The 53,538-nt window shown below is 59.9% G+C and carries 47 protein-coding genes and 1 pseudogene; 34 read left to right on the forward strand and 14 right to left on the reverse strand.

The window, feature by feature from the left end:
* From DM813_RS26915 to icmH, 10 genes are all read left to right on the forward strand, one after another.
* On the forward strand, positions 1 to 1,466 hold a 1,466-nt coding region (locus DM813_RS26915), incomplete at its 5' end, for a type VI secretion system Vgr family protein (RefSeq protein WP_128326448.1).
* A 14-nt stretch (positions 1,467 to 1,480) separates the two neighbouring features.
* Positions 1,481 to 2,818, forward strand: coding sequence for a DUF2169 family type VI secretion system accessory protein (locus DM813_RS26920; RefSeq protein WP_128326449.1), 1,338 nt, complete (start codon positions 1,481 to 1,483; stop codon positions 2,816 to 2,818).
* Between the two features lies 1 nt (position 2,819).
* The gene (locus DM813_RS26925) at positions 2,820 to 3,176 is read left to right on the forward strand and encodes a DUF4150 domain-containing protein (protein ID WP_128326450.1); all 357 of its coding nucleotides are present in this window, start codon (positions 2,820 to 2,822) and stop codon (positions 3,174 to 3,176) included.
* 6 nt (positions 3,177 to 3,182) lie between these two features.
* Positions 3,183 to 4,367: a DNA/RNA non-specific endonuclease gene (locus tag DM813_RS26930; RefSeq protein ID WP_128326451.1), complete on the forward strand. Its 1,185-nt coding sequence runs from the start codon at positions 3,183 to 3,185 to the stop codon at positions 4,365 to 4,367.
* A 15-nt stretch (positions 4,368 to 4,382) separates the two neighbouring features.
* Entirely contained in the window at positions 4,383 to 4,775 is a 393-nt protein-coding gene (locus tag DM813_RS26935) for an immunity protein YezG family protein (RefSeq protein WP_164897304.1), read from the forward strand.
* A gap of 472 nt (positions 4,776 to 5,247) precedes the next feature.
* Positions 5,248 to 6,093 (forward strand): hypothetical protein, encoded by an 846-nt coding sequence (locus DM813_RS26940; protein ID WP_128326453.1) that lies wholly within the window; start codon positions 5,248 to 5,250, stop codon positions 6,091 to 6,093.
* Positions 6,094 to 6,227: 134 nt separating this feature from the next.
* The gene (locus DM813_RS26945; RefSeq protein ID WP_128326454.1) at positions 6,228 to 6,890 is read left to right on the forward strand and encodes a GAD-like domain-containing protein; all 663 of its coding nucleotides are present in this window, start codon (positions 6,228 to 6,230) and stop codon (positions 6,888 to 6,890) included.
* Positions 6,891 to 6,965: 75 nt separating this feature from the next.
* Entirely contained in the window at positions 6,966 to 7,988 is a 1,023-nt protein-coding gene (locus DM813_RS26950) for a hypothetical protein (protein ID WP_128326455.1), read from the forward strand.
* A gap of 203 nt (positions 7,989 to 8,191) precedes the next feature.
* Positions 8,192 to 9,169 carry a hypothetical protein gene (locus DM813_RS26955; protein WP_128326456.1) on the forward strand — a complete coding sequence of 326 codons (978 nt, stop codon included), beginning with the start codon at positions 8,192 to 8,194 and terminating at the stop codon, positions 9,167 to 9,169.
* Between the two features lie 315 nt (positions 9,170 to 9,484).
* The gene (gene icmH / locus DM813_RS26960) at positions 9,485 to 10,291 is read left to right on the forward strand and encodes a type IVB secretion system protein IcmH/DotU (RefSeq protein WP_128326696.1); all 807 of its coding nucleotides are present in this window, start codon (positions 9,485 to 9,487) and stop codon (positions 10,289 to 10,291) included.
* A gap of 171 nt (positions 10,292 to 10,462) precedes the next feature.
* On the opposite strand, the gene DM813_RS26965 is transcribed toward icmH, so the two are convergent.
* From DM813_RS26965 to DM813_RS26990, 6 genes are all read right to left on the reverse strand, one after another.
* Positions 10,463 to 11,251: an amino acid ABC transporter ATP-binding protein gene (locus DM813_RS26965; protein ID WP_128326457.1), complete on the reverse strand. Its 789-nt coding sequence runs from the start codon at positions 11,249 to 11,251 to the stop codon at positions 10,463 to 10,465.
* 18 nt (positions 11,252 to 11,269) lie between these two features.
* Positions 11,270 to 12,511, reverse strand: a complete 1,242-nt coding sequence (locus tag DM813_RS26970) for an NAD(P)/FAD-dependent oxidoreductase (RefSeq protein ID WP_128326458.1) — start codon at positions 12,509 to 12,511, stop codon at positions 11,270 to 11,272.
* A 25-nt stretch (positions 12,512 to 12,536) separates the two neighbouring features.
* Positions 12,537 to 13,247 carry an ABC transporter permease gene (locus DM813_RS26975; protein WP_128326459.1) on the reverse strand — a complete coding sequence of 237 codons (711 nt, stop codon included), beginning with the start codon at positions 13,245 to 13,247 and terminating at the stop codon, positions 12,537 to 12,539.
* The gene (locus tag DM813_RS26980) at positions 13,244 to 13,963 is read right to left on the reverse strand and encodes an ABC transporter permease (protein WP_128326460.1); all 720 of its coding nucleotides are present in this window, start codon (positions 13,961 to 13,963) and stop codon (positions 13,244 to 13,246) included. Before DM813_RS26980 ends, DM813_RS26975 begins: the two co-directional genes overlap by 4 nt.
* 143 nt (positions 13,964 to 14,106) lie before the next feature.
* A complete protein-coding gene (locus tag DM813_RS26985) occupies positions 14,107 to 14,865 on the reverse strand; it encodes a transporter substrate-binding domain-containing protein (protein ID WP_128326461.1) in 759 nt (252 codons plus the stop codon).
* Positions 14,866 to 14,896: 31 nt separating this feature from the next.
* Entirely contained in the window at positions 14,897 to 15,766 is an 870-nt protein-coding gene (locus DM813_RS26990; RefSeq protein ID WP_128326462.1) for a MurR/RpiR family transcriptional regulator, read from the reverse strand.
* 148 nt (positions 15,767 to 15,914) lie between these two features.
* Here DM813_RS26990 and DM813_RS26995 point away from each other — a divergent pair, with 148 nt between their 5' ends.
* From DM813_RS26995 to DM813_RS27045, 10 genes are all read left to right on the forward strand, one after another.
* A complete protein-coding gene (locus DM813_RS26995; protein ID WP_128326463.1) occupies positions 15,915 to 16,943 on the forward strand; it encodes an Ldh family oxidoreductase in 1,029 nt (342 codons plus the stop codon).
* A gap of 300 nt (positions 16,944 to 17,243) precedes the next feature.
* Positions 17,244 to 18,791 carry a hypothetical protein gene (locus DM813_RS27005; RefSeq protein ID WP_128326464.1) on the forward strand — a complete coding sequence of 516 codons (1,548 nt, stop codon included), beginning with the start codon at positions 17,244 to 17,246 and terminating at the stop codon, positions 18,789 to 18,791.
* A 357-nt stretch (positions 18,792 to 19,148) separates the two neighbouring features.
* Positions 19,149 to 20,345, forward strand: a complete 1,197-nt coding sequence (locus tag DM813_RS27010) for an aromatic amino acid transaminase (RefSeq protein WP_128326465.1) — start codon at positions 19,149 to 19,151, stop codon at positions 20,343 to 20,345.
* Positions 20,346 to 20,602: 257 nt separating this feature from the next.
* Positions 20,603 to 21,880 carry a serine/threonine transporter gene (locus DM813_RS27015; protein ID WP_128326466.1) on the forward strand — a complete coding sequence of 426 codons (1,278 nt, stop codon included), beginning with the start codon at positions 20,603 to 20,605 and terminating at the stop codon, positions 21,878 to 21,880.
* A 162-nt stretch (positions 21,881 to 22,042) separates the two neighbouring features.
* Positions 22,043 to 22,543, forward strand: coding sequence for a thiol peroxidase (gene tpx, locus DM813_RS27020; protein WP_128326467.1), 501 nt, complete (start codon positions 22,043 to 22,045; stop codon positions 22,541 to 22,543).
* A gap of 187 nt (positions 22,544 to 22,730) precedes the next feature.
* A complete protein-coding gene (locus DM813_RS27025; RefSeq protein WP_128326468.1) occupies positions 22,731 to 24,014 on the forward strand; it encodes an MdtA/MuxA family multidrug efflux RND transporter periplasmic adaptor subunit in 1,284 nt (427 codons plus the stop codon).
* Entirely contained in the window at positions 24,011 to 27,112 is a 3,102-nt protein-coding gene (locus DM813_RS27030) for an MdtB/MuxB family multidrug efflux RND transporter permease subunit (protein ID WP_128326469.1), read from the forward strand. The genes DM813_RS27025 and DM813_RS27030 overlap by 4 nt, the downstream gene beginning before the upstream one ends.
* Entirely contained in the window at positions 27,109 to 30,216 is a 3,108-nt protein-coding gene (locus DM813_RS27035) for an efflux RND transporter permease subunit (RefSeq protein WP_128326470.1), read from the forward strand. The genes DM813_RS27030 and DM813_RS27035 overlap by 4 nt, the downstream gene beginning before the upstream one ends.
* Positions 30,213 to 31,706 (forward strand): efflux transporter outer membrane subunit, encoded by a 1,494-nt coding sequence (locus DM813_RS27040; RefSeq protein ID WP_128326471.1) that lies wholly within the window; start codon positions 30,213 to 30,215, stop codon positions 31,704 to 31,706. Before DM813_RS27035 ends, DM813_RS27040 begins: the two co-directional genes overlap by 4 nt.
* A gap of 280 nt (positions 31,707 to 31,986) precedes the next feature.
* Entirely contained in the window at positions 31,987 to 34,071 is a 2,085-nt protein-coding gene (locus DM813_RS27045) for a putative bifunctional diguanylate cyclase/phosphodiesterase (RefSeq protein ID WP_128326472.1), read from the forward strand.
* A 2-nt stretch (positions 34,072 to 34,073) separates the two neighbouring features.
* Here DM813_RS27045 and DM813_RS27050 read toward each other — a convergent pair whose 3' ends face one another.
* Positions 34,074 to 34,334 (reverse strand): DUF1652 domain-containing protein, encoded by a 261-nt coding sequence (locus DM813_RS27050; protein WP_128326473.1) that lies wholly within the window; start codon positions 34,332 to 34,334, stop codon positions 34,074 to 34,076.
* A 321-nt stretch (positions 34,335 to 34,655) separates the two neighbouring features.
* Here DM813_RS27050 and DM813_RS27055 point away from each other — a divergent pair, with 321 nt between their 5' ends.
* Positions 34,656 to 35,912, forward strand: coding sequence for a pyridoxal phosphate-dependent aminotransferase (locus DM813_RS27055; RefSeq protein WP_128326474.1), 1,257 nt, complete (start codon positions 34,656 to 34,658; stop codon positions 35,910 to 35,912).
* On the opposite strand, the gene DM813_RS27060 is transcribed toward DM813_RS27055, so the two are convergent.
* From DM813_RS27060 to DM813_RS28530, 3 genes are read right to left on the reverse strand one after another with little or no spacing between them, the layout of a single operon-like run.
* Positions 35,838 to 36,485 (reverse strand): DUF1345 domain-containing protein, encoded by a 648-nt coding sequence (locus DM813_RS27060; protein WP_128326475.1) that lies wholly within the window; start codon positions 36,483 to 36,485, stop codon positions 35,838 to 35,840. The two genes, DM813_RS27055 and DM813_RS27060, sit on opposite strands and share 75 nt — an antisense overlap.
* Before the next feature lie 58 nt (positions 36,486 to 36,543).
* Positions 36,544 to 37,710: an NnrS family protein gene (locus DM813_RS27065; protein WP_128326476.1), complete on the reverse strand. Its 1,167-nt coding sequence runs from the start codon at positions 37,708 to 37,710 to the stop codon at positions 36,544 to 36,546.
* The gene (locus DM813_RS28530) at positions 37,697 to 37,846 is read right to left on the reverse strand and encodes a hypothetical protein (RefSeq protein ID WP_164897305.1); all 150 of its coding nucleotides are present in this window, start codon (positions 37,844 to 37,846) and stop codon (positions 37,697 to 37,699) included. The genes DM813_RS27065 and DM813_RS28530 overlap by 14 nt, the downstream gene beginning before the upstream one ends.
* A 160-nt stretch (positions 37,847 to 38,006) precedes the next feature.
* On the opposite strand from DM813_RS28530, the gene DM813_RS27070 reads away from it, so the two are divergent.
* Positions 38,007 to 38,852, forward strand: a complete 846-nt coding sequence (locus tag DM813_RS27070) for a site-specific integrase (RefSeq protein ID WP_431312018.1) — start codon at positions 38,007 to 38,009, stop codon at positions 38,850 to 38,852.
* Between the two features lie 139 nt (positions 38,853 to 38,991).
* Here the strand turns inward: DM813_RS27070 and DM813_RS27075 are convergent, their stop codons facing one another.
* Complete coding sequence (locus tag DM813_RS27075; protein ID WP_128326478.1) at positions 38,992 to 39,525, reverse strand: hypothetical protein; 534 nt, start codon at positions 39,523 to 39,525, stop codon at positions 38,992 to 38,994.
* Between the two features lie 308 nt (positions 39,526 to 39,833).
* Between DM813_RS27075 and DM813_RS27080 the strand changes: the two genes are divergently transcribed.
* The 4 genes from DM813_RS27080 (at position 39,834) to DM813_RS27095 (ending at position 42,548) form a co-directional block, all read left to right on the forward strand.
* Entirely contained in the window at positions 39,834 to 40,337 is a 504-nt protein-coding gene (locus DM813_RS27080) for a hypothetical protein (protein WP_128326479.1), read from the forward strand.
* An 88-nt stretch (positions 40,338 to 40,425) separates the two neighbouring features.
* Positions 40,426 to 41,247 carry a helix-turn-helix transcriptional regulator gene (locus tag DM813_RS27085; RefSeq protein WP_128326480.1) on the forward strand — a complete coding sequence of 274 codons (822 nt, stop codon included), beginning with the start codon at positions 40,426 to 40,428 and terminating at the stop codon, positions 41,245 to 41,247.
* A 76-nt stretch (positions 41,248 to 41,323) separates the two neighbouring features.
* Positions 41,324 to 41,782, forward strand: coding sequence for a carboxypeptidase regulatory-like domain-containing protein (locus DM813_RS27090; protein WP_128326481.1), 459 nt, complete (start codon positions 41,324 to 41,326; stop codon positions 41,780 to 41,782).
* 7 nt (positions 41,783 to 41,789) lie between these two features.
* Positions 41,790 to 42,548: a phytanoyl-CoA dioxygenase family protein gene (locus DM813_RS27095; RefSeq protein WP_128326482.1), complete on the forward strand. Its 759-nt coding sequence runs from the start codon at positions 41,790 to 41,792 to the stop codon at positions 42,546 to 42,548.
* Positions 42,549 to 42,551: 3 nt separating this feature from the next.
* Here the strand turns inward: DM813_RS27095 and DM813_RS27100 are convergent, their stop codons facing one another.
* A complete protein-coding gene (locus tag DM813_RS27100) occupies positions 42,552 to 43,448 on the reverse strand; it encodes a universal stress protein (RefSeq protein WP_128326483.1) in 897 nt (298 codons plus the stop codon).
* 105 nt (positions 43,449 to 43,553) lie between these two features.
* Positions 43,554 to 44,948 (reverse strand): aldehyde dehydrogenase family protein, encoded by a 1,395-nt coding sequence (locus DM813_RS27105; RefSeq protein ID WP_128326484.1) that lies wholly within the window; start codon positions 44,946 to 44,948, stop codon positions 43,554 to 43,556.
* 103 nt (positions 44,949 to 45,051) lie between these two features.
* Between DM813_RS27105 and ptrR the strand changes: the two genes are divergently transcribed.
* The 3 genes from ptrR to DM813_RS27120 all read left to right on the forward strand — a co-directional run bounded on the left by ptrR (position 45,052) and on the right by DM813_RS27120 (position 47,332).
* Positions 45,052 to 45,930: a putrescine utilization regulator PtrR gene (gene ptrR / locus DM813_RS27110; protein WP_128326485.1), complete on the forward strand. Its 879-nt coding sequence runs from the start codon at positions 45,052 to 45,054 to the stop codon at positions 45,928 to 45,930.
* A gap of 79 nt (positions 45,931 to 46,009) precedes the next feature.
* Positions 46,010 to 46,369 (forward strand): DUF3302 domain-containing protein, encoded by a 360-nt coding sequence (locus tag DM813_RS27115; protein WP_128326486.1) that lies wholly within the window; start codon positions 46,010 to 46,012, stop codon positions 46,367 to 46,369.
* Between the two features lie 3 nt (positions 46,370 to 46,372).
* Entirely contained in the window at positions 46,373 to 47,332 is a 960-nt protein-coding gene (locus DM813_RS27120) for an HlyD family secretion protein (RefSeq protein WP_128326487.1), read from the forward strand.
* Between the two features lie 87 nt (positions 47,333 to 47,419).
* Here the strand turns inward: DM813_RS27120 and DM813_RS27125 are convergent, their stop codons facing one another.
* A complete protein-coding gene (locus DM813_RS27125) occupies positions 47,420 to 48,235 on the reverse strand; it encodes a DNA-binding transcriptional regulator (RefSeq protein WP_128326488.1) in 816 nt (271 codons plus the stop codon).
* Between the two features lie 338 nt (positions 48,236 to 48,573).
* Here DM813_RS27125 and DM813_RS27130 point away from each other — a divergent pair, with 338 nt between their 5' ends.
* The 5 genes and pseudogenes from DM813_RS27130 to mhpF all read left to right on the forward strand — a co-directional run.
* On the forward strand, positions 48,574 to 50,235 hold the full coding sequence (locus DM813_RS27130) for a bifunctional 3-(3-hydroxy-phenyl)propionate/3-hydroxycinnamic acid hydroxylase (RefSeq protein ID WP_128326489.1): 1,662 nt from the start codon (positions 48,574 to 48,576) through the stop codon (positions 50,233 to 50,235).
* 1 nt (position 50,236) lies between these two features.
* Positions 50,237 to 51,199 carry a 3-carboxyethylcatechol 2,3-dioxygenase gene (mhpB, locus tag DM813_RS27135; RefSeq protein WP_128326490.1) on the forward strand — a complete coding sequence of 321 codons (963 nt, stop codon included), beginning with the start codon at positions 50,237 to 50,239 and terminating at the stop codon, positions 51,197 to 51,199.
* A 1-nt stretch (position 51,200) separates the two neighbouring features.
* Positions 51,201 to 52,070: an alpha/beta fold hydrolase gene (locus DM813_RS27140; RefSeq protein ID WP_128326491.1), complete on the forward strand. Its 870-nt coding sequence runs from the start codon at positions 51,201 to 51,203 to the stop codon at positions 52,068 to 52,070.
* Between the two features lie 28 nt (positions 52,071 to 52,098).
* Positions 52,099 to 52,893, forward strand: a complete 795-nt coding sequence (mhpD, locus tag DM813_RS27145; protein ID WP_128326492.1) for a 2-keto-4-pentenoate hydratase — start codon at positions 52,099 to 52,101, stop codon at positions 52,891 to 52,893.
* A 32-nt stretch (positions 52,894 to 52,925) separates the two neighbouring features.
* Positions 52,926 to 53,538 (forward strand): annotated as a pseudogene (mhpF, locus tag DM813_RS27150) (acetaldehyde dehydrogenase); the annotation flags it as partial.

Consider the following 53,538-nt stretch of genomic DNA (forward strand, 5'->3'; position numbering starts at 1 on the left):
GCATCAAGGATGAGCAGGAAGACAGCCAGGAAGCATTTCCCGACACCGTGCTGTACCACGCCAGCGGCGGCGGCGATCAAGCCGAACCGTGCCTGCGCCGCTTCAGCTACCGCGAACAGGTGCGCTCAACGCGCCAGGTGCAGCGCGACTACACCTTCACTCACCCGGCCTATCGCCTGGAGCAGGTCGGCCTGCCCGATCACATACAGCACCTGGCCAATGACTACGAACGTTTCGACTACCCCGGCCGTTACAAACGCGAAGCCGTCGCCAAACCCCTCATCCATACGCGCGCGATGGGCCTGCGCCACGATGCACGCCTTGCCGAAGTCGAAGGCGACGACGTACGCCTGCAGCCCGGCCTGAGCTTCAGCCTCACCGAGCATCCGCGCGAGACCTTCAACGTGCACTGGCGGGTGATCCGCGTTTCCCACACCGGCACCCAGTTCGCCAGCCTGCAGGAAGAGGCGGCAGACGCCCAACAGGGCACGCACTATTCGCAGACTGCCGTGGTGGTCCCCGGTCTGACCGAGTGGCGGCCCGAGCCGCTGCCGAAACCGCACGTCGATGGCCCGCACATGGCCACGGTGGTCGGCCCGCCGGGCGAGGAGATCTATTGCGACCAGTGGGGCCGGGTCAAGGTCAGCTTCCCCTGGGACCGCGAAAGCCGCGATAACGAATTCAGCTCGTGCTGGGTGCGGGTGTCGCAAGGCTGGGCCGGGGGCAGCTGGGGTTCCATGGCGATCCCGCGCATCGGCCAGGACGTGATCATCCAGTACGTCAACGCCGACCCCGACCAGCCGATGATCACCGGGCGCACCTACTGCGGTAACCAGCTGCCGCCCTACGACCTGCCCGAACACAAGACGCGCATGACCATCAAGAGCCAGACCCACAAGGGCGATGGCTTCAACGAGCTGCGCTTTGAGGATGAGCTGGGCCGCCAGGAAGTGTTCATCCATGCCGAGAGAGACCAGAACAATGTCGTCAAGCACGACGAAACCACGCGCGTTGGCAATGACCGCAGCGAACGGGTCGAGCACAACGAAACCCTCTCCATCGGCGACCACCGCAGTGAAGACGTCGGCAAGAACGAGACCATCCGTATTGGAGAGAACCGCAGCGTCACCATCGGTGCCAACAAAACCGAAACCGTCATCCTGGCCAAGACGGAAACCATCGGTCTGGCCAAGGCCCTGACCATCGGTGCGGGCTACCAGACCAGTGTTGGTGCAGCCATGAACACCAGCGTTGGCCTGAGTCAAAGCGAGCAAGTCGGTATCAACAAGTCGGTAGTGGTCGGCAAGCACTTCCACGTTACCGCAGGCGATGAATTCACCCTCACCGTGGGCAAGTCCAGCTTGGTGATGAAGTCCGACGGCAGCGTACTGATCAACGGCAGCACCCTCGACCTGAGTGCGACAGGGCCTGTGCAAATCAACGGCAAGGACGTCGATATCAACTGAGGGGTCAGCCCTGAATGGAGTTTCGCAACCTGACGCCGTTTGATGCGTTGTGCTTCAGTGCGCTCGACAAACAGGATGCCGAGCACCCTGTAATCGTCATGAAGGTGGGTTATCGGCTGTTGCCGATTGCCGATCGGCCTGGTCATTTCAGTGCCCAGGTAATGGATGACGAGCCCGTGCCGCTATGCACGAGCGATCGCTATTGGGGCGAGGAGGGCCAGAGCAGCGTCCGTGAGGAAAGCGACCTGGTGCCGTTCATACCGCGCTGCGATGTCATCGTCAACGGCCATGCACATGCCCCGGGCGCCATCCCCGCGCAGACCTGGGTGGCCGGTATTCGCCTGAGCGTAGCGCTTGCGCCGCGGGTGATTAAGGTCGAAACACCCAAACCGTGGCAACCCGGCGAGCCGCTCACCGAGCAGCAGCTCTACCAATGGCGTGATGCGTTGCGCGAGGCCGAGCAGCGTCGTGCGACCGCACCCACCCGCGACGTACTGCTGGATAAACGCTTGCGCTTTAACGGACCACGCTGGTTTGCGCATCGGCTGCTCAGCGGTTGGCGTCTGACCGAGGCAGAACCGGCCATCCGTGTGCCTCTGCGCTGGGAGTATGCCTTTGGCGGCGCCAGTGTCCTGCTCAACCCACGCTATCCGCATGAAGCGGCCGAACCCTGTTTGCTCAATCAGGTGTGCTACTGCAACCCGCTGGGTCGGGGCTGGATCGAGAAGCGCCATGAACAACTGGCCTGGTCGCTGGATACCCCGGTCGAGCGACTGCCTGCCCCACAGATCGAGCCTATAGGGCAGCCGATCACGCATCTGGATATCACCCGGCAAGCGGATGGCGATATCACTTCGGCTCAGATGGCCGAGCTGGCTGCCAGCTACCGCTATCAGCCGGTCGGCTTCGGTGCTCTCGCACGCATGTGGGCACCACGCCTGGCGCTGGCGGGTACCTACGATGTGGCTTGGCAAGCGGAACGCTGGCCGGGACTGCCCACAGACTTCGATTTCGGCTACTGGAACGGCGCGCCCGCGGATCAGCAGATCGCCTTTGCGCAAGCGGATCTGCGCATTGAACTGTTCAACCTCACCGACCCGGCGTTCAGCCATAACGGCCAGGTATGCGTAGAGCTCCCCGGTCATCGCCCCTTTGTGCTGATGCGCCTGCACAACGGCGTAATGCTGCCGCTGCCGCTGCTCACCGACACCCTGCTGATCGACACCGATGCGATGACCCTGTCATTGACCCATCGCGTCAGCCTGGCCAGTGCCGACCCGGTTCGGGTGCTCGAAGCGCGTTTCGAGACCGACCCGGCGGCTCCGCTGCTAACGCGACAGGAGGCGCTCTGACATGGCCGATAACGTCATCGCGCGCAATCAAGACAAATGGAAGGTCGTCAGCATCGTCCCGGATGTCTGCAAGACGCCCATGGGCGGCGCCATGCCGCCGGTGCCTTATCCCGTCACTGCCGAGCTGAGCGCGGCGACCGGCGTGGCCAGGTCCGTCCGGGTCAATGGCAAACCGGTGGTGGTGTTCGACAAAAGCCTGGCGCCCAAGACCGACGGTGACCAGGCCGGTGCTGCCAAGGGCATCAAAAGCAATACCGTGGGCGGCAAGTGCTACCCAAAGGACAAAAGCAGCACAGTACGCGCGGAAAAAAAGTTGGTTGTTCGCCACAACGACCTGTTCTGGATGAACGGGAGCTGATGGCCGATGAGTGAATCGGTAATCGAACTGGCCCGCATTGAAGTGCAGGCGATAAGCGTGAAGGTGCGGCCAGACCCGCAGGCGCTGGAAAAAATCGAAGAGTTGATGCTGCAAGCCAATGCCGACGGCACGGTGCAGGTCGATGCCTTTGGTACTGATCCACAAGGTAACGCGTGGCATGTATCGCGGGCTTTGGAGGAACAAGCCTACGAAAACATGCGCCAACGGTTGCTGATCAAAGAGCAGGCCAGCTTGCCCCCGTTCAGTTCGTTCAAATCGGGGAATACGTTGGGGCGGGTGGTGGGGGAGGCGGCGCCGGCGGCTGTTCCTGCGGCGCAGGCGAACCCACGACTTAAACCTGAAGCTGAACCCGAGGAAGATTGGTGGGCCGAGAAAGGTCCGTGGGTGCATGGGGGCTTGGATGTTCTTGGCTTTGTACCTGGGCTTGGGGCTATTCCCGACCTGATAAATGCCGGGATATATGCCGTAGAAGGTGATGCGGTCAATGCTGGACTCTCCGCAGCAGCGGTAATCCCGTTTGCCGGAGACGCGCTGAAGGGCGGAGTGTTGGTGGGTAAAAGCGCCAACCGACTTGGCTCAGAGACAGTACAACGGACGATAAGTGAGGCGACAGATAAAGCGGCAAGAGATGGGAGCAAGCAAGCCGAAAAGGCTGTGTCGGAACGGATTGCGAGAAAAATACCAGAAAAGCGTACCGCAGAGCAGCTCTCAGCACCTAAAACGCAAGACGGCGCTAAAATACGATCTAGAAATACAACACATACAAGAAACGGGTACACATACCAGCTTGACCATCACGGGCGAGTAACAAAAGTTGAAGGTAGCTTGAAGCTTAACAAGTCAAAAACCAGGAACCAAAGTGCCCAGAAAAATGCCGGTGGGAAAGATCGCCTTCCAGATGACCAGGGAGGCCATTATGTGGGGCGAAGATTTGACGGGCCGACTGATGAAATGAACCATTTTGCTCAAAATGGAAATTTTAATAATAGTGCGTATAGAAAGCTTGAAAATTCTTGGGAAAAAGCATTAAAAAACAACAAAGATGTACGCATAGAAATCAACCCTAGGTATACTAAGGATTCCCTAAGGCCTGACAAGATAACCATTAGGCAGTGGATTGATGGTGTGGAAAAAGATTCAGTAACTTATGCAAACAAATATGGCGGGTAGCCAAGGTGGATGATCATGCAACATAAGCTCCCAACGCAAGAAGAAGTTTACACCGAGATCGGTCAGAGTCTATTGGATGCTGTTCCTGATGACTTTGAAGAGGCTTGGGTGCGAACAGAAATGATTGAAGATGTTTGGAGTATTGGTGTTTTTTACAAAAAGCCTCAAGGAACCTATGGTTACATAGGTGGGGTGAACGAAGAGCTTGAAGAGAGTCTTCGAGTGCTTTGGCAGATATATAAAAAAGACACTAACGCAGCATGGACAACTGCAACTTTTCATCTTACCAAAAGCTTTGAAATGTCTCTTGATCTAGGGTATGAGGATATCTCTGACTTCGGGCTAAATGTTGAACGTCGTGAGGCCTGGATACTAAAATATCTCGGTGAATCTGCAGAAATAGACTGATATTAACACCTAGTTTCCGTCTGCTACAAGCAAGTAGTAAACGCAGAACTGCTGATATGAGCGGGGTCGAGTCTAGGTCAGGTTCCCTAGGAACCACAGAAGCCGTGGCTCACCGCCCCAGCCTTCAGATGTAACGGCCATGTCACGTTAGTGCCATTACCCATTTACGTTGATGCCGTTACACGGCAGTTTGTGGCGGTAACTTTACTGTTAGGTATCGATACGATGGCCTTGTCATTTATCCTGTGCGTAAACCTGCCTGATTTATGTCTTGAGATTTAATTATAAAAGAATAAGTCGGGCGCTCTCGTTAAAATTCTATTGTTTGGTTTAATTGGGTTTAAATCGCATTGATAGTTGCTGTGATGGTTCGTTTTCGTGAAGTTGTTCATTGGTTGGGTTTACTAATAAGGATTGGTCAGTGGGCGCAAAAAAAGAGGTAAGCCGAATTGATAGGAGGGTTAAGAGGTGGATGGCCAAATGGGTGATCTCAGAAACACCCAGAGAGCTATATCTGGAAGATCCGACCGAGGGCCTAAAGGACTATATCAACGATATGGAGTCTTCAGATGCTCTTGGGGTTCATTCAGAGCACTTGGCTACATGGCATTTGGCAATGTACGAACAAATGGCGTTAAATTCAATTCATGAATTTAGCGAATTGTCCCTCGCTTCAACTTACTATGGGTATATGCTGAAATTCGAAAGCGCATTTGTTACAGGCGGCAGTAACAGTCCGATCGTCCCATCGACAGCAGCGCTAGCACTTTCATTGGCTGCAATTGCTAACTGGCCAGTCGAGTTCAAGGCTAGGTTCGACATAATACTCAACGGATTGGATACCGCACTGCTAGACTTAAAACACAGGCAGTCGGGAAAGCTATTTCACCACTTCTGGTTTATATTGCAGCTATATGCAAAAAGCGTAAATCGTAAAATTGATGTTTTCCAATACGCTCGTCCCGAAACACCTTCTCCATATGAGCAGGTATTGGAGCAGTGGGACACACCAGATCAAAGTTTGCTGGACGCTTTAGTGTCACAAATGGCCGACTTCCATCTTTTCAATGCTGCGACGCCGATGCATGACGAGATTTTTGAGTTTGATTACGAGGATCGCATGCTATTTCCTTATGAGGTACTCACACTTTTGAGGACTCGAGAATGGCACAGCCTGAAAAATCCCACCGCCTTCGAACACCCTCTGATGCAACACCCGTTGTCCAAGCTTCCACTCCAGCTTACGGAGCCAGAAACGACTCTCCTCGATGAGGTGGTTCGTAAGTTTAATCTTGAACAGTTCCATATTTCTTCGTGATTATGGTTGGAGGCGTGTCTAGGTTAACTTCCCATTGGACTTCGGATGCCAAGGGTGAAAAATTATAACCAGAATAGATCCTCAGGCTTACCCAACGGGTGAGTTTCGCCACTGGGTAAGAAAGGAGAGTGACAATGATAGACCCCCATTTCGCCTACTTTATTGAGAAATTTGGTGAAGCCATATATCGCTCACCTGTACCACACGCCAGCATCTCCCGCTGGGTCAATAGGCTCCCTCCGATTTTACTGGACTACTGGCGCGAGGAAGGCTGGGCAGGATATGCGAGTGGCCGTGTTTGGACTGTGAATCCAGATGGGTATGAGGACATCAAGGATGCTTGGCTGGAGGGAACACCGTTTTGTACCTTTGACAGCTTTAACGTGATAGCTCGCAGCGCCTTTGGTGACCTTTTCTTATGTGGCGAGAAAACGGGTAGAAGTCTCACTGTTTCCTGCCTTCACAACGAAATTCTTGCGCTTAAAAACAAACTGAAATCTCGACTGTTACACGACCAAAGCCCTTCAATTCAGTCGTTTTTTGGGTCTCGCAAGCCTGAAGGCTTCGATTGCGCGGACAGCAGCGGAAGGCTGCTATTTGATCGAGCAGTGAAGACTTATGGACCTCTTGCGCCTGACGAAATGTACGGCTTTGAGCCGGCATTAGTGGTTGGCGGAAAAGCTGAGATAGAGAATCTCCGCCGCCTCAAGATAGATCCTCATTTGCACATTCTTCGTCAATATGCGCCGCCAACCCTCCCTTTTCCGGATGCCGTGATAGCAAGACTCATGAGTTAACTTGTTTACCTTTGCTAGTTGGAAAAGCAGGTCGCGTATGTTTGCTCGGGCCGGAACGCCTGAAAAGGTATAGTCATGAAGGCAAAAGTTACATTTGGAAGCGGATGCGCCATAAGCGACAAAATGTTCTATGTTCCTTCGTTCTTGGATGAGCTGGAAGAAGATCTGGAGCACACTCGCATATTTGTTCTCAATACAGAAGTAACGCCCTACTGGTTTTATCATGATATTTATGATTCCACCATCATTGCAACGTGCCTGCGAGGTAAAAGCGATAGGTCGGAGCGAGCGTGTTATTCCTTGTCAAGTAAAGGTTTGGTAGAAATATTCAACAGCAACAGCACTATCACAGAAGACATTTTTCACACGGTGAGCCGCACAAGCTACCCAGGAGAATTAACTGGCATAAAATATATTGCAGGGCATGCCTACGTTTGCGGGAGCGGTAATCAAGTCTATAAGAGTACAGAGGATGGGTGGGTCTCTATAAGTGATGACATTCAAAGGTTGGCCTCGCAGCAGATTTCTGAGGTAATCACTGCAATCAATAGCATCGGGCCATCACCCAACGCAAAAAATATAGGCTTGAATGTTGCGACAGAAAAGCTTCGCGACTATACGATGCTTCACGGTATTGACGGGTTAGCAGAGAACAGTATCTATACATGCGGAAGCAATGGGAGGATCTGGCATTGGGATGGCGCGATTTGGAGAATTATTAAAAGCGGAACAGTGCAGCATCTTCATGATATTCATTGTGTTTCTGATGAGTTGGTTTTCATATGTGGTCACAACGGAACGATACTCAAAGGTAACCACAAGTCCGGATTTTCCAGGTTGCCAACGGGTAGAGCTGGCATTAATTTTTGGTCAATTCGAGCCTGTGGCGAAAAAATATACATAGGTTCAAGCGTCGGACTGTTCGAGGTGGCAAGTAATAAATTAGCTCCCTGTGTAACCGCTGTTGCGGCTCCTGGTTCTTATAGTGTCCAGTCCATTGATGTGTTCAACGATACGCTGTGGGTGGCGGCAGATAAATTTATGTTGCGGCTTCACAATGATCAATGGGATTTTATTGAGCATCCAGACAATGTCTGAGTGTCTAGCATGTTAAGGGCAGGTCGAGTTATTCGATCCTACGCTCTGCGCAGAAGTATCGGCACCCTGTGCCGAGCGATAGAAAATCATTCAACCCCTCAAGTACTTGATCTTAGCCAGGAAATGACACAAGAGGCCAAGGGCGGGGATCCGAATAAGAGCGGTTGAACTCATAACCACTTCAGATTGCCAAGGAGAGCTCTATGAGCACGAATGAAATTGCACGCGTACAGTTTAATATCGGATGCGCAATAAGTACAGATATGTACTACATGTCTTGCGCATTTGTCCATTCCTCTGAAACGGATTCGTATTCAAGAATGTATTTCTACCAAGATAAGACTCCAGGCAAATGGTTTTATCATGACCTTCCTGGTTGGAATGTCATATCGACGGCATTTCCACCAGGTCAGCCGGTCAGTACGCGAAAAGTTTATGCTCTCAGTGAAGAAGGAGACGTAGAGTGCTTTGGTCGGGACATAACAACTTATGAAAAAATAGCGGATGCAGGCGTATCAAAAAGCAGCAAGCTGTATGGTTATGTAAACAAGATTTCATTCATTTTTGACACCCTTTATGTTTGTGGCCACAGGGGGCAGGTTTACAAAAGAACTCCTGAAGGCTGGGTGCATTTTGATGAGGGGTTGTTGCAAGATGAAATTACAATTACACCAGGTGCGCCTGGTGATTTCATGGAGCAAGTTTCGCAGCTAATAGAAACTACCATTAGTCTGTTTGATATCAATGGTGTGCAAAACGATATTTATACTGTTGGAGCAAATGGATTCATCGCGCATCAAAATGGTTCGGCTTGGAGTGTTCTGCCAAAACAAACAGTTGCTGACCTACATGCCATAAATGTCCATAGGGGTGACGTTTTGGTTGTAGGTGCTCGAGCCACTATTTTGTATGGAAATGCAAGCGCTGGCTTTAGAGTGCTTGGCGGGCATGCCGTGGATGTTGATTTTTACTCAGTCGCTTTATTTAATGATACTTACTATATCGGTGCTAGCGATGGGGTTTATACGTTAAGCCGGAATGTATTGGCAAAAGTCAATATAGAGGCCAAGGAGGTAACGGGTGTGGAGTCAATAGATGGTGTGATTTGGGCGCTTGCATCTGACAAATTGCTTCGCTTTAGTGAGGGTGGTTGGGAGGTTTTTACGCATATTGACAACTAGTGCTCTAGTTATGCATTTCCGAAGATCTTATCTGGTAGAAGCTATGTGTAGGTATCTCGGTAAGAGTGCAAGGGTCGACTGGTTTAGCGTTTTGCATTTAACTGCCATGAATGCGAGGTAGTCGTAATTGACGCTGTTATAAGGCGCGAGGTTACAGAGCCACGCACTTTTCCTGTACTCGAGCTATTTCAATTGCTGTGTGCAGGCCATGATTCTGAAAGTATTAAATCAACTTGTATCGTTGCATTTAAGCCAGCGAGGAGTATGCATTTGACTATTTCAAGCAAAGCAAGCCAGGAAAAAGCCGAAAAGTATATGGACGCGTTGACCGACACGGACAGCGAAGATGGACAACCCACACAGGCTGCCGAACCCGAAAAGGAATCTGCTGAGCCTGTTTTTGAGGGTTATCTCGCTGACCCGGACTTCCAGCTGCGGGGCGGCTACGCAAACCTGATGGTGGATGCCGCCATGCCCCTGTTCGGCCTGGTCATGCGCCTGCGCACCCTGGATGCATTGCCCAACATCAAGGAAGTGCACCAGCAAGTACACAATCAAATCTCCAACATTCGCGAAGAACTGCACCAGCACGGCTATGAGCCCGCGCAGTTGCTGGCGTTCTCGTATGGCCTGTGCCTTTACATTGACGAAGCTGCCATGGAAAGGCCTTGGGGCAAGAGCAGTTGCTGGAGCCAGAAACCCTTGCTGAGCATCTTCCACGACGAAACCCGTGGTGGGGAAAAGTTCTTCACCGTGCTCTCCCGCCTGATGCAGGAACCTCAGCGTTATCAGGACGTACTGGAGTTCATGTACTTGGTGCTGTGTCTTGGCCTGAAGGGTAAGTACGCCATCGCGCCGAAGGGTCAAGAAACCTTGAATGGCCTGATCCAGCAACTTCACGGGATCATCCGTGAACTTCGCGGCCCCATGCCGGAGGGGGTCTGCGACCCTTACAGCAACGTCGCTCCACGCAACTTTCGGATGAAACGGCAATGGCCGTGGTGGAGCCCGTTGGTGATTTCCGTACTCGTCATGGCGGTGGGCTATGGGATCTACAGTTACCGCCTGCAGCTGATTACCGCTGAAGTGCTGGAGTCGCTCAACGGCATTTTGCAGCAATGACCCGTGGCGTTGGTGTGTGGGGGAATTACTGTCCGCGTAGGAGCGGATTTATCCGCGAAAAAAACCGGACCTGCTGCGCAGTCCATAACGGCGGTCCGGTGTCCCGGTAAATCCGCTCCCACACCGGTGGGAGCGGGTGAAGCGCGTCGCCGGCAGCCAACGCCGACAATCTCAGTGCAGGATCTGCGCAAGAAAGCCCTTGGCCCGAGCCGTTTGCGGGTTGTTGAAGAACGCCTCGGGGTGAGCATCTTCGATGATCTGGCCACCGTCGAGAAACAGCACCCGTTCGGCCACCTGACGGGCAAAGCCCATTTCATGGGTGACGCACAGCATGGTCATGCCGGTATCGGCAAGTTTCACCAGCACGTCGAGCACTTCAGCGACCATTTCCGGGTCCAGCGCCGAGGTCGGTTCGTCAAACAGCATGATTTTCGGCTTCATGCACAGCGCACGGGCAATCGCCACCCGTTGTTGCTGGCCACCAGACAGCTGGCTGGGGTATTTGCTGGCCTGGCTCTCAATGCCCACTTTGTTCAGATAAAACCGGGCCCGCTCTTCGGCTTCCTTGCGCGACAGGCCGCGCACGCTCATCGGTGCCAGGGTGCAGTTGTCCAGCACGCTCATGTGCGGGAACAGGTTGAAGTGCTGGAACACCATGCCGATCTCGCTGCGTACTTCGCCCGCCTGACGGGTGGTTTGCGCAAGGTCGGTGTCGTTGACGCGGATATGGCCCTTTTCGGCGATTTCCAACCGGTTGATGCAGCGGATCAGGGTGGACTTGCCCGAGCCCGAGGGCCCGCACAGTACGATGCGTTCACCTTCGCGCACGTTCAGGTTGATATCGCGTAATACGTGGTAAGCACCGTAGTGCTTGTTCAGGCCCTCGATGTTGATCACAACCTTGCGCGCGTCAGGCTGCGCAACAGTAGCAGGGGTAGCAAGGCTCAGTGAGGCGGTCATGTTGTTATTCTCCCGCTATCAATTGAAGCGTGCAGCGCTGTAGGGCGCAGGGTCGGTAAAGGGTGTTTCGCCGGTCATCATTTCCGCCAGCAGGCGGCCACTGACCGGCCCCAGGGTGAGACCGTGGTGGGCATGGCCGAAGTTGAACCACAGGCCCTTGTGCTGCGCAGCCGGGCCGATCACCGGGCGCATGTCCGGCAGGCACGGGCGGCGACCCAGCCAGGGCTTGGCATCGAGGCGCTGGCCCAGTGGGAAGATCTTGCGCGCCAAGGCTTCGCAGCGCTTGAGCTGGATCTCGTTGACGGCATCGCCGCTGGCGGCGAACTCAATCCCGGTGGTCAGGCGGATGCCCTGCGCCATGGGGGCCAGCACGTAGCCGCCCTGGGCATCGCAGATCGAGTGTTTGAGTTCGGCACCGGCGCTGCTCTGGTAGTGCATGTGATAGCCGCGCTTGATCTCCAGCGGGATCCGGTAACCCAGCGGTTTGAACACGTCGCCGGCCTGTGGGCCAAGGGCAATCACCACCTCGGCAGCGGTGACCGGGCCCTGGCGGCTGTCTACCTGCCACTCGCTGTCGATCCGGCGCAGGGTGCGCGCGTCACCGTGAATGAACTGGCCGCCGCGTTTGACGAACAGTGCCGCGTAGCCGCGGGTCAGGCCGCCGGGGTTGGTGACAGTCTTGGGGTCGAGCCAGTGAATGCCGCCGACCACGTTGTCGCTGAGGTTGCCCTCACGCGCATGCACTTGCTGGCGGTCGAGGATATCGTAGCTAAGGCCGTAAGGCTTGAGCGCGTGGGCGTCGGCCTGGGCCTTGCTGAACGCCGAGTCGTTGCGAAACACCTCGATCCAGCCATTGGCCTTGATCAGCTCGCCCAGCCCGGCGGCATCGATCAGGGCATCGTGTTCTTCGACGCAGCGCTCTACCAACGGCAGCATGGCGCGGGTCGCGACACTCAGGCCGGCAGGCGAGGAATTCTGCCAGTACTTGAACAGCCACGGGGCAACCTTGGGCAGGTGAACGGGGCTGTAGCGTACATCGGACTGGCGATTGAGCCCGTAACGCAGCAGGCTCGACAGCTCGCGGGGGAAGGCATAGGGGATTACGCTGGAGCGCTCGATCAGGCCGGCGTTGCCATGGCTGGTGCCGCTGCCCGGTTCATCACGGTCGATGAGGATGACCTTGCGGCCGCGGGCCTGCAGGTGAAGCGCCGTACTGACACCGACGATGCCGGCGCCCAGAACGATGGTTTGACAGTGCATTGGAACGGTCCTCACAAACAGGCAATCAGTGCAGGTGGCGGCCCAGGCGGGCTTCTATGTGTTTGAGGCTGCGGCGCACGATCTCGACGATCAGCAGGTAGAGCACGGCGGCCCACAGGTAGATCTGGAAGTCGAAGCTGCGCGAGAACGCCAGCTTGGTCACGCCCATCAGGTCATAGATGGTCACCAGCGAGGCAATCGCGCTGGCCTTGATCATCAGAATCAGTTCATTACCCAGCGGGCCGATGGCGACGATCATCGATTGCGGCAGGATCACTTTGAAGAAGGTGGTCGAGCGTTTCAGGCTCAAGGCCTTGGCCGCCTCGTACTGGCCAGGGGCAACGGCCAGCAGCGCGCCGCGAAAGATCTCCGCCTGGTAGGCCGCAGTGTTGAGGACGAAGGCGAGCAGGGTGCAGTACCAGGCTTCGCGGAAGAACCACCACAACCCCACGTCCTGCCAGAAGCCTTTGAGCGAGCCCAGGCCGTAGTACAGCAGGAACAGTTGGGCCAGCAGCGGTGAGCCGCGAAAGAAGTAGATGTAGCCGGCGCTCAGTCGCTGCAACAGCAGGTTGTTGGACAACCGCGCCAGCGCCAGCAGCATGCCGAGCAGGGCACCGAGAGTAAACGAGATGGCCACCAGCTTGCCGGTCACCAGCAGCCCGTCGATAAAGCGCGGGCCGTAGCGTTCCAACAGGTCGGGGTCGAGCACCAGCGCCAGCAGTTGATCGAAGCTCATGTCCGGGCACTCCGCAGGTGGCGACTGAAATACTGCTCGATAAACACAAAGACCCGGCCCGACAGGGCGGAGAACAGCAGGTAGCCGAGGCAGGCGACGCCGTAGAAGAACATCGGCTCCTTGGTCACGCTCACGGCCAGGTTGGTCTGGCGCATCAGGTCGACCAGCGAAATGGTCGACACCAGCGAGGTGTCCTTGAGCAGCGACAGCCAGTTGTTCGACAACCCTGGCATGGCAATGCGCACCAGTTGCGGGAAGATCACCTTGCGAAAGGTGGTGGCCTTGCTCAGGCCCAGGGCTTGGGAGGCTTCGTATTGGCCCTTGGCCACAGTTTTGAAAGCGCCCAGCCAGATCTCACTGGAGAACGCGGCGAACACCAGGCTGAAGGCGACCATGGCGGCGAGGAAGGTGTTGATCATCACCTCACCTTCGTAGCCCATGGCGGCGAGGATTTTTTGCGCGGCGATCTGGCAGCCGTAATAGATGATCAACAGCGTCAGCAGTTCCGGCAGGCCGCGGAACACCGTAGAAAAAACCGTAGCCACGGCGCGCGGAAAGCGCTTGCGCGAGCGCGCCATCAAGGCCACTCCCAGGCCAAGCGGCAAGCCGATGGGCAGGCAGGCGAGGGCCAGCGAAATGGTGACCAGGGCGCCGGCGAGCAGGGCCTGGCCCCAGCCGCCACTGGCGAAGGAAAGCAGTGACAATTGTTCGAGCATGCTCAAACCCTCTCGCAAGACAGACACACAGCCCTGTGGAAGCCGGCCTTGCCAGCGATGGCATCGACGCGCAATCAGTCAGTGCGCGGCGTCTGCATCGCTGGCAAGGCCAGCGCCCACAGGTCCCTCACAGGACGTGAGATTTACTGGTAGATATCGAAGTCGAAGTAACGACTGGCGATCTTCTGGTAGGTACCGTTGGCGACGATTTCGTCCAGGGCCTTGTTCAGGCGCTCGCGCAGGGCTTCGTCTTCCTTGCGCACGGCAATCGAGGCGTCTGCCTTGGTGCCATTGACGTCACCGAGGATATGGCAGCAGTCCTTGCCGGCCTTGCCCAGCCACTCGGTCAGCGGGAACTTGTCGGCAATCACGCCGTCCAGGCGCCCGGCCGCGAGGTCGGCGTTGGCTTCATCGAGGGTAGGGTAGAGTTTGACGTCGGCACCGGCCTTGCCGTAGACGTCCTCGGCGTAGATGGCCTGGGTGGAGGAGGCCTGCGCGCCGACGGTGTAGCCTTTGAAGTCGGTTTGCGCGTCGGTGATCTTGCTGTCCTTGGGCACGGCGACCGACAGCGGCGTCTTGTAGTAGTGGTTGGTGAAGGCGATCTTTTTACGACGCTCTTCGGTATTGATCATCGAGGCCACCACCGCGTCGTACTTCTTCGCCATCAGCGCCGGAATGATGCCTTCCCAGTCCTGGGCCACCAGCGTGCACTCGACTTTCATCTGCTCGCACAGCGCCTTGCTGATGTCGACGTCAAAGCCATGCAACTGGTTATCCGAGTCGACATAGTTGAACGGCGGGTAAGCGCCTTCGGTGGCGATCTTCAGGGTTTCGGCCTGGGCCAGGGTGGCACCGGCGAGCAGCAGGGCGCACGCACCTGCAAAGCGGATAACGGGTTTCATGTCACACCTCGATCTGTTGTTTGCACTCTTGCTATTGTTTGCTCGCTGACGTGTAGCCAACGAATTCATTGTGTAGAGCGGCAGTTGCTTCCAAGCGTTTTTCAACATCCGGTCCGAGCTTCTTGCAGACCTCGTTGACCATCAGGTGTACCCACGACAGCATGGTCGCGGTCGACTCCCAAAACAGATTGAACTCGGTGGGGATGCGGAACACTTCATCGGCGTTGGCATCGGCCCAGTCACAAAAGGTATCGGTCACCAGGGTGACGGCGATGCCCGCTTCGCGTGCCTTGCGGCACAGGGTCAGGGCATGGCGTGAATAGCGGCGCGCCTCGAAGACCACCAGGGCGCAGTCGGCCGGGTTGCTGAGCAACACCTCGCCAAAATGCCCGGCACTGCCGTCGACCACCTGCACGCCGTCGCGCAGGTATTGCAGCAAGTGGGTCATGCACAGGGCGACGCCGCGCTCGGTCTGAAAGCCGGCGATAAACACTTTGCGGCGCTGGGCCAGGCGCTGGCTGACCACTTGCCAGGCGGGGGTGCGGCTGTATTCGTAAACCCGCACCAGCGCGCCGACTTCCTGTTCCAGGCTGCGTGCCAGGCCGGCGGCGTCTTTGCCGTGCTGTTGGCGAAATTCCTGCAGCCGGTCACCGACCAGCCAGGGGCCATCGCCCAGGTCGTCCTTGAGGTCATGTTTGAGTGCCTTGAGGTGCTCGTAACCCAGTGCCCGGCAAAACCGGCCGACACTGGACTCGCTGACGCCAATTTTCGCCGCCAGGCTGGCGGAGGTCTCAAAGGGCAAGTCGGTGAGGTTGGCGAGCATGTAGCTGGCGATCTTGCGCCCGGACGCCGCTGCGTTGTGCAGGCTGTTTTCCAGACGTTGTTTGATCGGTTGGCTCACGGTCATTCTCGAAGGCAGTTGCACGTTGAAACAGAAAATGAATGTTTTCTGTCATCAAGTCAATATTTGACAGTTTGCTGTCACAAGAGGAAAGTTTCGCCATTGCTCATCGCTGTCGCCCACTCCAAATCCAATAAGGGAGCTTCAGATGTCCGCACACCCCGACACTGCTGTCGCGCACATGCCTTTCGCCGACCTGCAGGCCTTGTTGCAGCGCATTTTCGTCAAACATGGCACCAGTGAAGCGGTGGCCCGCGCGCTGGCGTTCAACTGCGCCAGCGCTCAGCGTGATGGTGCCCACAGCCACGGTGTATTTCGCATTCCGGGTTATGTGTCGACCCTCGCCAGCGGCTGGGTCGATGGCAAGGCGGTGCCGGAAGTAGAGGATGTCGCCAGCGGCTACGTGCGCGTCGACGCCAAGGGCGGTTTTGCCCAGCCAGCCTTGGCCGCGGCCCGCGGGTTGCTGGTGGAGAAGGTCCGCAGCGCCGGGATCGCCGTGTTGGCGATCCACAATTCGCACCATTTCGCGGCGTTGTGGCCCGATGTCGAACCCTTCGCCGATGAAGGCCTGGTGGCCCTGAGCGTGGTCAACAGCATGACCTGCGTGGTGCCGCATGGAGCACGCAAGCCGCTGTTCGGCACCAACCCGATCGCGTTTGCCGCGCCCTGTGCCGGCAGCGACCCGATTGTGTTCGACATGGCCACCAGCGCCATTGCCCACGGCGACGTGCAGATTGCCGCGCGCAAAGGCCAGATGCTGCCGGAAGGCATGGGCGTCGACAGCCAGGGGCAACCGACCTGCGACCCGCAGAAAATCCTTGAGGGCGGCGCCTTGCTGCCGTTCGGCGGGCACAAGGGCTCGGCACTGTCGATGATGGTTGAATTGCTGGCGGCGGCGCTGACCGGTGGCAACTTTTCGTTCGAGTTCGACTGGTCGCAACATCCAGGGGCGAAAACGCCCTGGACCGGGCAATTGCTCATCGTCATCGACCCGTCCAGGTCTCAGGGCAATCACTTTGCCGAGCGCAGCCATGAACTGGTGCGCCAGATGCAGGCCGTGGGCTTGACCCGTATGCCCGGTGAGCGTCGCTATCGTGAACGTGAGCAGTCTGCGAAAGTCGGGGTGACCCTGACTGTGTCCGAGCTGGAGCAGTTGCAGGTGTTGACCCAGTCGTGAATGTGAGGGCGGTATCGCTGGCAAGCCAGCCCACAAGGTGGCGGCGCTGCGCAAATACTCGGGCCAGGTCTCCAATGTATTCGTGGTGCCGATCGGCTTGGTTACCCTGTTGGCGATTCTGTTTTCGTCCTTCGCCTGCCGTCCGGGGAGGTGCGTCAATCCATTCCGGGGTGACGTGCTGTGGCCGTTTCCCACTTGGTCAACAGTTGTTTCCAGCTTCACGGGTCTGAAGTGGGCGCTACGTTGATTTGCTTGTACGAATTACTCTTCGCTGCGTAAATCCAGATAGAGGAAATTCCGATGCTTACAGCACTTCCAAGCGCCGGCACGCTCACAGCTGGCGCGCCTGTCCAAATCCTTGGCATCTGCACCAATTCTGAAGTGTTATTGGCAGCATTGCGCAAACCGGGCGCGTGTGCGCCGCAAATTTGTACTGTCGTAAATCATTTGCTGGAAAAGGTGGTCTGGCCTGTCGACTGTCGCTTCATCGACGCAAGCGTTCCCGATGCAGGTGAATTGATCCCTCGATATGATGGTGAACGGAGCATCCTCTGGACGGGCGAGTCTTACATCATTTCGAAGGACGGCACGCATCAGGAGTTCGACCATCCCTGTAAGGCAATTGCCGAGTTGCTATCATCCGACGCGCTTGAGGCATGGCTCGGTACGCCGCTCAACCTCAGTAATCTAAGCTGCCAGATTGCCGAGCGGCTTTCGCGACTAGCCCAGAACGAAGAGGGCGATGACCTTGAAGAGCTGTCGCTGAAGGGGTCGCAACGAGCTGGCTCCATGCCAAACTTGGTGGGCATCCCCTTGATGCCTGGCATTCATCACCGCAAAGACACCCTGATCCATCCCTTCTTGGAAAAAGCAGAAAACGCGCCAGGTGCACTGTCTACGGCAACCAGCTCAAGTGCAGCCTGGCAAACCTATCAGTGCCATCCGATATCGCTTGTTGAGACTGTCGAGGTGCATGCTGGGCGTGGTTTGGTCAATCTCATCGGCAATGGGGGATTTGCCAGCGGCGAGCTTAGTCAATCAACAAAGCGTGATGTCGAACGTGCGGTCACCGCCGTTATCGCGGCTTACAATGGCCTGCAGGATTCCCATGGGTTGCCGTTGCTGACGATTCATGAAAATCATCTGGTAGGTGACGGCAATGTTCATGAGGACTTCCATTTGCCTCGTCAAGCCAACCCTAAGGACTATGATTACTACCACACACTTGGGGTGAAGTTTGGCGCTAATGGAAAGATGCACCCGCATTACCATCTGGAATTTCATGCACCTCTCACCCAGGAGATGCTGGGGAGCGTTCTTGAAGCGCTAAGCCGCGTCTCAACAGCGTCTTCGGTTATGTCCGGCAGTGACGTAGACGGTGTACTGGCCCTTTATTCGCACTTGCCAGGCAATAGAGAGAAGGTTTTTACCGATCAATTGCTGGCCGGGCTCCAACGCCTACCATCAGAAATCAATGATGCCCGGGAGCGGACAAAGGTGCGGGATGAGCTCAAGGGCGAATTCATAGCCCTATCCAGCGCCAATACCGAAATTCGAACTGATACTCCGGTGCGGAACATGCATATGAATGCCTTTCGCCCACCTGAACCATTGCTTGAGTGTTTCTATGGTGGCAATACCAACGTAGAGGATTACCTCAGGCGCATTGAAGAAGGTTTGCTCTTCAATGCGCCTGTCGCGCAGTTACTAGGCATTTATCAAGAGCTTCGTCACGCTGCATCCAACCTGTCCGGGATACCCGTTGATGGTAACGATGAGCAGCTGACCGAAGCAAACCAGCGCTTGAGTAGCGCGATGGGAAAATTGCAACACTGGCTGGCTGCCTAGCATAGCAATTGCCGGCGCTTGGCCACCTCACGCACCCTGTGTATTTCCCTGGTGTCGCTAATGGCCAGCTTCGTTGTTGTCGGTACCTTGCTCATGGTGCGGATGGCGGTGAACGGCTTGTCCGGTACCGAGACCAGGGGCGTCATTGCCCTGGCCCGTACCGTACCCGCCGCGCCTGCCTGCGTGATACCGGTCAGGCGACGATGTGTGTGGGCTTGCCAAGTAGTGCGGTCACCGCCAGTTACTGTGCATACATGCACTGATCAGTTGCACCAAGGGTAATGTTCCTCGGCCCTCAGTACAGGTATTCTCGCCACAGTCATTCATGAATTGCCCAGACCCAAGGAGCTGCACGCTGTGTTCAAACATGTCGATGCCTATGCCGGCGATCCGATTCTCTCCCTGATGGAGACCTTCAAGGCCGATCCGCGCGCCAACAAGGTCAACCTGAGTATCGGCCTGTATTACGATGCCGCAGGCGTAGTGCCACAACTGGCAGCCGTTGGCGAAGCCGAACGGCGCATCGCCGGCCAGCCGCATGAAGCCTCCCTGTACCTGCCGATGGAAGGCCTGGGCAGCTACCGCCAGGCGATTCAGGCGCTGCTGTTCGGTACCGATCATCCGGCCGTGCAGGGCGGCCGTGTGGCAACCGTGCAAACCGTTGGCGGCTCCGGTGCACTGAAAGTCGGTGCCGACTTCCTCAAGCGCTACTTCCCCGACTCGCAGGTGTGGGTCAGCAACCCGACGTGGGACAACCACCGGGCGATCTTCGAAGGCGCAGGCTTCAAGGTGCACACCTACCCGTACTTCGACCCGAACACCCGTGGCCTGGACTTCGGCGGCATGCTTGCCACCTTGCAGGGCCTGCCGGCCAACAGCATCGTGCTACTGCACCCGTGCTGCCACAACCCTACCGGTGTCGACCTGAGCCAGGCGCAGTGGCAGCAGGTGATCGAAGTGGTCAAGGCGCGCAACCTGATTCCGTTCCTCGACATCGCCTACCAGGGCTTTGGTGAAGGCCTGATCGAAGACGCCTACGCCATCCGCGAAGCCGCCCGTGCCGGTGTGCCGTGCCTGGTGAGCAACTCGTTCTCGAAAATCTTCTCGCTGTACGGCGAGCGCGTAGGCGGCCTGTCGGTGGTCTGCGACGACGCCGACACCGCACAAAGCGTGCTCGGCCAGCTCAAGGCCACTGTCCGTCGCAACTATTCCAGCCCACCGGCCTTCGGTGCCCAACTGGTGGCCGGTGTACTCGGTGACCCAGTGCTCAACGCCCAGTGGGCGGCCGAGGTGGAGCAGATGCGCTTGCGCATTCTGGAGATGCGTCAGGGCCTGGTCGATGCCTTGGCCGTGCTGCTGCCGGGCAAGGACTTCCAGTTCTTCCTGAGCCAGCGCGGCATGTTCAGCTACACCGGTCTGAGCGTCGAGCAGGTGCGTCGTCTGCGTGACGAGTTCGGCGTGTACCTGATCGACAGCGGCCGGGTGTGCATGTCTGGCCTGCGCCCTGACAACCTGCAGCAAGTGGCCCAAGCCATCGCGGCAGTGCAGGCGTAACCTGTACTAGCAGCTGTTTTCTTTCGCGGGTAAACCCGCTCCCACAGGTACCGTTCTGATCTCTGTGGGAGCGGGTTCACCCGCGAAGGGTTACACTCCTGCAGCCCTCTAGGTGCAACCGCTCCGTCGGGCGGGGCTTCTCAAGTGCAACCAATGCGCGCACAATCGCGCCCCTCTTTGTATGGTTGAGGGGCGGTGATGCCTCTGGGTAGCCACTCTCAGCCCTGTTGCAGTCTTGCGAGTGGAGTTGCACCCGGATGAATGAGCAGGCCCCAAGCGTTGAACAACGCTTCGAATCTACCCCAGTCGCGCTCGGCAGCTGGTCCCGTCAGGACACCACCTGGATGCTGGGCCTGTTCGGCACGGCGATCGGTGCCGGTACCCTGTTTTTGCCCATCAACGCTGGCCTGGGCGGCTTCTGGCCCTTGCTGATCCTGGCGCTGCTGGCCTTCCCGATGACCTATTACGCCCACCGCGGGCTGACCCGTTTCGTCCTCTCCGGGCGTGAAGGGGCCGACATCACCGACGTGGTCGAAGAGCACTTTGGCATCCGCGCCGGCGCCTTGATCACCTTGCTGTACTTCTTCGCCATTTTCCCGATCCTGCTGATCTACAGCGTGGCACTGACCAACACGGTCGGCAGCTTCATGGAACACCAACTGCACATTCAGCCACCCCCTCGGGCGGTGCTGTCCTTTGTACTGATTCTCGGCCTGCTGGCGATCGTGCGCTGTGGTGAACAGGCCACGGTCAAGGTCATGAGCCTGCTGGTGTATCCGTTCATCGTTGCCCTGGCGTTCCTCGCGGTGTTCCTGATTCCGCACTGGAGCGGCGGCATCCTCAGCACCGCCAGCGAACTGCCGTCGGGCTCGGCGTTCCTGCACACCCTGTGGCTGGCGATCCCGGTGATGGTGTTCTCCTTCAACCATTCGCCGATCATCTCGGCATTCGCCGTTGACCAGAAACGTCAGTACGGCGTGCATGCCGATGAGCGCAGCGGGCAGATCCTCTGCCGCGCTCACCTGTTGATGGTCGCCATGGTGATGTTCTTCGTGTTCAGCTGCGTATTGACCCTGACCCCGGCGCAACTGGCCGAGGCCAAGGCACAGAACCTGTCGATCCTGTCGTACCTGGCCAACCACTTCAGCAACCCGACCATCGCCTTTGCTGCGCCGCTGATTGCGTTCATTGCAATTGCCAAGTCGTTCCTGGGGCATTACATCGGCGCCAGCGAAGGACTGAAAGGCCTGATCGTGAAAACCGGCAAGCGCCCGGCGGCCAAGACCCTCGACCGCATGACCGCCGCCTTCATGCTGGTGATCTGCTGGATCGTCGCCACGCTCAACCCGAGCATCCTGGGCATGATCGAGACCCTCGGTGGCCCGGTAATCGCGGCCATTCTGTTCCTGATGCCGATGTATGCCATCCGCAAGGTACCGGCCATGCGCAAATACAGCGGGCAAATGTCCAACGTGTTCGTGGTTGCCGTTGGCCTGGTGGCTATCTCGGCGCTGGTCTATTCGCTGCTCAGCTGACCGTGAGCGGGCGCTCAAAAGCTGGATTGTCAGCTTTTGAGCGCCTGGATTGTCCACAAAAATTGTCTGGCAATAAAACAATTTGTGCGCCCCCATAGGTAGCCGGGCACTTTCATGCTTAACTCTGGTCCCTTACTTAATCCACGCATAAGGAATCAGTTCATGGCTCAAGTGACTCTCAAAGGCAACCCGGTTCAGGTCAAGGGCGAACTGCCAAAGGTTGGCGCCAAAGCCCCGGCTTTCTCCCTGGTCGGCGCTGGTCTTGCTGATGTAACCCTGGCCAGCCTGGCCGGCAAGCGCAAAGTCCTCAACATCTTCCCAAGCGTCGACACCCCGACGTGCGCCACCTCGGTTCGCACCTTCAACAAGAAGGCCGGTGAGCTGAACAACACCGTGGTGCTGTGCATCTCCGCCGACCTCCCGTTTGCCCAAGCCCGTTTCTGCGGCGCCGAAGGCCTGGAAAATGTCCAGAACCTGTCGACCCTGCGTGGCCGCGAATTCATCGAGAACTACGGTGTTGCCATCGCCGACGGCCCGCTGGCTGGCCTGACCGCCCGCGCCGTGGTCGTGCTGGACGAAAATGACACCGTGCTGCACAGCGAGCTGGTTGGCGAAATCGCTGACGAGCCGAACTACGATGCTGCGCTGGCTGTTCTGAAGTAATGTGATCGCGGGCGTGCCCCGCATGCTGTAAGCATTTGTTGCGGCCTGGACCTTGTCCAGGCCGTTTTTATTTATGCTTCATTGTCTTAGCAACGTAAGCTCAAGGTAAATTGCCGGTAAAGCCGCTTTGCTATTTTCTCGCCAGTGCTTATCGTTCAGCCTCCTCAAAAGAATTCTTTCCAGTCCAATGGTCGATCAACCGATGCTTTCTCGTTCCCGCTCCCCTCGTCGCTGGCTTTTCGGCCTGCTGATCCTGCTGCTGGTTGCCGGCCTGTGCTGGTGGCTGTGGCCGTCTCCGGCGGCGCACAAGGCGGCCGGCGCACCCGCCGGCAAAGGCGGGCGACCAGGCTTCGGGGCGTTCGCCGGGCCGGTGCCGGTGCGCGTCGAACCCGCGACCGTGGGCGACTTCCCGGTGTACCTCAAGGCACTGGGCACGGTAACGGCGACCAACACGGTCAATGTGCGCAGTCGTGTCGCCGGTGAACTGGTCAAGGTCAACTTCCAGGAAGGGCAGCGGGTCAAGAGCGGTGACCTGCTCGCCGAGATCGACCCGCGCACCTACCAGATTGCCCTGCAACAGGCTGAAGGTACCCTGGCGCAAAACCAGGCCCAACTGAAAAACGCCCAGATCGACCTGGAGCGCTATAAAGGCCTGTACGCCGAAGACAGCATCGCCAAGCAGACGCTGGACACCCAGGTGGCGCTGGTCGGCCAGTTCCAGGGCACGATCAAAACCAACCAGGCCGCCGTCGGTGATGCCAAGCTGAACCTCGATTTCACCCGCATTCGCGCACCGATCAGCGGCCGCCTGGGCCTGCGTCAGCTCGACGTCGGCAACCTGGTGGCGGCCAACGACACTACGGCGCTGGTGGTGATCACCCAGACCCAACCGATCACCGTGGCCTTTACCTTGCCCGAAACTCAGCTCAATACGGTACTGGCGCGCTACCGCAGTGGTGCGAAACTGCCCGTTGAAGCCTGGGATCGCGGCGATCTCAAGCAGCAGGCAGTCGGCGTCCTGCGCAGCCTCGACAACCAGATCGACACCACCACCGGCACCCTGAAGTTCAAGGCTTACTTCGAAAACCAGGACGAAGCCCTGTTCCCCAACCAGTTCGTCAATGTGCGCCTGCTCGCCGATACCCTGAAGGATGTGGTGCTGGCGCCGTCGGCGGCGATCCAGTTCGGTACCGATGGCTCGTTTGTCTACGTGATGGAAGGCGACAACAAGGTGCGCATCCGCAAGCTGACCCTGGGAGCCAGCGACGGTAACCACACGGTGGTCGTCGAGGGGCTGGCCAAAGGCGAACGGGTAGTGCTCGAAGGCACCGACCGCCTGCGTGACGGCAGTGATGTAGAAGTGGTCAATGACAGTTCGCAAGTCCCGGTAACGCCTGGCCAGCACCTGCAGGGCCAGGACAACAAAGATGCCTCTGCCGCCCCGGGCCGTAAGGACAAGGCGCGCGCATGAACCTCTCGCGGCTGTTCATTCTCCGTCCGGTAGCGACCACGCTGAGCATGCTGGCGATCGTCCTCGCCGGCCTGATCGCTTACACCTTGCTGCCGGTGGCGGCCTTGCCCCAGGTCGACTACCCGACCATCCGGGTCATGACCCTGTACCCGGGCGCCAGCCCGCAAGTGATGACCAGCGCCGTGACCGCGCCGCTGGAGCGCCAGTTCGGGCAGATGCCGGGCCTGACCCAGATGGCCTCGACCAGTTCCGGTGGCGCCTCGGTACTGACCCTGCGCTTCAGCCTGGACATGAACATGGACGTGGCCGAGCAGCAGGTGCAGGCGGCGATCAACGCCGCCAGCAACCTGTTGCCCAGCGATTTGCCGGCGCCGCCGGTGTACAACAAGGTCAACCCCGCGGATACCCCGGTGCTGACCCTGGCGATTTCGTCGAAAACCATGCCGCTGCCCAAGCTCAACGACCTGGTCGATACCCGGGTGGCGCAGAAAATCGCCCAGATCAGCGGCGTCGGCATGGTCAGCATCGCCGGCGGCCAGCGCCAGGCGGTGCGGATCAAGGTCAACCCCGATGCACTGGCAGCAGCCGGCCTGAACCTGGCGGACGTGCGCACCCTGATCGGCGCGTCCAACGTCAACCAGCCCAAGGGCAACTTCGACGGCCCGACCCGGGTGTCGATGCTCGATGCCAACGACCAGCTGCGATCGCCGGAGGAATACGCCAACCTGATCCTGGCGTACAACAACGGCGCGCCGCTGCGTCTGAAGGACGTTGCCGAGATCGTTGACGGTGCCGAGAACGAGCGTCTGGCGGCCTGGGCCAACCAGAACCAGGCGGTGCTGCTGAACATTCAGCGCCAGCCAGGGGCGAACGTGATCGAGGTGGTCGACCGCATCAAGGCCATGCTGCCCTCGGTTACCGACAACCTGCCGGCCGGCCTGGATGTCAGCGTACTGACCGACCGCACGCAGACCATTCGTGCCTCGGTCAAGGATGTGCGCAACGAACTGCTGCTGGCCATCGCCCTGGTGGTGATGGTGACCTTTGTGTTCCTGCGCCGCTTCAGTGCGACCATCATTCCGTCGGTGGCGGTGCCACTGTCGTTGATCGGCACCTTCGCGGTGATGTACCTGGCCGGCTTCTCGATCAACAACCTGACACTGATGGCGCTGACCATCGCCACCGGTTTTGTGGTGGACGACGCCATCGTCATGCTGGAGAACATCTCCCGGCACATTGAAGAGGGCGAAACGCCGATGCAGGCGGCGCTCAAGGGCGCCCGGCAGATCGGCTTCACCCTGATCTCGCTGACCTTCTCGCTGATTGCCGTACTGATCCCGCTGCTGTTCATGGCCGATGTGGTCGGTCGCTTGTTCCGCGAATTTGCCATCACCCTGGCCGTGGCGATCCTGATTTCCCTGGTGGTGTCGCTGACCTTGACGCCGATGATGTGCGCGCGCCTGCTGAAACGTGAACCTGCCGAACACGAACAGGGGCGCTTCTACCGCGCCAGCGGTGCCTGGATCGACTGGATGATTGCCGGCTACGGCCGCGGCCTGCAGTGGGTACTCAAGCACCAGCCGCTGACCCTGCTGGTGGCCGTGGCGACCCTGGGCCTGACCGTGCTGTTGTACCTGGTGGTGCCCAAAGGCTTCTTCCCGGCGCAGGACACCGGGGTGATCCAGGGTATTTCCGAAGCGCCGCAGTCGGTGTCGTTCGCCGCCATGAGCGAACGCCAGCAACAGCTCAGTGCGGTGATCCTCCAGGATCCGGCCGTGCAGAGCCTGTCGTCGTACATAGGCGTCGACGGCGACAACGCCACGCTCAACAGCGGCCGCTTGCTGATCAACCTCAAGCCCCATGGCGAGCGTGACGACACTGCCGCGCAGGTGATTGCCCGGTTGCAGCCGCAGGTCGACAAACTGGTCGGTATCCGCCTGTTCATGCAGCCGGTACAGGACCTGAGCATCGAAGACCGGGTCAGCCGCACCCAGTACCAGTTCAGCCTGTCCTCGCCGGATGCCGACCTGTTGGCACTGTGGAGCGGCAAGCTGGTGGATGCCCTGCAGCAGCGTCCGGAGCTCACCGATGTCGCCAGTGACCTGCAGGACAAAGGCTTGCAGGTGTTCCTGGTGATCGACCGCGATGCCGCCAGCCGTCTGGGTATCAACGTCGCCGACATTACCAACGCCCTGTATGACGCCTTTGGCCAACGGCAGATCTCGACGATCTACACCCAGGCCAGCCAGTACCGGGTGGTGTTGCAGGCCGAGGCGGCAGCAACCCTCGGGCCGCAGGTGCTTGAACAGATCCACGTCAAGGCCGTGGATGGCGGGCAAGTGCGGCTGTCGAGCCTTGCCCGTATCGAGCAGCGTCAGGCGCAACTGGCGATTGCCCATATCGGCCAGTTCCCGGCGGTGATGATGTCGTTCAACCTCGGGCAGGGCGTGGCGCTCGGTGATGCGGTCAAGGCCATTGAACAGGTGCAGGAGGACATCGGCATGCCGGTTGGCGTGCAAACCCGTTTCCAGGGGGCGGCCGAAGCCTTTCAGGCCTCGTTGTCGAGCACCTTGCTGCTGATCCTGGCAGCGGTGGTCACCATGTACATCGTGCTCGGCGTGCTCTACGAGAGCTACATCCACCCGGTGACCATCCTCTCGACCTTGCCGTCGGCGGCGGTAGGGGCGTTGCTGGCACTGATCCTGTCCGGTAACGATCTCGGCATGATCGCCATTATCGGCATCATCCTGCTGATCGGCATCGTCAAGAAGAACGCGATCATGATGATCGACTTCGCCCTCGAGGCCGAGCGCAACCAGGGCATGGCCCCGGAAGCGGCAATTTACCAGGCGGCGCTGCTGCGCTTCCGGCCGATCCTGATGACCACGCTGGCGGCCCTGTTTGGTGCCATCCCGCTGATGCTGGCCAGCGGTTCCGGCGCCGAGTTGCGCCAGCCGCTGGGCCTGGTGATGGTCGGCGGGTTGCTGGTGAGCCAGGTGCTGACGCTGTTCACTACGCCGGTCATCTATCTGTACTTCGATCGGCTGGCACGGCGCATGCGGCCACAGGCTGACGCTGTGGTGCTGGAAAAGCCATGAACCTCTCCGCACCTTTTATCCGCCGCCCGGTAGCGACCATGCTCCTGAGCCTGGCGATCATGCTGCTCGGTGGCGTCAGCTTCGGCCTGCTGCCGGTGGCACCGCTGCCGCAGATCGAGTTCCCGGTGATCGTGGTCCAGGCCAACCTGGCCGGGGCCAGCCCCGAGGTCATGGCCTCGACGGTGGCCACGCCCCTGGAGCGCTCGATGGGCGCGATCGCGGGCGTCACCACCCTGACCAGCAGTTCCAGCCAGGGCTCGACCCGGGTGATTCTCGGCTTTGACCAAGGCCGTGACATCGATGCCGCGGCCCGTGAAGTGCAGGCAGCCATCAACGCCTCGCGCAACCTGTTGCCCAGTGGCATGCGCAGCATGCCCACCTACAAGAAGTTCAACCCCTCGCAGGCACCGATCATGGTGTTGGCGCTGACCTCCAGCGTGATGGAGAAGGGCCAGCTCTACGACCTGGCATCGACCATCCTGTCGCAAAGCCTGTCGCAGGTGCCGGGAGTAGGGGAGGTACAGATCGGCGGCAGTTCGCTGCCCGCCGTGCGGATCGAACTCGAACCGCAGTTGCTCAACCAGTACGGCGTTGCCCTGGACGATGTGCGCGCGACGATCGCCAACGCCAACCAGCGCCGGCCCAAGGGCTTTATCGAAGACGGTCAGCGCAACTGGCAGGTGCAGGCCAATGACCAGCTGGAAAAGGCCAAGGACTACGAGCCGCTGGTCATTCGTTACCAGGACGGTTCGGTGCTGCGCCTGAGGCATGTGGCCAAGGTCAGCGATGCGGTGGAGAACCGCTACAACAGCGGCTTTTTCAATAACGATCAAGCGGTACTGCTGGTGATCAACCGCCAGACCGGTGCCAACATCATCGAGACCGTGGACAAGATCAAGGAGCAGTTGCCGGCCCTTGAGTCGCTGATGCCTGCCAGCGTCAAGCTGGACGTGGCCATGGACCGCTCGCCGGTGATCAAGGCGACGCTCAAGGAAGCCGAGCACACCCTGGTCATCGCCGTGGTGCTGGTGGTGCTGGTGGTGTTCCTGTTTCTGGGCAACCTGCGTGCCTCGCTGATTCCGACGCTGGCGGTGCCGGTGTCGCTGGTGGGCACCTTTGCCGCCATGTACCTGTGCGGCTTTTCGCTGAACAACCTGTCGTTGATGGCGTTGATCCTCGCCACCGGCCTGGTGGTGGACGATGCCATCGTTGTGCTCGAGAACATCTCGCGGCATATCGATGAAGGCGTTCCGCCGATGCGCGCAGCCTTCCTGGGCTCCAAGGAAGTGGGCTTTACCCTGTTGTCGATGAACCTGTCGCTGGTGGTGGTGTTTGTCTCGATCCTGTTCATGGGCGGCATTGTCGGCTCGTTGTTCCGAGAGTTTTCCATCACCCTGGCGGTGGCGATCATCGTCTCGCTGGTGGTCTCGCTGACGCTCACACCCATGCTCTGCGCGCGCTGGCTCAAGCCCCAGGCGCAGCAGGGCCAGACCCGCCTGCAGCGCTGGAGCGAGCAACTCAACCTGCGCATGATGAACGCCTATGGGCGCAGCCTGGACTGGGTCTTGCGTCATCGCCGCCTGACGCTGATCACGTTGCTGCTGACCATCGGCGTCAACATTGCCCTGTATGTGGTGGTACCCAAGACCTTCCTTCCACAGCAAGACACCGGCCAGCTGATGGGCTTTGTCCGCGGCGACGATGGCCTGTCGTTCCAGGTGATGCAGCCAAAAATGGAGATCTATCGCCAGGCCCTGCTCAAGGATCCGGCGGTTGAGAGCGTTGCCGGCTTTATCGGCGGCAACAGCGGCACCAACAACGCGATGGTGCTGGTGCGCCTCAAACCGATCAGCGAACGTAAACTGTCGGCACAGAAAGTCATCGAGCGCTTGCGCAAGGAAATGCCCAAGGTGCCCGGTGGGCGGTTGTTCCTCATGGCCGACCAGGACCTGCAATTCGGTGGTGGTCGCGATCAGAGCACTTCGCAGTTCCTCTACAGCCTGCAAAGCAGCGAGCTGTCGGCGTTGCGCGAGTGGTACCCGAAAGTGGTCGCCGCCTTCAAGACCTTGCCTGAGCTGACCGCTATCGATGCCCGCGACGGCGGCGGCACCCAGCAGGTCACCCTGGTGGTCGATCGCGAGCAGGCCAAGCGCCTGGGCATCGACATGAGCATGGTCACCTCGGTACTCAACAACGCCTACAGCCAGCGGCAGATCTCGACCATCTACGACAGCCTGAACCAGTATCAGGTGGTGATGGAGATCAATCCCAAGTACGCCCAAGACCCACGCAGCCTGGAACAGGTCCAGGTGATCACCGCTGACGGTGCCCGGGTACCGCTGTCGACCATCGCCCACTACGAGAACAGCCTGGCAGACGATCGGGTCAGCCACGAAGGCCAGTTTGCCTCCGAGAACATCAACTTCGACATCGCCGAAGGCTACAGCCAGGACCAGGCCATGGCAGCAGTGGAGCGGGCGGTGGCCAAGGTCGGCCTGCCCGAGGATGTGATCGCCAAGCTCGGCGGTACCGGCAATGCCTTTACCGAAAGCCAGAAAGGCCAGCCGTGGATGATTCTCGGGGCATTGCTCGCGGTGTACCTGGTGCTGGGGATTCTCTACGAGAGCTACATCCACCCGCTGACCATCCTCTCGACCTTGCCATCGGCCGGGGTAGGGGCCTTGCTCACCCTGTACGTGGTCGGCAGCGAGTTCAGCCTGATTTCCCTGCTGGGCCTGTTCCTGCTGATTGGCGTGGTGAAAAAGAACGCCATCATGATGATCGACCTGGCGCTGCAGCTGGAGCGCCATGAACAGCTGAGCCCGGAACAATCGATCCGCCGGGCGTGCCTGCTGCGTCTGCGGCCGATCCTGATGACCACCCTGGCGGCCATTCTCGGCGCCTTGCCGCTGCTGATCAGCAGTGCCGAAGGTGCGGAAATGCGCCAGCCACTGGGCCTGACCATTATTGGTGGCCTGGTCTTCAGCCAGATCCTTACGCTTTACACCACCCCGGTGGTCTACCTCTATCTGGACCGCCTGCGCCATCGCTTCAACCACTGGCGCGGCGTGCGCACCGACGCTGCTTTGGAAACCCCGCTATGACTCGACGTCCACTTTTCTCCGACCGCACCCTGCAGCAACTGCTCGGCGCCCGTGGCTCGCGCCTGCTGGCCTCGAGCCTGTGCCTGGCGATGCTCAGCGCCTGCACCCTGAGCCCGGACTACCATCGCCCACAGGCGCCCACGCCGGCGGTGTTCAAACACGCCGAAGGCTGGACCCAGGCCAACCCGTCGGACGCCCTGGCACGTGGCGCCTGGTGGGAGCTGTACGGCGATGCCCAGCTCAATGGCCTGGTCGAGGAACTCAATGCCGGCAACCAGACCGTCGCGCAATCCGAAGCGCAGTACCGTCAGGCCCAGGCCCTGGTGCGCAGCGCCCGTGGCGCGCTGTTCCCCAGCATCGACCTGCGTGCCGGCAAGACCCGCTCCAGCCAGGGCACCGGCAGCTCCAGCTCGAGCCTGAGCAACAACAGCAGCGGTATTCGCGATACTTACAGCACCACCCTGGGCGTGAGCTGGGAGGCCGACCTCTGGGGCAAGCTGCGTGAAGGCCTGGCCGCCAACGAGGCCAGCGCCCAGGCAAGCCTTGCAGACCTGGCCGCAATTCGCCTGAGCCTGCAGTCGGAGCTGGTGCAGAACTACCTGCAGTTACGGGTGATGGATGAGAACAAGCGCCTGCTGGAAGCCACGGTGCAGACCTACCAGCGCTCGCTGACCATGACCGAGAACCAGTACCGCGCCGGGGTGTCCGGCAAGGATGCGGTGGCGCAGGCGCAAACCCAGCTGAAAAGCACCCAGGCCGACCTGGTTGACCTGATCTGGCAACGTGCGCAGCTGGAGAACGCCATTGCGGTGCTGCTCGGCAAGGCGCCGGCGGACTTCGCCCTGGCCGATAGCACCACCATCCCGGCTTTGCCGCAGATCCCGGTGGCGCTGCCGTCGCAGTTGCTGGAGCGCCGTCCTGACATCGCCTCGGCCGAGCGCAAGGTAATGTCGGCCAACGCCAGCATTGGCGTGGCCAAGGCTGCCTACTTTCCGGACCTGACCCTGAGCATGAGTGGCGGCTACAGCAGCAGTAGCTTCAACGACTGGATCAGCCTGCCCAACCGTTTCTGGTCGGTGGGCCCGCAACTGGCCATGCCCCTGTTCGATGCGGGGCAACGTTCAGCCGAGGTCGACCGCACCGAAGCGGTCTACGACCAGACCGTGGCGCAATACCGCCAGACCGTGCTCGACGGCTTCAAGGAAGTGGAAAACTACCTGGTGCAGCTCGACGTGTATGAAGACGAAGACCAGATTCGTCGTGAAGCACTGGAAGCCGCGCGCGAGTCGCTGCGCCTGACCACCAACCAGTACAAGGCCGGGTTGATCGGTTACCTGGACGTGGTCAACGTGCAGACCACTGCCCTGAGTAACGAGCGTAGCGTGCTGACGTTGCTGCAGGGGCGCCTGGTGGCCAGTGTGCAGCTAATCGCCGCGCTGGGTGGCGGTTGGGATGCGCAGTCGGCTTATGCAGAAGCTGATAAAAAATAAATCGTTATAAAACAGATAGTTAATAATCAAAATTAAAGTCGAATGGCAGGATTAGAGCAAGACATTGCATTACGCCATTTTTTATTCCTAAGCACTTTAAATTTACTAATTAACTATCTGTTATTTAACGCAATTTATAATCTAACCGCTTATCGCTAACTGATAGCGCGATGGTGAAATGCCATCGAAAACCCCGTGCGTTTCGCCAAAGGTTGAGTACAATCATCGGCTTTTCCCCGGGCCTCCCTGGTGCCCGGTTTCAAAGGTTGTGGAAGGCCTTATGTTGATTGGTAGTTACTCCTCCTCGCTGGTGCTGATTTCCCTGTGTGTGGCCATCCTTGCCTCCTATACCGCGCTCGACATGGCCGGGCGTATTGCCACGGCCAAGGGGCGGGCGGTGTACCTGTGGATCACCGGCGGATCGGCAGCCATGGGCTTTGGCATCTGGTCGATGCACTTCATCGGCATGCTCGCCTTCAGCCTGCCGATCGAGCTGGGTTACGACCTGTCCCTGACCTTGTTGTCGTTGCTGATTGCAGCGCTGTCCTCGGGCTTCGCCCTGTGGCTGGTCAGCCAGCCGACCTTGCCGTGGAGCCAGTTGGGGCTGGGCGCGCTGATCATGGGCGCCGGTATCAGCAGCATGCACTACACCGGTATGGCAGCGTTGCTGATGCAGCCCGGCATCGATTACGACCCCGCACTGTTCATCCTCTCGCTGCTGATCGCGGTGGGGGCTTCGGCCGCCGCCTTGTGGATCGCTTTCCGGCTGCGTCAGCAAACTCTCTATGTGCGGCAGATCCGCGGCGGCGCCGCTGTCGTGATGGGTGTGGCGATTGTCGGCATGCATTACACCGGCATGGCGGCGGCAAACTTCCCTGAGGGCAGTTTCTGTGGCGCACTGAGCACCGGCTTGAGCGGTAACGGCCTGGACTACCTGGTACTGATCACCACGCTGGCGGTATTGGCCGTGGCCCTGCTGACCTCGGTGCTGGATGCCCGGCTGGAGGCGCGTACTGCAGAGCTCGCGCAGTCGCTGACCCGCGCCAACCAGGAACTTACCCAGCTGGCGCTACACGACACCCTGACCAGTTTGCCCAACCGCACGCTGCTGGCCGACCGTATCGACCAGGCCATCTGCAAGGTCAATTCGCAGGGCGGCTGCTTTGCCCTGATGTTCATTGACCTGGATGGCTTCAAGCCGGTCAACGACGCGTTCGGTCACCACATGGGCGACATGCTCCTCAAAGACGTTGCCCTGCGGCTGCGCGGCCATCTGCACAGTCAGGACACGCTGGCGCGCATCGGTGGCGACGAATTCGTGTTGCTGGTGGAACTGCAGGAACCGGAGGATGCCTTGGGGGTTGCGGCCAAGCAGGTCAACCTGATTTCCCGTCCGTTCCGGGTTGCGGAGCAGAACCTGCAGATTTCCGCGAGTATCGGCATCGTGCTGTACCCGGGCAACGGCACCGACCAGCTGGAGCTGTTGCGCAACGCCGATGCCGCGATGTACCACGCCAAGAGCGCGGGCAAGAACGGCTACAGCTTCTTTGATGTGTCGATGAACAGTAACGCACGCTTGCAGCTGCAGCTGCTGCAGGATTTGCGCATGGCCCTGGAGCTGCGCCAGTTCCGGCTCTTCTATCAACCCAAGTTCGATGCGCAAAACGTGCGTCCGATCGGTGCCGAAGCCTTGCTGCGCTGGGAGCACCCGCAACATGGTCTGCTGCTGCCGGACCGCTTTATCTCGCTGGCCGAGAAGACCGGCTTGATCATCCCGATCGGTGAGTGGGTGCTGGACGAAGCCTGCCGCCAGATGCGCGTGTGGATCGACGAGGGCTACAACGACTGGCGGATCGCGGTGAACCTGTCGGCGATCCAGTTCTGCCACAGCGGGCTGGTCGAGAGCGTCGCCAAGGTGCTGGCGCGCCACCAGTTGCCGGCCAATAACCTGACCCTGGAGATCACCGAAACCACCGCCATGCATGACGCCGACGCCAGTATGGCGGTCCTGCAACGGCTGTCGGACATGGGCGTTGACCTGTCCATCGACGACTTCGGCACCGGTTATTCGAGCCTGATGTACCTCAAGCGTCTGCCGGCCAACGAGCTGAAAATCGACCGCGGCTTTGTGCGTGACCTGGAGCAGGACAGCGACGACGCGGCGATCGTTTCGGCAATCGTCGCGCTGGGGCAGGCACTGGGCTTGCGGATTGTCGCCGAAGGGGTGGAAACCGACCGCCAACAGAACTTCCTGACCCGGCTGGGCTGCGACTCGTTGCAGGGTTATCTGCTCGGCCAGCCGATGCCGGCCGAGCGTTTTATCGTGGATGTCGAACGTGCGCGCCAGTCCATGGCGGTCAGCTGAGGTCAGCCGGCCGCGCGCAGGTTGCAGGAAGGTTCGAAGGTGTCGAGTTCGGCCTCGACGGCTTCAATGATGCGTTCGACATCGGCAGCAGGCATGACTGCAGCGCAGGGGATCCCGGCAATGGCCAGCAGGGTTTCACCGGTGGCCCGGTCAAACAGGCGCGCGACCATACTGCGCGGGGCATCCATGCTGGCTTCAAAACCCAGCGGATGAAAATGCCAGCGCATCACCTGGCAGGCGTTGGGAAACGTCAGTTTGTTCATTCCGGCCTCCATACAGGGGTGAACAGCAAGGTGAACGGATCGGGTGCGTTACAGCGGCTTGCCCCGTTGAGCGAACGTCCTAACCATAGCACCGCAAACGCCATTGTCCGGCCGCTGACATGACAGTTTTTCGCTTCTTTGAAACAGGTCTCGGTCGCACTTGCCGCGGGCGCGGGCACAGCCGGACACGGCAAACGTTTGCCCGGACCGATAGCCGACAGGTCGCCTGGTGGTTCTGCTAGTTTTACCGGTAGTCGGCTGGGAAGCCTGCCGTGGGGGTTTCTGACCAACGGCGCCCAGGCATCGTCAAGGAGACCTGCCATGCGTTATTCAGCGCTCACCCAACGGATCGCCGGTGACGGCGCTACGGCCTGGAACATTCACTACCGGGCGCTCGAGTTGCAGCGCCAGGGGCGGGAGGTCTTCCTGCTGTCGATGGGCGATCCGGATTTCGATACGCCCGCGCCGGTGGTCCAGGCTGCTGTCGACAGCCTGCAGGCCGGTAATACCCATTACTCCGATGTTCGCGGCAGCCTGGGCCTGCGGCAGGCCATTGCCCGTTATCACATTCGTCGTGGCGGTCTGCGCGTGGGCCCGCACCAGGTGGTGGTGCTGGCCGGCGCGCAATGTGCGCTGTATGGCGTGGCTCAGTGCCTGTTCGATCCAGGTGACGAAGTGATCGTCGCCGAGCCGATGTATGTCACTTACGGGGCGGTGCTGGGGGCCTGTGCGGCGACGGTGGTGCCAGTACCGGTGTGCCCCGAACAGGGGTTTCGGGTCGACCCGGCGGACATCGCCGCGCGGGTCACGCCACGCACCCGCGCGCTCTTGCTCAACAGCCCCAACAACCCTTCCGGCACCAGTGTGTCCAGGGCCAGCTGGGAGCAGCTGGTGCGGCTCTGCATCGAGCACGACCTGTGGCTGATTTCCGATGAGGTCTATAGCGAACTGCTGTACGACGGCGAGCACGTCAGCCCGGCCAGCCTGCCGGGCATGGCTGAACGTTGCGCGACCATCAACAGCCTGTCGAAGTCGCACGCGATGCCGGGCTGGCGGGTAGGGTGGGTGCTCGGCCCGGCTGCGTTGTGTGAGCACCTGAGCAACCTGGCGCTGTGCATGCTCTATGGTCTGCCCGACTTCATCCTCGATGCGGCGCAGGCTGCCCTGGAGCAGGACCTGCCCCAGGTGCGACAGATGCGCGATACCTACCGCCAGCGTCGCGACCGGGTCTGCGCAACCCTGGCCGAGTGCCCGGGCATCCGTGTGCACAGGCCTGATGGCGGCATGTTTGTGATGATCGATATCCGCGCCACCGGCCTGGGGGCGCAAGCCTTTGCCGAACGCCTGCTGGAGCAGCATGGGGTGGCAGTGCTGGCCGGCGACGCCTTCGGGCCCAGCGCAGCGGGGCACATACGTCTTGGCCTGGTGCTGGACAGCGAGCGCCTGGAACAGGCGTGTCGGCGTATTGCCAGATGCGCGGCGCAGGTGCTGGAGGAACGGTCTTCAGTTGATCAACGCGGCCGCCATGTTGATGGTAAAACCGAGGATCGCCGTGTTGAAGACAAACCCTACCAGTGAGTGGGCGAGTACCACCCGGCGCATCGGCCGCCCGCCGACGCCAACATCCGAGGTTTGCACGGCCACGCTCAAGGTGTAGGAGAAGTAGTGGAAGTCCCAGTAATCGGGATGGCGCTCACCGTCGGGAAAGCGCAGCACCGGGGTGTGCGCCTGGGCGGTATAGAACAGGTGGGCGTAGTGCAGGCTGAAAATTGCCCCGATCAGCAGCCAGGATCCGGCAACGGTAAGCCCGGTAAAGGCGTATTGCAGCGCCGTCGGCCCGCCCGCCAGCTTGCCGCCTGCGGCCAGTTGCAGGGTGACTGCTGCGAGGCTGGCGATGGCAGCGATGCTGACCGTGAACAGTACCAGGCCGGCATTTTCATCCTCGATACTGGCCACTTTGCGCACTTTTTCCGGGCCTGCGCGCAGGGTCAGCCACAGGATCAGCAGCAAATATAGCCAGACGCCGGTGTTCCAGCCTATCAGTACATGCTCGACCCAGTCGTGCGCGGGGACCAGCCAGCCGCAGAGCAGGCCGACCAGTGCGGCGATACTCAGGCGCGGGTGGCTGCGGGTCAGTCGATGAAAAGCCATGGAACCTCAGGGGCAGGGGCACTCCGGCAACTGTAGCCCATTGCTCCGCGAGCGGGCTTCAACCTGGCTGCCCATCCACCCGCGCACGCCACAGGATCGGCGCGTAGTGCCACAGGAACACGGCGAACGCCAACACCCAGCACAGCGCCGAAAGGCTCAAACCCCAGTGACTGAACGGCACCAGGCCAATACGCAACACTGCCGCCAGCTGCACCAGCACAAATGCCGCAACGATGCTGGCGGGCACCTGCAGGGGGCGCCCCGTATGGCCGAGGCTGACCCGCGCCATCATCGCCACGATCATCGCACTCATGGCCCCGACACTCAGGGCGTGGCTGGCCAGGCTTGGGTTGAGCGGCACACCGAGGTGCCAGGCGGCCATGCCCAGGCTTGCCAGCAACAACCACAGGTAAGCCAGGTGCAGCGACCAGAGCAGAGGTACGCTGGCTATCCGGGGGGTAAACCAGCGCCACAGGCGCACCCCGTGCAGCGTGGTTAGCAGCACGAAGACTGCGGCCATTACCCGGCTGGGCGAATCGCTCAAGCCGATGGCCGTGAGCAGGGCGACGGCCAGGCTGCTGAGCAGCGTCAGGCGTTCGAGCCACGGTCTGGCTGGCGGTTGCGCAGCGAGGCCGAGGCCACGTTGGGTAAAGAATGGAATCACGCGCCCACCGATCACCGTCAGGAAAGCGCCCATCAACCACAAACCGGCCAGCGTGCCGCGGCGCTGTAATAGCTCATCGCCTTGCAGCAGGCCGGCGAGTGTCAGCCATTGGCAGGCGCCGAGCAGCAGGGTCATGACAATGATCGGGTAGTTGTTTTTCAAGCGGCGGGCAATGATCGGTTTTGCTAGCGTAATGGCCACCAACGGCATGAAGGCGGCCTGCAGCGGCGCCAGGGCGGGCAGGGGCAGGGCGCTGAACCAGGCCAGGCGGCCGAGCAACCAGATCACTACCAGTGCTAGCAACGGCCAACCCTTGATGCCGGGCATGCCGCTCCAGTTCTGTACTGCCGTCAGCAGGAAGCCGGCAATGATCGCCGCGCCGAAGCCGTACAGCATTTCATGCCGGTGCCAGGCCAGCATGCCGCCAGTGGGTTGCAGGTGCACGGCGCCCTGAAGCCACAAGGCCCAGAGCAAAATTGCCAGCAGGGCGAAAGCCGCACCGGCGAGGAAAAAGGGACGAAAGCCCAGGCGCCAGACAGGCAGTTGCTCAAGCCGGGACATAGGCGTTTTCCTTGCGTTGTGCGCGATTGAACGAGGTGGCCATGATATTGCCCTCAATCGATTCCAATGGGACTGATGAGGTACCATCACGAACCATGCCAGGTACAAATGGCTTGCCAATCAAGGCCATGGTCATGGTGCAGGTCATTTTGACCTGTAACGATTCGAGTCATAATGACGCATATAAGGTCATTTTGACCTCTGTCCAGCTTTACAGGATTACCGCTTTGCCCGATTCACTGCATAACCCCCTGCTGCAATACCTCGCCCGCCTGGCGCCTTCCAGTCAGCTGACCATGAAGTACATCCTCCAGGACGCCGCCGACCGCTTGGGCTTTGAGGATTGCGACATCAGCGATGTGCCCTGGCACCAGCTTGACCCTGGTCATGTTACCGCGCTGGTGGCGGCGTTGCGGGCCGATGGCTACGCACCGAATACCTCGTCGTTGTATGTAAACGCCGTGCGTGGGGTGATGAACGAGGCCTGGCGCCTGGGCTTGATCGATCAGGAGCAGCTGCTGCGTATCCGAACGGTGAAACCTGCGCAAGGCTCGCGCCTGCCCAGCGGGCGCAACCTCAAGCGCAGTCTGATCCGTGAACTGATGGAGGCCTGCGCCGCCGACCCGCGGCCACAGGGCCTGCGCGATGCGGCGGTGATTGCCTTGCTGTATGGCACCGGCATGCGCAAATCCGAGTCGGTCAACCTCGACCTGGCCCAGGTCGACTTCAACGAGCGCAGCCTGCAGGTGCTGGGCAAGGGCAACAAGCAACTGATCAAATACGCGCCGACCTGGGCGTTTGAAAAGCTCAATGCCTGGCTCGCCTTCCGCCGTGAAAACCTGCCCGAAGGCCAGGCCGACGATGACTTCCTGTTCAACCGTATTCGACGCGGCAGCCACATCACCCGTGAGCGCATCACCAAGCATGCGATCTACTACATCGCCCGTCAGCGTGGCACCCAGGTCGGAGTGAAAATCATGCCCCACGATTTCCGCCGTTCGTTCATTACCCGGGTGATTGAAGAGCACGATCTGTCGATCGCCCAGAAGCTGGCGCATCACACCAACATCCAGACCACCGCCAACTACGACATGCGTGACGACAACGAGCGGCGCCGGGCAGTGGATCGTTACGATTACTAGAGGGTGTGCCGGCAATTATTGAGCGCTGCGGGAGAGGTGCGTCTGTAACGCGCAAGAACCAGGGAAATACCCTGGTTCTTGCTGCGATTGACGGCTGAAAAGTCAGCCGTGCGGCATCAAAATGCTGCTAATTGCAGGGTCAAGGCTTAGGTGTTTTCTTTACGTCGACGAAGGTTTTTAGCAGAATGTTTAGGGCGCCTCCAGGCCTTGAAGTCTGAACTTCTTCATGTTTAATGATTGTTGATACGATTTGGGATTTGACGGTGGTTGTGTAGATTTTATCGCCTTTTTCAAGCATGCGTTGAATGGCCTGAACATCAGGGATGGGGAAGTCCAATGCACGATCTGCTTCATCCACGATTGCATAGTTCAATGTTGCCGATACATGAAGATTGTTGACGGTTGGTGCCTTGGAAGGCTTTTCATCAACATTGCAGGGTTGATCTAATTGTTTGACGCCCATGTCAAACAGGTATCGTTCCAGATTGGAACCCCAACGGTAAAGCACTTCCTTGTTGATTACTTCTAAATCGTGTGTTGCTCCGCTTTCATTTTTTTTGATGACGTCGCCTATTTTGTATTTGGTGAACAATGCATATGGGTTTTTGACGGGTATCGCGGTAGAAGTTGGATGAATAGTTACACGGAATTCAAGAGGGAAGTCTTTAGTCATTTTTTTGCACCTATTGGGATTGGATTGCAGTTCGATTTTGCGCCTGGGCACTCTGGCTCGCTACAATCAAATTAACCAGTTGACATTTCGTTGTTCCCCTATTTTGGCAAATTTCGATTACTCCCTCTGCCACTGCTCTAAAATAACGCTCACGTCAAAACGCTGCTAATTGAAGGGTCGAGGCAACGTGCCTCGGAGTTGCCTAGCATTTTAGTCAGTATACGAATAGTGGTATGTATTTTAGATTCGCGTGGCGGTCTACAAACTCTATTCGGATTCAATTAAACCCATCGGTACGTGAGGGTAATATGAAATCGCTACTGGCAATATTTAGTGTGTGTTTGATTTCTGCAGGTGTTTCCGCCAACCAACCTGCGCCTGATAACGAAGGAATTTTCAACAAGCGTATGGTCCGCATCAGTAATGATGCCAGCAACGTCAGAAATGATGTTCCACTACCAAACGCAGGAAAGCCGTTCTACTGGAAAATTGAAAAGCTCGGAGAAGGCCCGCATCGGGTGACGGGTGGTGGGTCTTGCTACGAATTTGAAGGCACGGTAGTGATCAATACGTCTACCAGGCGCCTGAGTGATATGAAACTGGCCTTCAAGCGAGACTTTAGCTGTGCCTTTGTGAAAGACCTCATGATTGAGGATGATACGTCTGCGCTGCTGGGGTTCATGAATAGTTATGAAGTTAGGTCCGGTAAGGTTTTTCTGAAACAGAAATCGGGAAAGACTAATTTAAAGTTCATGTTTGAGGAGGAAGACAAGTGTCCACTTGCTAGCATGAAGACATTCAAGAACTACTAAGTGCTCGTCGAAATTCCATCTCGAAGGCACGACCATCAGGGACCGTGCGATAGTGCAGTCATGCTCAGCAAACGTTAGACTGCCGGGCATGACTCAAACCTCCCCAGACACCCCGGTCAACCTGTCTTTCAACGCTCTGCAGCGCTGGCATGCGGCATTGCAGACAGCCTGCGCGCATATTGAAGCGCCTGATGCCCTCGCGCACCTGGCCGCGGCCATCAGCGAGCTGGGGGCAGTCGAGTCGATGATGATCAGTCTGGAGTGCCGGGGGCAGGCGCCACAACTGTTGTATCAGCAAGGCATCCCCGAGCAGCACCGCGATGCCGTGCTCAACCGCTACTTTGCAGCCGGCTACCTGCTCGACCCGTTCTGCCTGGCGGTGGAAAACGGCCTGGCGCAAGGGTTTTACCACCTCGAAGACATCGCGCCAGACAACTTCTTCGACAGTGACTACTACAAAACCTATTACCTGGGCACCGGCTGCAGCGAAGACAGCTACTTCATTGCTGATATCGGCGATGCCCGGAAACTCTCGCTAAGCCTGTTCCAGGGCTGCAGCGGCACGCGACTGAGCGCCGAGCAAGTCAATCTGCTGCGGGCGGTCGAGCCGATGGTTCGCGACCTGCTGGCCCGCTACGCCCGCTACGGGCTTGCGCCTGTCAGCACCGAGGCCGGGCTCAACAGCATCCAGGCCGCCTTCGAAAGCTTCGGCAGCCAGGTGCTGACGGACCGCGAACGCGAGGTGGCGCACATGATCCTGCGCGGGCACTCGGTCAAATCTACGGCCGCCGAGCTGAGGATTTCACCTGAAACTGTGCGCATGCACCGCAAGAACCTTTACCTCAAGCTTGATATCAACTCCCAGTCCGAACTGTTTGCCCGCTTCATCGACTGGCTACGCCAGGGCTGAGCCGCGTGTCAGCCTCGCCGCCCGCCGTTGCAGGACGGGCGGATAATAGGGGCTGGATCCATGCTGGAGACAAACCATGAACAGCTACCTGAAACGTGTTCTGCATGGTCTCGCCCTGGTGATGGCCATGTTAAGTGCGGTGCCGCTGTGGGCGGCACAACCACTGACTGAAGAAGAGCCTGTCGACATGTCCGCGGTGAAACTGCAATCCGGTGAGCAGAACGGAATCAGTTACCTGCAAGGCGGGATCGGCATCGACGAGTCGCGGGCCATGCAGCAGACCCGTGGCTACAACCTGCACATCACCTTGTCATCAGGTACGGACAATAAGTACCAGAGCGGTGCCGAGGTGCGTGTCGAGTCTGCCACCGGCCAGCCTGTGCTGACCCTGCAAGACGTTGGCCCGATGCTTTATGCCAAATTGCCCAACGGCCATTACCAGGTTCTGGCCAACCTCAACGGTGAGCAACAACGTCAAAAGGTAGTGATCGACGGCACCCAGCCGGTCGAGGTCAACCTGCATTGGCGTGAATAGGCCGGTCATGGAAGCACATGCATTACTGAGCCTGGGCTTGAGTGCCTTGCACCGGGACGGCTTTCTGCTGTTGCCCGGCGTGCTCGAGCCCGGGCAGGTCGAGCAACTGAAGGCAGCGATCAGCGCCCTCACGCCCCAGCACTGGGACTACAACGGGCTCTTGGAGCACTACAAGTGCGTGTTCAATCGCGACCCCTTGTGGCTGGCGTATCTGGACCTTCCCGGGGTCATCGAGCTGGCTGAAGCGGCGCTGGGTGAAGACTGTCACATCATCGGCCAGACCGCCTGGCGTAGTCACCCTGGCTACCAGGGCATGGCCTTGCACCTGGATTACCTGGCCATGGAGCTTCCTGAGGCCTGGTTGGCCGATGCTGACTTCGAGCTGCCAATGCAGATCTGCACGGTGCAGTTTTACCTGGACGATATCGACAGTGAGTTGTGCCCGACCCAGGTGCTGCCCGGCAGCCACCGGGCAGGGCGCCGGCCGGTGGCGGGCGAGCAGCAATGGCAGGGGCAGGCCACGCAGAGCATTCTCTGCCGGGCGGGAGATGCCTTGATGTTTCGCAGTGAACTCTGGCACGGCGGCAGCGACAACCGCAGCGTCGACCGCACCCGTTCAATGCTGCAGGTGCACTACGGCCGGCGCATGATCGCGCAGAAGTTCTCGCCATACCTGCACTGGCAATTCAATCCCGCCGTGCTTGCCGCCGCCACCCCGCGGCAGCGCCGCCTGCTCGGCGAGCATGCGGAAGCGGAATACGACTGAGCGTCAGGCCACCGCCTTGACCGCCAACACATTGCACAAGGTGTGGTCGAGCACATGCTCGGTGGTGCTGCCCATCAGGCGCTCGAGCAATTTGCGCGGGTGGTTGCCCATCACCAGCACGTCCGTTCGGCTGTGGGCAACAAAGTCGGCAATGCTGCGGGTGATCGGTGCCGAGAGAAAGTGCTGACGTTCCGGCGGCACCGCGTGGCGTTCGGCAAGGTGTTCGAAGACTTTGTGGATCGACTTGCGCACGTCGCCACCAAACCCCGGCATGGTCACGGTACCGGCGCCAAAGTCGGCCATATGGGTGTGGGCGCTGTCGCAGACGTGCAGCAGGTGCAGTTCGGCATTGCACTGATGAGCCAGTTCACTGGCCGCCTGGATGACCCGTTCGTTGAGGTCGTTGTGCGGATGATCGGGATGAGTCGGGTCAACCGCCGCCACCACAACGCGCGGCAATGGGCAGTGCACGGCACTGACCAGGTGTACCGGGCAGGGGCACTCGCGTAGCAGTTGCCAGTCCACCGGGGTGAACAGCAGGCGTTTGTAAGTGGGCTCGTGTTGCACATCCTTGATCAGCAGGTCCGGCTCGATGTCGGCAACTTGCTCAAGGGCGGTTTGCACCACATCTCGGGTGAGGATCACATCGGTGCTGACCCGGATGCCGTTTTCATGCAGCAGCATGGCCTCGTCGGCCAGCCATTGGCGATTGTCCTCAACGCGATTTTCGTTCAGGTGTTCATCGCCGCTGAGCAGGCCGAGGGTATCGAACTCCTCGACAATCGCGCAGATGTGCAAGGTGGCACCGGTCGCGTGGGCCAGGGCGGCGGCGCGCTCCAGTGCTGGGGTGTGGCGCGTCTGCGCGCCGACCATCAGGAACAGGCGTTGGTACTGGCTCATGGTGCACCTCCGGTCGCGTTGCATTGCCAGCCCCCGAGCTTGAGTTTAGCCCATTGCCTGCAACGCTCCCGAAACCTGCACCAGCGCCAGCTTACCGCCGGTCACTCAGGCGCGGCGATCCAGCCACACAGTCTGGGCGTTGCAGAACTCGCGCACGCCGAAGTGCGACAGTTCGCGGCCAAAACCACTCTTCTTCACGCCGCCAAAGGTGACGCGCGGATCGGAGGCGCAGACGCCGTTGATGAACACTCCGCCGGTTTCCAGTTCTTCGGTCAGTTGCGCAGCCAGTTCCAGGTCCTGGGTATAGATCGTCGACGCCAGGCCGAACTCGCTGTCGTTGGCCAGCGCCAGGGCGTGGCGGGCATCACGGGCAGTGATGATCGAGGCGACCGGGCCGAACAGTTCCTGACGGAACGACGTCATCTGGTCGGTGACATCGGCCAGCACCGTAGGCTCATAGAAGTTGCCCGCACCGTCGGCCTTGCGACCGCCCAACAGCAGGGTGGCGCCTTCGGCCAGGGTGGCCTGGACCTGCTCGTCCAGTTCGTCGCGCAGGTCGAAGCGTGCCATCGGGCCCAGGTAGGTTTTCTCGGAGAGCGGATCACCCATGACCAGCTGGCGGGTGGCTTCTACAAATTTCTCGGTAAAGGCATCGACCACACCTTGCTCGACGATCAGACGCTTGGCGGCGGCGCACACTTGCCCGGTGTTGGCGAAGCGGCCAACCACCGCCGCCTTGACCGCTTCGTCGAGGTTGGCGTCATTGAGCACGATGAACGGGTCGGAACCGCCCAGTTCCAGCACGCACTTTTTCAGCGCCGCACCGGCCTGAGCACCGATGGCCATGCCGGCGCGCACGCTGCCGGTCAGGGTTACGGCGGCGATGCGCGGGTCTTTGATCGCCTGGGACACACCGTCCGGGGTGACGTTGATCAGTTCGAACACACCTTCAGGCAACCCGGCCTGCTTGATGACGTCGAGCAACAGGTAGGCGCTGCCCATGACGTTCGGGGCGTGCTTGAGCACGTAGGTGTTGCCGGCGATCAAGGCCGGTACGGCGCCGCGCAGCACCTGCCAGACCGGGAAGTTCCACGGCATCACCGCGAGGATCGGGCCGAGCGGGCGGTACTCGATACGCGCCTTGCCGTTCTCGACCAGAGTCGATTCGGCGCTGAGCATGCCCGGGCCCTGGGCCGCGTACCACTCGCACAGCTGTGCGCACTTCTCGACTTCACCACGGGCCTGGGGCAGGGGCTTGCCCATTTCCAGGGTAATCATGTGCGCCATGGCTTCGGCGTTGTCGCGGATTTTGCTGGCCAGGCCAAGGATCAGGCTGGCGCGGTCTTCGACGGCGGTACGGCGCCATTGCGCGTAACCGGCCGCAGCCCTTGCCAGCGCCGCATCCAGCTCGGCTTCCGAAGCATAGGGGTAGTGACCAATGGCTTCGCCGTTGGCCGGGTTGATCGATACGGCATGGGTGTGGCTGGAAAACGCAGTCATGGCACGGTCCTGCAAGGCATGTGGAATGACGCCAGCGTAGAGGGCTGTGCATGTTGTGGAAACTGAATAATAATGAGCCTTTCATTCACGATTGGAGAATGGCGTGGATCTGGTTCAGCTGGAAATCTTCAAGGCCGTGGCCGAACACGGCAGCATCAGTGTGGCCGCCCAGCATATCCACCGGGTACCTTCCAACCTGACCACGCGCATCAAGCAGCTGGAAACTGACCTGGGTGTCGAGCTGTTCATTCGCGAAAAAAGCCGCTTGCGCCTGTCGCCAGCGGGTTGGACCTTTCTTGATTACACCCGGCGCATTCTCGCGCTGGTAGAAGAGGCGCGCATGACAGTGGCGGGCGAGGAGCCCCAAGGGCCGTTTTCCCTGGGGTCGCTGGAGAGCACCGCAGCGGTGCGGATTCCGGCGCTGCTGGCGGCCTACAACCAGCAGTACAGCAAGGTCGAACTGGACCTCTCGACCGGCCCCTCGGGGGCCATGATCGAAGGGGTGCTGTCCGGGCGCCTGGTGGCGGCGTTTGTCGACGGTCCGGTGCTGCACCCGACCCTGGACGGGGTGCCGGTGTTCGAGGAGGAGATGGTGCTGATTGCGCCCCTCAACCACGGGCCGGTCAGCCGCGCCCGGGACGTGAATGGCGAGAACATCTATGCGTTCCGTTCCAACTGCTCTTATCGCCATCATTTCGAGCGCTGGTTCAGTACCGATGCAGCGGTGCCGGGCAAGATCTACGAGATGGAGTCCTACCACGGCATGCTTGCCTGCGTCAGCGCTGGCGCCGGTCTTGCGCTGATGCCACGCAGCATGCTGCAGAGCATGCCTGGGTGCGCCACGGTCAGCGTCTGGCCGTTGTCTGAGGACTTTCGCTACCTGCATACGTGGCTGGTCTGGCGGCGCGGAACCGTGTCCCAGAGCCTGTCGAGTTTCGTGCAGTTGCTTGAGACCCGCAGCGAGGCAAGTTCCGCCGCATAGGCCCGCGAAATCGCCCGCTGTGTCGGCATGGTTTGGCTAGACTCAAGCCATTGCCATCACCTCGAAAGCCGGAGCGGTCATGCTTGATTACTTTGCGTTAGGCGTGTTGATTTTTGTCGGGTTGGTTCTGTTCTACGGCATCATCGTACTGCACGACATCCCCTATGAGATTGCGGTACACCGCAACCACCCTCATCAAGATGCGATTCATGCCACCGGCTGGGTGAGTCTGTTCACCCTGCATGCGTTGTGGCCGTTCCTGTGGATCTGGGCAATGCTCTACCGCGAGGACCGCGGCTGGGGCATCGGTACCGGTGGTGCGCAAAGCCCGGTGGCGGACCTGCAGCGCCAGATACTCGAACTACAGCATCGTATTGAACACCTGGAGGCCGGACAGCCCAGGCCGGGGAACAACCATGACGCGGGCGGAGGGATCTGACCCATGGACCTGCTACTGATCCTGACTTACGCCTCAATCTGTGTTGCCATCTTCAAGATTTTCCGCATCCCGCTGAACAAATGGACCGTGCCGACCGCTGTACTGGGCGGCGTGATCCTGATCGGTGCGCTGATCTTCACCATGAACTACAACCATCCTTATTCGGAGGTGGCGCGTTCTTACTTTGTTTCGGTACCGGTGGTCCCGGTGGTTACCGGCAAAGTCATCGAAGTGCCGGTTATGGGCAACCACCCTCTGGAAAAAGGCGATGTGCTATTTCGTATTGATCCTGCGCCGTTCGAGTTCAAGCTCAAGTCGCTCAAGGCCCAGCAGACAGCCGCCAAGGGTGACCTGTACAGGATCAGCGAGTTGATCAAGCGCAACTTCGGCACACGCCGCGAGCTTGAGCAAGCCATGTCGCGCGTTGACGACCTGGAAGCGCAAATCGACAATGCCCAGTTCGAACTGGATAACACCGTAGTTCGTGCACCCAGCAAAGGCTATGTCACTCACGTTTCGTTGCGCCCGGGGATGATGGCGACCCGCCTGCCGTTGCGCCCCTCGATGGTGTTCATTCCCCTGGAAGGCCAGTATTTCGCAGCATGGATGCGCCAGAACAGCCTGTTGCGTCTGGTCGTTGGCGATGACGCGGAAGTCGCGTTTGACGGCATTCCCGGCAAGGTCTTCAGTGGTAAGGTGAAAACGGTCATCGAGGCCATCGGCGAAGGGCAGGTGCAGCCGTCCGGCACCATGATCAGCTACACCGGATCGCCGCCACCGGGGCGGGTGCCGGTGATTATCGAAATCACCGACCCGGCCTTTGAACCCTACCGTGACCAGATGCCAGGCGGTGCCTACGGCCAGGCGGCGGTCTACAGCAAGCATTTCGAACACGTCGGGGTGATGCGCAAGATTCTTTTGCGCATGGCAGCGTGGATGAACTACATCTTCCCGTTCCATTGAGGTACGTTTTTCGCGGGTGAACCCGCTCCCACAGTTGAGATCTGCACCGACCCTGTGGGAACGGGTTTACCCGCGAAATAGCCTCGCCTAGGGGAGTTCAGGCAGCACTTCGGCCGGCTCATTGGCCTCCTGCTCGATACGTTGCGCCGTGCGTTGCAACGCTGGCAGGTAGCGGGCAACGGCTTGCTCGATGGTCATCGCCTTGGCCACATAGACCAGGTTCAAACACCCCAGCAACTGCTGCTTGCCGTGGATCGGCACGGCAATCGAGGCGATCTTTTCTTCCTGTACCCAGGCCGCGTAATTCTCGCCATAACCCCGATGGCGGGTTTTACGCAGCAGGTTGTCCAGCGCCACCGGGTCGCGTGCTAGGCGGCTGTCTTCATCGTCACGGCTGGCCAGCAACTCGATGATCCGCTCACGCTCAGCCTCCGGGCAAAAGGCCAGGTACGCAAGACCGGTGGCGGTCATCAGGATCGGCAGGCGCCGCCCGACAATGGAACGATGAAACGACAGCCGGCTGAAGCGGTGGGTCGACTCGCGTACCACCATGCTGTCGACATCCAGGGTGCACAGGTCTGTCGGCCACACCACTTCCTGCAGCAACTCGGCCAGCAGCGGCGCGGCGAGGGCGGAAATCCACAGGTCGTCGCGAAAACCTTCGCTCAACTCACGCACCTTCAGGCACAAGCCAAAGCTGTCATTGGACTCACTCCTGCGCACATAGCCCTCATCCTGCAAGGTCTCAAGCAAGCGCCGCACGGTGGTGCGATGCAGGCCGGTCAGCTCGGCCAGCTGACTGGGTGTGGCGCCGCCACTGAGTCGATTCAGCGTGTTCAACAGTTGCAGACCGCGCGTCAGTCCCCGCACGGTTTTGTACTCGGACTCGCCGCCAGTGCTCATAAATCACCAAAAAACTAATTAAAACAATGATGTGCACTTAGTGCACAACAAGGGTGTTTTTCATTGTAGGGCAAGAAACGCCATTCATATACTAGGCCCAACAATAACGACGACCCTTCGGGGAGACCTCCCATGAACCATGCCTGCGCCCTCTACATGCCCGATGCTCCGCCTGAGCGGCATGCCTGGTAATTCCTGCAACGCCTGAGCAGGAACACCGCTCTCTCAACTTATGAATCGCTGTCATCCCTGCGTTGCGCTCAACGCCGAGGGTTGGCCCCGGCTTGCCTGAATACGGCCGGCCGGGTGGCGTGACGCTGCTGCAAATGGTGAAAACAATGAAAACGACTCCATCTCATCCTACAGATCACACCGCTCAGGTCGTAGTGCTCGGCGCCGGCCCGGTCGGCCTGTCGATTGCCAACTACCTCGGCCAGGTCGGCATCGACGTGCTGGTGGTCGAGAAGCTCGACCAGTTGATCGACTACCCGCGCGCCATCGGCATCGACGACGAGTCGCTGCGCGCCGTGCAGGCGCTGGGCCTGGTCGATCAGGTGCTGCCGCACACCACGCCGTGGCACGCCATGCGTTTTCTGACCCCCAAGGGCCGTTGCTTCGCCGATATCCAGCCAATGACCGATGAATTCGGCTGGTCGCGACGCAATGCCTTCATTCAGCCGCAGGTCGATGCCGTGCTGTTCAAAGGCCTGCAGCGCTTTGGCAATGTGCGCACGCTGTTCAGCCGTGACGTGACTGAGTTCAGCCAGGATGCAGAGGGCGTGACCCTGTATGTGGACGGCCCTGGCGGCGTGCGCGAATCGATTCGCGCCGGTTACCTGGTGGCCTGTGACGGCGGCAACAGCTACATCCGCCGCACGCTGGACATCGCTTTCGACGGCAAGACTGCGCCCAACCAGTGGATTGTGGTCGACATCGCCAATGACCCGCTGGGTACGCCGCATGTCTACATGTGCTGCGACCCGGTGCGCCCGTACGTCTCCGCCGCGCTGCCACATGGTGTGCGCCGTTTCGAATTCATGGTGATGCCGGGCGAGACCGAAGCCGAACTAAGCAAGCCGGAAAACATGCGCAAGCTGATGGCCAAGGTGCTGCCTGACCCGGACAACGTCGAGCTGATCCGCAGCCGTGTCTACACCCACAACGCCCGCCTGGCGGGCGAGTTCCGCAAGCAACGTATCCTGCTGGCCGGCGATGCCGCGCACATCATGCCGGTGTGGCAAGGGCAGGGGTACAACAGCGGCATGCGCGACGCCAGCAACCTCGCCTGGAAGCTCGCGCTGGTGGTCAAGGGCCTGGCCGGCGACGGCCTGCTCGACACCTACGAGCAGGAGCGTCGTGACCACGCCAAGGCGATGATCAACCTGTCGGTGATGGCTGGCCATGTACTGGCGCCGCCGAAGCGCTGGCAGGGTACCTTGCGTGACGGGATTTCCTGGTTGCTCAACTACCTGCCACCGGTCAAACGCTACTTCCTTGAAATGCGCTTCAAGCCGATGCCGCAGTACACCAGCGGTGCCTTGGTGGCCAGCGCCCCGGCAATCGCCAACTCGCCGGTGGGGCGCATGTTCATCCAGCCCAAGGTGCTGACGGACGAAGGGCACCACGTGCTGCTCGACGATGTGATCGGCAGCAATTTCGCCATCATCGCCTGGGGCAGCGATCCGACCTGGGGTTTGACGGCCGAGCAATTGGCGTTCTGGCAGCGCCTGGGCACGCGTTTCATTCAAGTGCTGCCAGACGTACAGATGCGCGCCGAGCGGGAGGTTGCCGAGGGCGTGATTCGTGTCGGCGACAGCAGCGGCAGGCTCAAGGAATGGTTCGGTCGCCACCCGGTCTCCATCGCCTTGATACGCCCCGACCGCTTCGTCGCTGCGGTGGCGATTCCGCAAACTGTCGGCAAGGCCTGTGATGCACTGGCCCATGCACTGCGCGCCACGCCGATGCCGGTGGCCCAGCCCGTTGCCAGCAAGGTGGCTTGAGATGAGCGCCTTGGTGCAATGCCTGTCCCATACCCCATTGGTGGGCTACGTCGACCCGGCGCCTGCTGTGCTGGACGAAGTCGAGGGTGTCGTCGCCCGTGCAAGGGCGCAGATCGAAGCGTTTGCGCCGGAGCTGGTGATCCTCTTTGCCCCGGATCACTACAACGGTTTCTTCTATGACGTGATGCCGTCGTTCTGCATCGGCATGGCGGCCCGGGCGATTGGTGATTTCGATACCGCCGCAGGCCCCTTCGATGTGCCCAAGGCGCAGGCCGAGGGCTGCGCCAGCGCGGTGCTTGATGCCGGTGTGGACGCAGCAGTGTCTTATTGCATGCAGGTCGACCATGGCTTTGCCCAGCCACTGGAACTGCTGCTCGGTGGCATTGATCGCTGCCCGGTGATCCCGGTGTTCATCAACTCGGTGGCGGTGCCGTTGCCGAGTTTCCAGCGCGCACGCTTGCTGGGCGAGGCCATCGGCCGTTATGCCAGCACCCTGGACAAGCGCGTGCTGTTTATCGGCTCCGGTGGCCTGTCGCACCAGCCGCCGGTGCCGGAACTGGCCCATGTCGATGCCCGTATGGCCGACCGCCTGATGGGCAGTGGCCGTGATCTGCCGGCCGACGAGCGCGAAGCGCGCCAGCAGCGCGTCATTCAGGCGGCCCGGCGTTTTGTCGAAGACCAGGGCTCCCTACATCCGCTGAACCCGGCCTGGGACCAGGGGTTCCTGGACACCTTGGCCTGCGGCCGTATCAGTGACCTCGACAGCCTGGGTAATGCCGAGCTGTCGGCGCTGGCCGGCAAGTCCACCCATGAAGTGAAAACCTGGGTCGCCGCGTTCGCTGCGCTGTCGGCGTTCGGCCCCTATCAAGCCTGCGACCGCTACTACCGCCCGATCCCCGAGTGGATCGCCGGGTTTGGCGCGCTCGCAGCCCGCCCTGAATGCTCACCGTTGAAGGAAGCCTGACATGACGACTGTCACTGCTGTACCGACCGAAGCCTCCACCAGCCGTTTCGCCCGTATCAGCGAAGGCGACCTCGACCTGCAACTGCACTACAACGATATCGGCCAGGGCGCCGAAACCGTGGTGATGCTGCACGGCTCCGGCCCTGGCGCTAGTGGCTGGGCCAACTTCAACCGTAACATCGAGCCGCTGACCGACGCCGGCTACCGGGTGATCCTGATGGACTGCCCGGGCTGGAGCAAAAGCGACCCGATCGTCTGCACCGGCTCGCGCTCGGACCTCAACGCCCGTGCCCTCAAAGGCCTGCTGGACGTGCTGGACCTGGACCGCGTGCACCTGATCGGCAACTCGATGGGCGGCCACAGCGCCGTGGCCTTCGCGTTGGCCAACCCACAACGGGTCGGCAAGCTGGTGTTGATGGGCGGCGGTACCGGTGGAGCGAGCCCGTTCGCGCCGATGCCGACCGAGGGCATCAAGTTGCTCAACGGCCTGTACCGCGAGCCGACCATCGACAACCTGAAGAAGATGATGACCGTCTTCGTTTTCGATGCCAGCAGCCTCACCGATGCGCTGTACCAGACCCGTCTGGACAACATGCTCGCGCGCCGCGACCACCTGGACAACTTCGTTGCCAGCCTGGCGGCCAACCCCAAGCAGTTCCCTGACTTCAGCCCGCGCCTGGGCGAAATCAGCGCGCAGACCCTGATCGTCTGGGGCCGCGATGACCGTTTCGTGCCGATGGATGCTGGCCTGCGCCTGCTGGCGGGCTTGCCCAACGCCCATCTGCACGTGTTCAACCGCTGTGGCCACTGGGCCCAGTGGGAGCACGCGGACGCCTTCAACCGCATGGTGCTGGACTTCCTCACCCATTGAGCGGTGTGAACTTATTTCGAGGTAGACAATGAGCATTTCCCCCCAGACCCTGGACCAGTTGGCCGCCGCCCTGCGTCAGGCCGAGGTGTCCGCACAGGCCATCGCACCGTTGCGCGAGCTGATCGGTGAAGGCAACGACGAGGCTGCCTACGCGATCCAGCGCCTCAACGTCGCTCATGCCGTGGCCGGCGGCCGCCGTGTGGTCGGGCGCAAGATCGGCCTGACCAATCCCAAGGTGCAGGCCCAGCTTGGCGTCGACCAGCCGGATTTCGGCACCCTGTTTGCCGACATGTGCTACGGCGACAACGAAGTAGTGCCGTTCAACCGCGTGCTGCAACCGAAGATCGAGGCGGAGATTGCCCTGGTACTGGAGCGCGACCTGCCGGGCATCGACACCACGTTCGCTGACGTATTGGGCGCAACCGGCTGGGTGCTGCCGGCGCTGGAAATTGTTGGCAGCCGCGTACAGAACTGGAACATCCGTTTTGTCGATACCGTGGCCGACAACGCCTCCAGCGGTTGCTACGTGCTCGGCGGCCCGGCCCGTCGCATCGATGGCCTGGACCTGCGCAACGCCAACATGCGCATGACCCGCAACGGTGAAGCCGTTTCCACAGGCAGCGGTGCCCAGTGCCTGGGCCACCCGCTCAACGCCGCCGTGTGGCTGGCGCGGACCATGGCGCGCCTGGGCGAGCCGCTTAAGGCCGGCGATGTGATTCTCACCGGGGCGCTGGGGCCGATGGCCGCCGTGGCCGCGGGAGATCGCTTCGAGGCCGACATCGAGGGCATCGGCCAGGTAGCAGTCGAGTTCAGTGTCGAGTAATCGGCGACGTGCGTGCAGACAAGGTAAACACCATGAAAAAACTAAAAGTCGCCATCATCGGTTCCGGCAACATCGGCACCGACCTGATGATCAAGATCCTGCGTAACGCGCAGCACCTGGAAATGTCGGTGATGGTCGGTATCGACCCGGCGTCCGATGGCCTGGCACGCGCTGCACGGATGGGCGTGGCCACGACCCACGAAGGCGTAGAAGGCCTGACCCGTCTGCCAGCGTTTGCCGACATCGACTTCGTCTTCGATGCCACCAGCGCCGGCGCCCACGTCAAGAACGACGCGTTCCTGCGTTCGATCAAGCCGGGCATCCGTCTGATCGACCTGACCCCGGCAGCCATCGGCCCGTACTGCGTGCCGGTGGTCAACCTGGAGCAGAACCTCGGCCAGCTCAACGTCAACATGGTTACCTGCGGCGGCCAGGCGACCATCCCGATGGTCGCGGCGGTGTCACGCGTGGCCAAGGTGCATTACGCCGAGATCATTGCCTCGATCGCGTCGAAGTCTGCCGGACCCGGCACCCGCGCCAACATTGACGAGTTCACCGAAACCACCAGCAAGGCCATCGAAGTGATTGGTGGGGCTGCGAAGGGCAAGGCGATCATCATCATGAACCCGGCCGAGCCGCCGCTGA

This window comes from Pseudomonas alkylphenolica (assembly GCF_004025535.1).
Lineage (GTDB): Bacteria > Pseudomonadota > Gammaproteobacteria > Pseudomonadales > Pseudomonadaceae > Aquipseudomonas > Aquipseudomonas alkylphenolica_A.

Coding starts and splice junctions, on each gene's coding strand:
- DM813_RS26920 (WP_128326449.1), top strand. CDS start 1,481: ATGGAGTTTCGCAACCTGACGCCGTTTGATGCGTTGTGCTTCAGTGCG.
- DM813_RS26925 (WP_128326450.1), top strand. CDS start 2,820: ATGGCCGATAACGTCATCGCGCGCAATCAAGACAAATGGAAGGTCGTC.
- DM813_RS26930 (WP_128326451.1), top strand. CDS start 3,183: ATGAGTGAATCGGTAATCGAACTGGCCCGCATTGAAGTGCAGGCGATA.
- DM813_RS26935 (WP_164897304.1), top strand. CDS start 4,383: ATGCAACATAAGCTCCCAACGCAAGAAGAAGTTTACACCGAGATCGGT.
- DM813_RS26940 (WP_128326453.1), top strand. CDS start 5,248: ATGGCCAAATGGGTGATCTCAGAAACACCCAGAGAGCTATATCTGGAA.
- DM813_RS26945 (WP_128326454.1), top strand. CDS start 6,228: ATGATAGACCCCCATTTCGCCTACTTTATTGAGAAATTTGGTGAAGCC.
- DM813_RS26950 (WP_128326455.1), top strand. CDS start 6,966: ATGAAGGCAAAAGTTACATTTGGAAGCGGATGCGCCATAAGCGACAAA.
- DM813_RS26955 (WP_128326456.1), top strand. CDS start 8,192: ATGAGCACGAATGAAATTGCACGCGTACAGTTTAATATCGGATGCGCA.
- icmH (WP_128326696.1), top strand. CDS start 9,485: ATGGACGCGTTGACCGACACGGACAGCGAAGATGGACAACCCACACAG.
- DM813_RS26965 (WP_128326457.1), bottom strand. CDS start 11,251: ATGACCGCCTCACTGAGCCTTGCTACCCCTGCTACTGTTGCGCAGCCT.
- DM813_RS26970 (WP_128326458.1), bottom strand. CDS start 12,511: ATGCACTGTCAAACCATCGTTCTGGGCGCCGGCATCGTCGGTGTCAGT.
- DM813_RS26975 (WP_128326459.1), bottom strand. CDS start 13,247: ATGAGCTTCGATCAACTGCTGGCGCTGGTGCTCGACCCCGACCTGTTG.
- DM813_RS26980 (WP_128326460.1), bottom strand. CDS start 13,963: ATGCTCGAACAATTGTCACTGCTTTCCTTCGCCAGTGGCGGCTGGGGC.
- DM813_RS26985 (WP_128326461.1), bottom strand. CDS start 14,865: ATGAAACCCGTTATCCGCTTTGCAGGTGCGTGCGCCCTGCTGCTCGCC.
- DM813_RS26995 (WP_128326463.1), top strand. CDS start 15,915: ATGTCCGCACACCCCGACACTGCTGTCGCGCACATGCCTTTCGCCGAC.
- DM813_RS27005 (WP_128326464.1), top strand. CDS start 17,244: ATGCTTACAGCACTTCCAAGCGCCGGCACGCTCACAGCTGGCGCGCCT.
- DM813_RS27015 (WP_128326466.1), top strand. CDS start 20,603: ATGAATGAGCAGGCCCCAAGCGTTGAACAACGCTTCGAATCTACCCCA.
- tpx (WP_128326467.1), top strand. CDS start 22,043: ATGGCTCAAGTGACTCTCAAAGGCAACCCGGTTCAGGTCAAGGGCGAA.
- DM813_RS27025 (WP_128326468.1), top strand. CDS start 22,731: ATGGTCGATCAACCGATGCTTTCTCGTTCCCGCTCCCCTCGTCGCTGG.
- DM813_RS27030 (WP_128326469.1), top strand. CDS start 24,011: ATGAACCTCTCGCGGCTGTTCATTCTCCGTCCGGTAGCGACCACGCTG.
- DM813_RS27035 (WP_128326470.1), top strand. CDS start 27,109: ATGAACCTCTCCGCACCTTTTATCCGCCGCCCGGTAGCGACCATGCTC.
- DM813_RS27040 (WP_128326471.1), top strand. CDS start 30,213: ATGACTCGACGTCCACTTTTCTCCGACCGCACCCTGCAGCAACTGCTC.
- DM813_RS27045 (WP_128326472.1), top strand. CDS start 31,987: ATGTTGATTGGTAGTTACTCCTCCTCGCTGGTGCTGATTTCCCTGTGT.
- DM813_RS27050 (WP_128326473.1), bottom strand. CDS start 34,334: ATGAACAAACTGACGTTTCCCAACGCCTGCCAGGTGATGCGCTGGCAT.
- DM813_RS27055 (WP_128326474.1), top strand. CDS start 34,656: ATGCGTTATTCAGCGCTCACCCAACGGATCGCCGGTGACGGCGCTACG.
- DM813_RS27060 (WP_128326475.1), bottom strand. CDS start 36,485: ATGGCTTTTCATCGACTGACCCGCAGCCACCCGCGCCTGAGTATCGCC.
- DM813_RS27065 (WP_128326476.1), bottom strand. CDS start 37,710: ATGTCCCGGCTTGAGCAACTGCCTGTCTGGCGCCTGGGCTTTCGTCCC.
- DM813_RS28530 (WP_164897305.1), bottom strand. CDS start 37,846: ATGACCATGGCCTTGATTGGCAAGCCATTTGTACCTGGCATGGTTCGT.
- DM813_RS27070 (WP_431312018.1), top strand. CDS start 38,007: ATGAAGTACATCCTCCAGGACGCCGCCGACCGCTTGGGCTTTGAGGAT.
- DM813_RS27075 (WP_128326478.1), bottom strand. CDS start 39,525: ATGACTAAAGACTTCCCTCTTGAATTCCGTGTAACTATTCATCCAACT.
- DM813_RS27080 (WP_128326479.1), top strand. CDS start 39,834: ATGAAATCGCTACTGGCAATATTTAGTGTGTGTTTGATTTCTGCAGGT.
- DM813_RS27085 (WP_128326480.1), top strand. CDS start 40,426: ATGACTCAAACCTCCCCAGACACCCCGGTCAACCTGTCTTTCAACGCT.
- DM813_RS27090 (WP_128326481.1), top strand. CDS start 41,324: ATGAACAGCTACCTGAAACGTGTTCTGCATGGTCTCGCCCTGGTGATG.
- DM813_RS27095 (WP_128326482.1), top strand. CDS start 41,790: ATGGAAGCACATGCATTACTGAGCCTGGGCTTGAGTGCCTTGCACCGG.
- DM813_RS27100 (WP_128326483.1), bottom strand. CDS start 43,448: ATGAGCCAGTACCAACGCCTGTTCCTGATGGTCGGCGCGCAGACGCGC.
- DM813_RS27105 (WP_128326484.1), bottom strand. CDS start 44,948: ATGACTGCGTTTTCCAGCCACACCCATGCCGTATCGATCAACCCGGCC.
- DM813_RS27115 (WP_128326486.1), top strand. CDS start 46,010: ATGCTTGATTACTTTGCGTTAGGCGTGTTGATTTTTGTCGGGTTGGTT.
- DM813_RS27120 (WP_128326487.1), top strand. CDS start 46,373: ATGGACCTGCTACTGATCCTGACTTACGCCTCAATCTGTGTTGCCATC.
- DM813_RS27125 (WP_128326488.1), bottom strand. CDS start 48,235: ATGAGCACTGGCGGCGAGTCCGAGTACAAAACCGTGCGGGGACTGACG.
- DM813_RS27130 (WP_128326489.1), top strand. CDS start 48,574: ATGAAAACGACTCCATCTCATCCTACAGATCACACCGCTCAGGTCGTA.
- mhpB (WP_128326490.1), top strand. CDS start 50,237: ATGAGCGCCTTGGTGCAATGCCTGTCCCATACCCCATTGGTGGGCTAC.
- DM813_RS27140 (WP_128326491.1), top strand. CDS start 51,201: ATGACGACTGTCACTGCTGTACCGACCGAAGCCTCCACCAGCCGTTTC.
- mhpD (WP_128326492.1), top strand. CDS start 52,099: ATGAGCATTTCCCCCCAGACCCTGGACCAGTTGGCCGCCGCCCTGCGT.